This is a genomic window from Terriglobales bacterium (genome assembly GCA_035624455.1).
GTDB lineage: Bacteria > Acidobacteriota > Terriglobia > Terriglobales > Acidobacteriaceae > DASPRM01.
Map to the genome: position 1 here is coordinate 1 of DASPRM010000012.1, position 57671 is coordinate 57671.

General features: G+C 57.8%; 53 protein-coding genes and 1 rRNA gene. 23 read left to right on the forward strand and 31 right to left on the reverse strand.

Annotated elements, in window-relative coordinates; all coding sequences use genetic code 11:
- Together VEG30_01000 and VEG30_01005 are read right to left on the reverse strand one after the other, a co-directional pair.
- A 16S ribosomal RNA gene (locus VEG30_01000) occupies positions 1–450 on the reverse strand; the annotation flags it as partial.
- Between the two features lie 947 nt (positions 451–1397).
- Positions 1398–2309 (reverse strand): universal stress protein, encoded by a 912-nt coding sequence (locus VEG30_01005; protein ID HXZ78476.1) that lies wholly within the window; start codon positions 2307–2309, stop codon positions 1398–1400.
- Positions 2310–2579: 270 nt separating this feature from the next.
- Here VEG30_01005 and VEG30_01010 point away from each other — a divergent pair, with 270 nt between their 5' ends.
- Positions 2580–3113, forward strand: a complete 534-nt coding sequence (locus tag VEG30_01010) for a DUF1579 family protein (GenBank protein ID HXZ78477.1) — start codon at positions 2580–2582, stop codon at positions 3111–3113.
- 12 nt (positions 3114–3125) lie between these two features.
- Here VEG30_01010 and VEG30_01015 read toward each other — a convergent pair whose 3' ends face one another.
- Positions 3126–3773 carry an alpha/beta hydrolase gene (locus VEG30_01015; GenBank protein ID HXZ78478.1) on the reverse strand — a complete coding sequence of 216 codons (648 nt, stop codon included), beginning with the start codon at positions 3771–3773 and terminating at the stop codon, positions 3126–3128.
- Between the two features lie 477 nt (positions 3774–4250).
- Here VEG30_01015 and VEG30_01020 point away from each other — a divergent pair, with 477 nt between their 5' ends.
- The 7 genes from VEG30_01020 (at position 4251) to VEG30_01050 (ending at position 9679) form a co-directional block, all read left to right on the forward strand.
- On the forward strand, positions 4251–5039 hold the full coding sequence (locus VEG30_01020) for a hypothetical protein (protein HXZ78479.1): 789 nt from the start codon (positions 4251–4253) through the stop codon (positions 5037–5039).
- Between the two features lie 84 nt (positions 5040–5123).
- A complete protein-coding gene (locus VEG30_01025) occupies positions 5124–5420 on the forward strand; it encodes a hypothetical protein (GenBank protein HXZ78480.1) in 297 nt (98 codons plus the stop codon).
- Between the two features lie 189 nt (positions 5421–5609).
- Positions 5610–6791: a GAF domain-containing protein gene (locus VEG30_01030; GenBank protein HXZ78481.1), complete on the forward strand. Its 1182-nt coding sequence runs from the start codon at positions 5610–5612 to the stop codon at positions 6789–6791.
- A gap of 261 nt (positions 6792–7052) precedes the next feature.
- Positions 7053–7670: a hypothetical protein gene (locus tag VEG30_01035; protein ID HXZ78482.1), complete on the forward strand. Its 618-nt coding sequence runs from the start codon at positions 7053–7055 to the stop codon at positions 7668–7670.
- The gene (locus VEG30_01040) at positions 7663–8052 is read left to right on the forward strand and encodes a transcriptional regulator (GenBank protein ID HXZ78483.1); all 390 of its coding nucleotides are present in this window, start codon (positions 7663–7665) and stop codon (positions 8050–8052) included. The genes VEG30_01035 and VEG30_01040 overlap by 8 nt, the downstream gene beginning before the upstream one ends.
- Before the next feature lie 77 nt (positions 8053–8129).
- On the forward strand, positions 8130–8921 hold the full coding sequence (locus VEG30_01045; GenBank protein ID HXZ78484.1) for a di-trans,poly-cis-decaprenylcistransferase: 792 nt from the start codon (positions 8130–8132) through the stop codon (positions 8919–8921).
- A 47-nt stretch (positions 8922–8968) separates the two neighbouring features.
- Positions 8969–9679: a hypothetical protein gene (locus VEG30_01050; protein ID HXZ78485.1), complete on the forward strand. Its 711-nt coding sequence runs from the start codon at positions 8969–8971 to the stop codon at positions 9677–9679.
- Positions 9680–9790: 111 nt separating this feature from the next.
- On the opposite strand, the gene VEG30_01055 is transcribed toward VEG30_01050, so the two are convergent.
- A complete protein-coding gene (locus VEG30_01055) occupies positions 9791–12748 on the reverse strand; it encodes a protein kinase (protein HXZ78486.1) in 2958 nt (985 codons plus the stop codon).
- Between the two features lie 50 nt (positions 12749–12798).
- Entirely contained in the window at positions 12799–14046 is a 1248-nt protein-coding gene (locus VEG30_01060) for a PP2C family protein-serine/threonine phosphatase (protein ID HXZ78487.1), read from the reverse strand.
- Positions 14047–14232: 186 nt separating this feature from the next.
- On the opposite strand from VEG30_01060, the gene VEG30_01065 reads away from it, so the two are divergent.
- From VEG30_01065 to sucB, 7 genes are all read left to right on the forward strand, one after another.
- Positions 14233–15036, forward strand: coding sequence for a methyltransferase (locus VEG30_01065; GenBank protein HXZ78488.1), 804 nt, complete (start codon positions 14233–14235; stop codon positions 15034–15036).
- A 12-nt stretch (positions 15037–15048) separates the two neighbouring features.
- Complete coding sequence (hemB, locus tag VEG30_01070) at positions 15049–16092, forward strand: porphobilinogen synthase (protein HXZ78489.1); 1044 nt, start codon at positions 15049–15051, stop codon at positions 16090–16092.
- A gap of 207 nt (positions 16093–16299) precedes the next feature.
- The gene (gene lpdA / locus VEG30_01075) at positions 16300–17718 is read left to right on the forward strand and encodes a dihydrolipoyl dehydrogenase (protein HXZ78490.1); all 1419 of its coding nucleotides are present in this window, start codon (positions 16300–16302) and stop codon (positions 17716–17718) included.
- A gap of 126 nt (positions 17719–17844) precedes the next feature.
- Positions 17845–18699, forward strand: coding sequence for a lipoyl(octanoyl) transferase LipB (gene lipB / locus VEG30_01080; protein HXZ78491.1), 855 nt, complete (start codon positions 17845–17847; stop codon positions 18697–18699).
- A 99-nt stretch (positions 18700–18798) separates the two neighbouring features.
- Positions 18799–20103, forward strand: a complete 1305-nt coding sequence (locus VEG30_01085) for a thiamine pyrophosphate-dependent dehydrogenase E1 component subunit alpha (GenBank protein ID HXZ78492.1) — start codon at positions 18799–18801, stop codon at positions 20101–20103.
- 143 nt (positions 20104–20246) lie between these two features.
- Positions 20247–21254 carry an alpha-ketoacid dehydrogenase subunit beta gene (locus VEG30_01090; protein HXZ78493.1) on the forward strand — a complete coding sequence of 336 codons (1008 nt, stop codon included), beginning with the start codon at positions 20247–20249 and terminating at the stop codon, positions 21252–21254.
- Positions 21255–21465: 211 nt separating this feature from the next.
- The gene (gene sucB, locus VEG30_01095; GenBank protein ID HXZ78494.1) at positions 21466–23187 is read left to right on the forward strand and encodes a 2-oxoglutarate dehydrogenase, E2 component, dihydrolipoamide succinyltransferase; all 1722 of its coding nucleotides are present in this window, start codon (positions 21466–21468) and stop codon (positions 23185–23187) included.
- Positions 23188–23341: 154 nt separating this feature from the next.
- Here sucB and VEG30_01100 read toward each other — a convergent pair whose 3' ends face one another.
- The 16 genes from VEG30_01100 to VEG30_01175 all read right to left on the reverse strand — a co-directional run bounded on the left by VEG30_01100 (position 23342) and on the right by VEG30_01175 (position 37592).
- The gene (locus VEG30_01100; protein ID HXZ78495.1) at positions 23342–23611 is read right to left on the reverse strand and encodes a hypothetical protein; all 270 of its coding nucleotides are present in this window, start codon (positions 23609–23611) and stop codon (positions 23342–23344) included.
- A gap of 56 nt (positions 23612–23667) precedes the next feature.
- Positions 23668–24063: a hypothetical protein gene (locus tag VEG30_01105; GenBank protein HXZ78496.1), complete on the reverse strand. Its 396-nt coding sequence runs from the start codon at positions 24061–24063 to the stop codon at positions 23668–23670.
- On the reverse strand, positions 24060–26390 hold the full coding sequence (locus VEG30_01110; protein ID HXZ78497.1) for a hypothetical protein: 2331 nt from the start codon (positions 26388–26390) through the stop codon (positions 24060–24062). The genes VEG30_01105 and VEG30_01110 overlap by 4 nt, the downstream gene beginning before the upstream one ends.
- Before the next feature lie 82 nt (positions 26391–26472).
- Positions 26473–27453: a hypothetical protein gene (locus VEG30_01115; GenBank protein HXZ78498.1), complete on the reverse strand. Its 981-nt coding sequence runs from the start codon at positions 27451–27453 to the stop codon at positions 26473–26475.
- The gene (locus tag VEG30_01120) at positions 27450–27935 is read right to left on the reverse strand and encodes a hypothetical protein (GenBank protein HXZ78499.1); all 486 of its coding nucleotides are present in this window, start codon (positions 27933–27935) and stop codon (positions 27450–27452) included. The genes VEG30_01115 and VEG30_01120 overlap by 4 nt, the downstream gene beginning before the upstream one ends.
- Before the next feature lie 2 nt (positions 27936–27937).
- Positions 27938–28357: a hypothetical protein gene (locus tag VEG30_01125; protein ID HXZ78500.1), complete on the reverse strand. Its 420-nt coding sequence runs from the start codon at positions 28355–28357 to the stop codon at positions 27938–27940.
- The gene (locus VEG30_01130) at positions 28357–28977 is read right to left on the reverse strand and encodes a hypothetical protein (protein HXZ78501.1); all 621 of its coding nucleotides are present in this window, start codon (positions 28975–28977) and stop codon (positions 28357–28359) included. Before VEG30_01130 ends, VEG30_01125 begins: the two co-directional genes overlap by 1 nt.
- Positions 28978–29095: 118 nt before the next feature.
- Positions 29096–30067 (reverse strand): hypothetical protein, encoded by a 972-nt coding sequence (locus VEG30_01135; GenBank protein HXZ78502.1) that lies wholly within the window; start codon positions 30065–30067, stop codon positions 29096–29098.
- Positions 30068–30139: 72 nt separating this feature from the next.
- A complete protein-coding gene (locus tag VEG30_01140) occupies positions 30140–30565 on the reverse strand; it encodes a hypothetical protein (GenBank protein ID HXZ78503.1) in 426 nt (141 codons plus the stop codon).
- Between the two features lie 16 nt (positions 30566–30581).
- Positions 30582–31295 carry a hypothetical protein gene (locus VEG30_01145; GenBank protein HXZ78504.1) on the reverse strand — a complete coding sequence of 238 codons (714 nt, stop codon included), beginning with the start codon at positions 31293–31295 and terminating at the stop codon, positions 30582–30584.
- Positions 31296–31343: 48 nt separating this feature from the next.
- Positions 31344–32561, reverse strand: coding sequence for a phage portal protein (locus VEG30_01150; protein ID HXZ78505.1), 1218 nt, complete (start codon positions 32559–32561; stop codon positions 31344–31346).
- A gap of 51 nt (positions 32562–32612) precedes the next feature.
- Entirely contained in the window at positions 32613–33419 is an 807-nt protein-coding gene (locus VEG30_01155) for a DUF3037 domain-containing protein (GenBank protein ID HXZ78506.1), read from the reverse strand.
- Positions 33420–33427: 8 nt separating this feature from the next.
- A complete protein-coding gene (locus tag VEG30_01160) occupies positions 33428–34315 on the reverse strand; it encodes a HipA family kinase (protein HXZ78507.1) in 888 nt (295 codons plus the stop codon).
- A gap of 158 nt (positions 34316–34473) precedes the next feature.
- On the reverse strand, positions 34474–36057 hold the full coding sequence (locus VEG30_01165; GenBank protein ID HXZ78508.1) for a terminase: 1584 nt from the start codon (positions 36055–36057) through the stop codon (positions 34474–34476).
- 59 nt (positions 36058–36116) lie between these two features.
- Positions 36117–36581, reverse strand: coding sequence for a dual specificity protein phosphatase (locus VEG30_01170; protein HXZ78509.1), 465 nt, complete (start codon positions 36579–36581; stop codon positions 36117–36119).
- A gap of 354 nt (positions 36582–36935) precedes the next feature.
- A complete protein-coding gene (locus VEG30_01175) occupies positions 36936–37592 on the reverse strand; it encodes a sigma factor-like helix-turn-helix DNA-binding protein (protein ID HXZ78510.1) in 657 nt (218 codons plus the stop codon).
- Between the two features lie 806 nt (positions 37593–38398).
- Here VEG30_01175 and VEG30_01180 point away from each other — a divergent pair.
- Positions 38399–39145 carry a LexA family transcriptional regulator gene (locus VEG30_01180; GenBank protein HXZ78511.1) on the forward strand — a complete coding sequence of 249 codons (747 nt, stop codon included), beginning with the start codon at positions 38399–38401 and terminating at the stop codon, positions 39143–39145.
- Positions 39146–39332: 187 nt separating this feature from the next.
- Positions 39333–39548: a hypothetical protein gene (locus VEG30_01185; protein HXZ78512.1), complete on the forward strand. Its 216-nt coding sequence runs from the start codon at positions 39333–39335 to the stop codon at positions 39546–39548.
- Positions 39549–39656: 108 nt separating this feature from the next.
- On the opposite strand, the gene VEG30_01190 is transcribed toward VEG30_01185, so the two are convergent.
- The 7 genes from VEG30_01190 to greA all read right to left on the reverse strand — a co-directional run bounded on the left by VEG30_01190 (position 39657) and on the right by greA (position 50001).
- Positions 39657–40070, reverse strand: coding sequence for a hypothetical protein (locus VEG30_01190; GenBank protein ID HXZ78513.1), 414 nt, complete (start codon positions 40068–40070; stop codon positions 39657–39659).
- A 148-nt stretch (positions 40071–40218) separates the two neighbouring features.
- On the reverse strand, positions 40219–42117 hold the full coding sequence (locus tag VEG30_01195) for a LysM peptidoglycan-binding domain-containing protein (protein ID HXZ78514.1): 1899 nt from the start codon (positions 42115–42117) through the stop codon (positions 40219–40221).
- A gap of 169 nt (positions 42118–42286) precedes the next feature.
- Positions 42287–43474: an aminotransferase class I/II-fold pyridoxal phosphate-dependent enzyme gene (locus VEG30_01200; GenBank protein HXZ78515.1), complete on the reverse strand. Its 1188-nt coding sequence runs from the start codon at positions 43472–43474 to the stop codon at positions 42287–42289.
- 193 nt (positions 43475–43667) lie between these two features.
- Positions 43668–47408 carry a TonB-dependent receptor gene (locus VEG30_01205; protein ID HXZ78516.1) on the reverse strand — a complete coding sequence of 1247 codons (3741 nt, stop codon included), beginning with the start codon at positions 47406–47408 and terminating at the stop codon, positions 43668–43670.
- Positions 47409–47828: 420 nt separating this feature from the next.
- Complete coding sequence (locus VEG30_01210) at positions 47829–48746, reverse strand: isoaspartyl peptidase/L-asparaginase (GenBank protein HXZ78517.1); 918 nt, start codon at positions 48744–48746, stop codon at positions 47829–47831.
- A 112-nt stretch (positions 48747–48858) separates the two neighbouring features.
- Positions 48859–49512, reverse strand: coding sequence for a CDP-alcohol phosphatidyltransferase family protein (locus VEG30_01215; protein ID HXZ78518.1), 654 nt, complete (start codon positions 49510–49512; stop codon positions 48859–48861).
- Positions 49513–50001: a transcription elongation factor GreA gene (greA, locus tag VEG30_01220; protein ID HXZ78519.1), complete on the reverse strand. Its 489-nt coding sequence runs from the start codon at positions 49999–50001 to the stop codon at positions 49513–49515.
- Between the two features lie 491 nt (positions 50002–50492).
- Here greA and VEG30_01225 point away from each other — a divergent pair, with 491 nt between their 5' ends.
- The 5 genes from VEG30_01225 (at position 50493) to VEG30_01245 (ending at position 55019) form a co-directional block, all read left to right on the forward strand.
- On the forward strand, positions 50493–51026 hold the full coding sequence (locus tag VEG30_01225; GenBank protein ID HXZ78520.1) for a CarD family transcriptional regulator: 534 nt from the start codon (positions 50493–50495) through the stop codon (positions 51024–51026).
- Positions 51027–51096: 70 nt separating this feature from the next.
- A complete protein-coding gene (gene ruvX, locus VEG30_01230) occupies positions 51097–51588 on the forward strand; it encodes a Holliday junction resolvase RuvX (protein ID HXZ78521.1) in 492 nt (163 codons plus the stop codon).
- A 153-nt stretch (positions 51589–51741) separates the two neighbouring features.
- Positions 51742–52776, forward strand: a complete 1035-nt coding sequence (gene mltG, locus VEG30_01235) for an endolytic transglycosylase MltG (GenBank protein HXZ78522.1) — start codon at positions 51742–51744, stop codon at positions 52774–52776.
- A gap of 245 nt (positions 52777–53021) precedes the next feature.
- Positions 53022–53885, forward strand: coding sequence for a DUF4292 domain-containing protein (locus VEG30_01240; GenBank protein ID HXZ78523.1), 864 nt, complete (start codon positions 53022–53024; stop codon positions 53883–53885).
- A 30-nt stretch (positions 53886–53915) separates the two neighbouring features.
- Positions 53916–55019, forward strand: coding sequence for an FtsX-like permease family protein (locus VEG30_01245; protein ID HXZ78524.1), 1104 nt, complete (start codon positions 53916–53918; stop codon positions 55017–55019).
- Between the two features lie 6 nt (positions 55020–55025).
- On the opposite strand, the gene VEG30_01250 is transcribed toward VEG30_01245, so the two are convergent.
- Complete coding sequence (locus tag VEG30_01250) at positions 55026–55526, reverse strand: DUF4136 domain-containing protein (protein ID HXZ78525.1); 501 nt, start codon at positions 55524–55526, stop codon at positions 55026–55028.
- Between the two features lie 274 nt (positions 55527–55800).
- Here VEG30_01250 and bstA point away from each other — a divergent pair, with 274 nt between their 5' ends.
- Positions 55801–56334: a bacillithiol transferase BstA gene (gene bstA, locus VEG30_01255; GenBank protein ID HXZ78526.1), complete on the forward strand. Its 534-nt coding sequence runs from the start codon at positions 55801–55803 to the stop codon at positions 56332–56334.
- Between the two features lie 12 nt (positions 56335–56346).
- Here bstA and VEG30_01260 read toward each other — a convergent pair whose 3' ends face one another.
- Both VEG30_01260 and VEG30_01265 read right to left on the reverse strand, forming a co-directional pair.
- Entirely contained in the window at positions 56347–57033 is a 687-nt protein-coding gene (locus VEG30_01260; GenBank protein ID HXZ78527.1) for a DUF4397 domain-containing protein, read from the reverse strand.
- 292 nt (positions 57034–57325) lie between these two features.
- Positions 57326–57640, reverse strand: a complete 315-nt coding sequence (locus VEG30_01265; protein ID HXZ78528.1) for a cytochrome c — start codon at positions 57638–57640, stop codon at positions 57326–57328.
- Between the last annotated feature and the right edge of the window lie 31 nt (positions 57641–57671).

The window sequence follows — 57671 nt, forward strand, 5'->3', positions numbered from 1 at the left end:
TCGTCCCGGTCGAAAGGAGTTTACGTCCCAAGGGACTTCATCCTCCACGCGGCGTTGCTGCGTCAGGGTTTCCCCCATTGCGCAAAATTCCCCACTGCTGCCTCCCGTAGGAGTCTGGACCGTGTTTCAGTTCCAGTGTGGCCGTGCGCCCTCTCAGGCCGGCTACTGATCATTGCCTTGGTGAGCCATTACCTCACCAACTAGCTAATCAGCCGCGACCCCCTCCCCAAGCTGCTTGCGCACTTGATCTCCGGGAATTTCACCCAAAGATGTTATGCGGTATTAGCCCCGGTTTCCCGAGGTTATCCCCCACTCGAGGGCAGGTTAGTCACGTGTTACTCACCCGTTCGCCACTTTACTCGCGGAGTTGCCCCCGCTTTCTCGTTCGACTTGCATGTGTTAGGCACGCCGCCAGCGTTGATTCTGAGCCAGGATCAAACTCTCGTTTGAAACCTGATTTATTGGTAATCCCATCCGAAGACAGGATTACGGGTAAATACTGTGAGTCGCTCGAACTTGAACCCGAGCACCATCACAATGCGACTGGCACGTTCAACCCAATTTGTCAAAGACCGAATCGCCGATCCGCCTGAGCGGGACGTTCAGTCGAAGGCAGCAGTCAGCTAGCAGCTTTCCGCCTGTCCTCGAAACCTTCCGACCTTATCGTGCGCCACGCGTGCTGTCAACCCGCGCTCCAACCCTGTTCCTCACAGAGTTTTCACAGCTTTTCCACCGTTCTGGAGCCGGGGAGCACCGCCCTGAAAGGCAGCGCGACAAGATGCTCCTGCGGCTGGCAGCGGCGACCGAAGACGCCACAGCCGCAAGAGGCCATTTACAGCTTTAAAGAACTCTTTATAGGTTTGCGATTACCAGGACCGCCTAACCCTTCGAGAACTTCGTTCCCGAATAGTCGCTCCGTGGCCGGAGCGGGATTCGCTTAGTGGCTTAAACCATTCGATGACATCGGCTGAGCTCGGTTGCAAAAATTCCGACTCAGCCAACCTACAACCACTGCGGCAGCCTTACCTCGGCCGCTGTATTTTTATAACACCCTATCCCGATCCCGGCAAGGCATTTATCCAAGAAATCCATTTGAGCTATCGGTGATGCTAGCAGCATCGGGAATCCGGTCCATCAACAGCTCTGATCCGCCAGCCTTGAATTTCGTCGGCGGGGACGCCCGCCTCAACTTGAACAAAGGGAGCGCGATCCCGTAGCCTGCCGCGCTCCTCCGAAGCGCCCGCAGTTCCACGGTACCGCGCTCCCGAGCCCGCGCTTATCGCGCTTACGCTCAGGGCGAAATGCCGGAGCCTAGCTTGGTAGCGGCTCGCACGGCTGCCCTCAAGGCGCGATTCGACCAATGCACGCGGGCTGATGCCTATATATGGGCCTAGTGGCTAACCTCGTACGGTTATCACCGGGCAATGACCATTACGAATTACTGTGTTGGCGATGGTCCAGGGCAGGTGTGCCGATGCCTTGGCTGCCGTCGGACCGGCCGGGTGCACACCCATCACGATAAGGTCGCAGTCGCGCGACCTGGCAACGTTTACGATTTCTTCTGCCGCGTATCCCACGCGGATAACGATCTCCGGCGGATGCTGCAGCTTGTGATCGGTAGGAATCAGCTTCTCCAATCGTGACTTCGATTCTCTGACCAGGCGCTGATGCAGGTAGAGCGCCGCCATGGTTCCCTCTTCGACGGTGTGCAGCATCGTTAGGAGCGCCTGGTTCTCCTCTGCCAGTGCCAGGGCCAGAGGAAATGCATGTTCGGAGCCGCCAGCGAAATCGCCGGCAAAAAGGATCGAGCTGAAGCGCCCGCGATCCAGCAGTTCAGGGTCGACCTCTGGGCCAACCGTCATCACCGGACAGGGCGCCTGCCGATAGATCTCCTCCGCGTTGGAACCCAGGAAGAGTTTGCTGAAGCCCGAGCGTCCATGAGTGCCCACAATGACCAGATCGATGTCGTACTTGGCGATCAGGGAATAGATCACCGGCCAGAGATTGCCCATCTTCAGTTCGGTGCGATGGGGAATGTCGATAAGCGAAATGGCAATCTGCCTGATGCGCTCCTCGGCTTCCTCCGCCTGATTCTGGTGATCCCAGGTTACCGGGTCCAGCGAGGTACCCAGCAACGGTCCGGGCGGAACGACGTGCGCCACCAGCAGGTTGGAGGCATGCACGCGAGCCACGGCAGTAGCTATCCGCAGAGCCGTCTCCGAGCACGGCGAAAAATCGGTGGCGAACAAAATATTCTTGATCTTTACCGTTGGCAGGAAGATGAGAGGAGCCAGATGCGGGGCCGCCATGGGACACCTCCCCGATAGTTCATGAGAGTCCCGTCGAACGAACGCTACACCCGGAGCTTGCTCGCTTCAGTGATGGAAATCACGCGGAGATGTGTGTTCAGTTCATACCAGCATTCTCGAGAGAGGCGTGCGTCAGCGCAAATGAGCGACTTTCAGCGATCTGGCCCGAAACGGAGTTGCAAACTGTGGGATAGGACCTACGGGTTGTGCAGTTCATCGTCTTGAGCTAAATTCTCTTTCCGACCTGAATCCATTCTTCGAGGAAAAATCATGACAAAAATCGCCACTGCCTCTCTGCTGATTCTTGTCTTTGCTGGTTTGTCCATCGCCCAGGGACCACCCATGCCCCAACTCACTCCCGAGCACAAGCGGCTTCAATATTTTGCTGGCACGTGGAAAAGTGACCTCGATATGAAGCCCAGCCCTATGGGGCCCGGCGGCAAAGCCAGCACCACGGACGTGAATGAAATGTTCCCCGGCGATTTTTTTCTCACTCTGAAATCCGATGGGACCATGCCGGGAATGGGTACCATGCACAGTCTGGCTCTGATGGGATACGACCCCGCCAAGAAGATTTACACCTACTACTCGATCGACAATTTGGGAATGCAGGAACGCTCGACCGGCACGGTTAATGGCGACACCTGGGTATGGAACTCGGAACCCAGCGCCAGCATGCCAATGAAAGGACGCTTTACCATCAAAGAAATCTCTGCCAAAGAGTACAGCTTCAAGTACGACATGTCGCAGGACGGCAACACCTGGACAACAGTGATGGAGGGTAAGTCCACTAAGGTCAAGTAGAGCGTAGTGAATTCACTGCCGTGCGGAATTAGCCAAAGAATTAGCGAAGATTCGGAGGGTCTCGAGGTACTTCTTGGGCGCTATGATCATAGCGTCGTTGTGCCCGGCGGAATCGAGCCAAAGAGCATGTTTAGGTTCGTTGGCAAGTGTGAATAGGGACTGTCCTTGCCAAAAAGGTACTACGCGGTCTGCTCGACCATGAATCACTAGCACTGGGACGTGAATCTGGCGGATCTTGTCCGCATTGCGGAACCGGTCCCAAGGAAGTAGTTGCACTCGGGTCAAAACTCGAAAGGCGCTAAGGAAAGGCGACTCGATTACGAGCGCTGCAACTGGGCGTCGCGCAGCTAAGTCAATCGCGGCTGCGCAACCCAGCGAGCGGCCCATTGAGATGATCTGTTGTGGTGGAGTTTTCAGTTGTTCGGTCAAGTATTCGTATGCCGCAGTTACATCCGCATACATGGCCCTCTCTGATGGCCTTCCTTCGCTCGTGCCGTAGCCCTGATAGTCGTAGGCGAACACCGAGAAACCCGCATCCCGGCACAAATTCAGAATTGGCAAATCGTCCCCAATGTCCTCAGCATTGCCATGCGAGAAAGAGGGTATAGTGGGCAGCCGGATTGGGTAGGTAAATTGCGGAGATGATTCTCGCGTCAGCAGGCTCTTTGGATCGAAGCTTGATTACCTGCAGGCGTTCGGGGAAGCTTCCATCACGATAGCTAGACGGGTGCGGCTGGAAAATGATTCGGTCCGACAGGAACGCCAACACAATCAACGAGGCATACAGCGCGACGAACAAAACGATTAGGAAGTGCAATAGGCGTCGTACCGTGGTGAGCTCCGAGTTCTTTCGGGAGAGAATACCAGCAATCACCGGACTTCGGGTCGTAAAGCATCTATCGAAGGTAGTCCTCAACTATGATTCCATTAGCCCTCGCCGTTCCCAGTAACTTCGTCCGTGCGGAAAACCGCCCTGTCCTTCCGGAACCTTGTCTTGGCCGCTGGTTGGAATACGCTATTCGGCCAGACTTGCGCGGTGGCTGACGGATTACACCAGCGCAACTGGGGCTCATGCCAGTCACAGAATTTGTTCAGTGCACGCTGCTGCAGTTGACTACTGCTATAAGGCGATGGCTCTTGCCTTCGTGCGCGCTGCCATTGTTGGTCACGCTGCTCGACTGCGGCGGCCAGGTCGCTCCGCCACCTTCGGGTTCAACCCCACCCGGCTCGAACCCGCCTCCGTCAAATGGCTATTTCTCAACCGAACCCGCGCACGCTACTTATCTGCCGCGCTCGGATGCTTATTGCGCATCAGCCGTCGTCCCGAATTCACGGGAATCCCGGCCGGACAACTTTCAGGCGAATCACACCGCGGTTTCTCCGCCGCACAACTGGTCAGTCGAGAACTATTGGACCCACTGGCGGGACAAGCGCGATCAGGTCACCGGGAATTTCACCGGCACGACGACGGAGATCATCCAGTGGGCCGCCTGCAAGTGGGGCATCGACGAGGACACCATCCGCGCCGCAGCGGTGCAGGAGTCGTACTGGCACATGAGCACCATCGGTGACGTGTGCGGCCCGGTGGGCGAGGGCTCCTATGGCCTTCTGCAAATCAAAAATGAAGACTGCTCGGGCGCGCTGATTCACGGCGGTTATCCGCACACCACGCAATCAACAGCTCTTAACGTTGACTGGTACGGGGCGCATATCCGCTCGTGCTACGACGGCGACTTCTATGACGGCGGCGACTGGCTCTACCACGGCCAGACAGTGGATCAGATCGCGGCACAGCACGGATGGAGCTTCGTGTTCTGGACCTGCGTAGGCGCGCACTACTCGGGCAACTGGTCCCCAGGCCAGCCATACGAGTTGCAGGTACGCCAGATCCTGGCGAACCGCACCTGGGAGAGCCCGACCTTCTAGTTCTTCAACCCCTATCGCTGCGCTACGATCTGAGTCTGCGTTCTCTCTGCGGAATTCATTGTTGCGACTCTTGCGAAGAATGAGGTGAAGACTGTGTGGCATATCGATCCACGGCTGGCAATTGGCGTGTTTTTGTCCACGGCTGCGACGGATGCAGTCTACGTCATGTTCAATGCAGCAGTATCGTCGCAGCGACGCGTGCCTGCTGCCACCTGGAGCAGCGTTTGGTACCTGCTGTCGGCTTTCGCGGTTATCAGCTACACACGCAACTGGGCGTACGTGGTGTTCGCAGCTGCGGGATCATGGGTGGGAGCGTATCTTTCGATGAGCTGGCTACGCAGGCCGCGAGGCAAGATTGCACCCGGGGAGTCGAGCACATGAGCACGTTGTGCCGTGCTTAGAATTTCTCCTGATCAGCCACGAAAATTATTCCGGATCCCAAATGCCCTACAGGTCTGCCGCCATCCATTTGATGTTCACCGATCACCGCGTTGTCTCGGCTGCCCTCGTAGGCTATAGTAATCAGTCCCGCGCACGCGGCCTCTCCCCGGGCCGGCACGACTCGGACGTATGAGCACCGCCGCCAAGACGCCACTCGTCAAACCAGGCATGCCCCACAGTTTCCGCCGGCTTCCCGCGGTAGTGTTTTTCCGCGGTGACGAAATCGCGCGCCGCGCGCTGACTGGAATGCAACATTATCTGCGGCTCACATTCGAAGACCTGGAGAAGGGCCGCGAGTCGGAATCCATTGTCATCACGTCTTCCGAGAAGTCGATTGCCGAGCATGAAACCCTGCTGCGCGCTCCCAACATCCGCGTAATCGCGCTTTCCGATACTCGCTTCAAGGATCCGCGACTGGACGGCGTAGTTTACGGTTATCTCCCGCAGAACACGCCGCCGACACTGGTCGATCGCATGATCGACAATGCGCTCGATCACATTCATCTGCTGGCGACCCGCCGGGACGTGAATGAGAAACTCGCCGGAGCTACTCGCGAAATCAACGAACTGAACCTGATCGGCGCGTCTTTGGCGGCGGAACATGATCCGGAGAAGCTGTTGGCGATGATCCTGCAGAAGTCGCGCGAGATCACGCGCAGCGACGCGGGGTGGCTGTACTTGGTAGAGGAGACGCCGGAGGAATCAAAAACGCGCCCCTCCGGACACCGCACCACCAACCGGGCTCGCACCGGGGGCTTGCAACGAGAGGGCGCGCGCAGGAATTTGCGCTGGAACCTCGCCCAGAATGACAGTGTGACCGTTCCCTTCGAAGAAGCGGTGCTGGAGGTCAGTGAAGAATCCATTGCCGGCTATGTGGCACGAACCGGCGACAGCGTGGATCTCGACGATGCCTACCATCTGCCGGAAGGCGTGCCCTACAAGATCGAGCGCCAACTGGATGAAGACAGCGGATACCGCACGAAGTCAATCCTGGCAGTGCCCATGCGCAATCTCAAGGGCGAAATCATCGGCGTGTTGCAGTTGATGAATGCCAAACGCAGCGCTGACGCGAAGCTGAACTCGGTGGCCGCGGTCGCAGCCCAGGTGGTTCCTTACTCGTTACGCCAGCAGGAACTGGTGACTTCGCTCGCCAGCCTGGCGGCAATCGCCCTGGAAAACAGCCGGCAATATCAGGCCAATCAGGCGCTGCTGCAGCGGGCGCTGGAGATGCTGCAGCGGAATGCCAAAGATGGCAAGACCGATCCCGCCCTCAACGATCTGCTGCAGGAAGCCAAGCGGCAGCGGCGATAGCGAAAGTCGGCAGGCAGCAATCAGCAGCTATCTCATAAATCGGTTTTGAAAAGGCGCGGCTTCAGCCGCGCCGTCCAGAGCCCCTGGGAAAACTGACGTTAACTCCGTCGGTTCATTGAGAGAGCTGGATAGCTTTTAACCGCCCATCGATTAACTGGCAAAACCAACATCTCAGACCCGAAGGTGGGACTATGAGGTGCGCTGACTTTGTACTACAAAGTACTTGACGAAAAAATGGACTAGTAGTATTCTCCTCCCCTTATGCCTCGTGCCCGCCGCTGCCGCCTGCGCCAAGTGCCGCCGGACGCTATGCCCTCCAGCAGTCTCGCCGAGGACCTGCGTTTTATTCGCAGAACCATGGAAAACTCAGCCCGTTTCACCGCCGTTCCCGGATGGGGGATGGTAGGCATGGGCATGAGTGCGCTGGCGGCGGGGGCCATTGCGCACTTCCAGCCGGACTTCCTGAAGTGGATGCAGGTCTGGTTGATTGAGGCGGTGATCGGCCTGACGCTGGCCATTTGGACGATGCGACGCAAGGCCCGCGGAGCTGGTGTTCCTCTTTTCTCCGGGCCGGGGCGAAGGTTTGCTCTCAGCTTCATGCCGCCGATGTTGGTAGGAGCTCTGCTGACGGCAGTTCTGTACCGGGCAGGCGCGCGGCCGCAGATTCCTGGCACCTGGCTGCTGCTTTACGGCACCAGCGTGATGAGTGGCGGTGCGTTTTCCGTCCGTATTGTTCCCGTGATGGGGATCTGCTTCATGTTGGCAGGAGCAGGTGCGCTGCTGGCTCCCGCGGAATGGGCAAACTGGTGGATGATTGGAGCGTTTGGAGGATTGCATCTCATATTCGGAATTCTGATTGCCAGGAGACACGGTGGGTAGATCATCGGCAGCTTCGAAGGGTGCGCATCGCCGGGAGAATTCCGCAGGCCGAGACTCGCGGCCGCATGGTGCTGCGCACGAGCAGCACTGGCCGGAGCTCGATCCTCTGATTCACGAACGCATCCGGCTGGGCATTGTCAGCGCGCTGGCGGTGAACAGTTCGCTCAGCTTCAACGAGCTCAAAAAATTGCTGCACACCACTGATGGCAACCTCAGCGTGCACGCTCGCAAGCTGGAGGAAGCCGACTACGTGAAATGCGAGAAATTTTTTCAGGGCCGGATGCCAAAGACCGAGTACCGCTTGACCACGAGCGGAAGACGGGCGCTGGAGGGTTACTTGAACCACATGGAAGAGTTGATCCGGACCACCCGCGAGCACTAAGATTTTTTTTGATTGCGCGCTTTGCTCAGCAAAGTGATTTGCATAGCTCCCTTGGAGCCACTGAGTCAGGAGGAAGAATGGAATTGCAGTCCGGGGAAAGCCGACGTGAGGGGTTGCATGTGGCCATCATCATGGATGGCAATGGGCGCTGGGCGAAACGCCGCGGACTGCCGCGAGTGGCGGGGCATCGAGCCGGTGCCATGGCAGTGCGGCGAACAATTGAGAGCGCGCCCAGCCTCGGTATTGGCACTCTGACACTGTTTGCTTTTTCCGCTGACAATTGGAGTCGTCCGCAATCCGAAGTCTCCGCCCTGATGAAGCTATTTCACCGGTATCTGCGCTACGAGGTTACACGCCTGATTCATGAGAGTGTGCGTCTCAGCGTGATCGGCCGGCGCGACCGCCTGCCTCGAGCTCTGGTGCGCACGATCGAGGCTACCGAGCAGGCGACTCGCGGCGGCAGCAGGCTGCATCTCCGCGTTGCCGTTGACTATTCCGCTCGCGATACCATCCTGCAAGCAGCCCAAAAAATGATTGAAACCGGCGAAACGTCGCGCCAGGCCTTTGGCCTCTGCCTGCGACAAGCGATGAATGATGAGCTCGATTCGCCTGACGTTGACCTGATGATCCGCACCAGCGGTGAGCTTCGCTTGAGTGATTTTCTTCTCTGGGAGTGCGCCTACGCCGAGCTCTATTTTACTTCCGTACTCTGGCCCGAATTTGGCAAGGCAGAGTTGGCCAAGGCGGTCGCAGAATTCCATCGCCGCGAGCGTCGTTTCGGGGCTGTGCTGGAGGCGAGAGATATTTCTCAGATGCCGGGATCCCCGCCGACTGCAGCGACCTCAGTGCCCGAACTGGCCGCGGAATAGCAGCCTGATTGCACCACATCCCAGAGTATCCGGATAAAATCCCGCACATGATAAAAGGCGCCACTCTGGCTTTTGTCTTAGCGGTAGCAATTGCTGGAATCTTACCGACCGCTGCCTCTCAAACCCCATCGCCACAGGGGATTCCCGTTGATAAAGAGCCCCTCCATCACGTGGTGTTCGAGAACGCGTACACCCGAGTATTCTCCGTGCAGCTTCCGCCGCACTCGCAAACGATGCTGCACCGCCACGACCGCGACTACGTATATGTAACGTTCGGAGCGTCGGAAATTGTAAATGATGTGCTGGGCAAGCCACCCGTGCACGTGAAATTACAAGATGGCGAGGCGGGCTTCGTGAAGGGAGGTTTTGAGCACGTTGCCAGGAATCTGGCTGAAACTCCCTTCAGAACTTTCGCGATTGAGGTCAAGCGCAAACCAAAGAGGGTGATGTCTGCAGAGAAGGTTGAGCGCGGACTCGAATTAGGACATGGCGCGATAAGCGAGGTCGTGCTTGATAACGAGGAAGTGAGGATCCGCGACGTCCAGTTGAGCCCCAGCGCCATGCTGCACGCCACGAAAATGCTGCCATATCTGTTGGTAGCGGTTACCGATCTGGATCTGCGAGATGGAGCCGCGGATCGCGCTGATGCCCACCTTAGCCAGAAGGTTGGCGGGCTTGCCTGGCGGCCTGCAGAGACAGCTATGATCACCAACCAGGCCCAGCAGAACGCCCGATTCGTCACGGTGGAATTCAAGTAGGACAAGTAAGAGGTCTGATCGGGTGAAGTCTGAAGTGACTCCGAGTCATTGCGGACACCATCTTGCAGTGCTACTTGTTCACACTTCAGCCGATCACACTTCGTACTTCGCTTATTGCAGCCTGGCGTACTCTTTTTTTGCTTGCTCTATGGCAGCCAGACCGGGGTCGGCGTCCTTCCAGGTGGCCATTGCATCCTGGTAAGCGATGCGGGCTTTCGCGGCGTCTCCCTGAAGCAGGTAGGCCCGCGCCAATCCTAGTTGCGCAAAGCTGATGGCCGGCTCCAGCGGACGCAGGCGGGTCAGGGAAATTACTTTCTGAAAGGCTGCCACTGCATCGGGTCCGCGTTTGGCGGCCAGGAGAGCGTAGGCGCGGGTATATTGCGCCGGCAGTTCGGTCTCGAAAAGCTCGGCGCTCTTTAGCAGTTCGAGAGCTTTGTTGGGATTATTCTGCTCCAATTCGATCCAGGCCTGGATAGTGGGTATGGTCACCGCCTGAACGATGGTGTCATCTGGCCGGCTGCGCTGAAGTTCAGAAATTGCCGCCCGAGACTTTGGAACATCCCCGGCCATGGCATATGCGACGCCCACCGCCGAATAAATATCCGGATTGCGTCCCAGCTCCAACGAGGCAGCCGCGTTCTCCCTGGCTCCTTCGCGCTCGCCATATAAGGCTTGATAGACAGAAAGAAAGGACAGGAAACCGGCTGCCGATTCCTTCAGGTCAATGCGCTTCAGCGCCTCAGTTGCTTTGAGCGTAGATCCCTTAGCGTTCTGCAATCGTCCATGCCGCACGTCCAGCATGATCTGATTGCCCAGGGCTTCGATCTGACCCTCCGGACTCGCCTGCAGTGCTTGCTGCTCGCGATCAAAGGTTGCCATGTCATTTTGAGCCAGGGCAATCTGCGCACGCACACTGTGTGCGCCAATGGCGTTGGGGAATTTCTGCAGTGCCTGGTCGGCCATCGCTTTGGCTTCATCCAGACGGTTCAGGCCAATGTAGGCGGAGGCCGCCTGCGCGTAACCGAAGATCAGATTGGGATCAACACGAATCGCCTCCGTAGCATTGTCGAGCGCTTTCTGAAATTGCCCCAGGCGCCAGTAGATACCGGAAAGATTGGCATAGGGCGCGGGGTCGTGCGGATAGGTCTGCTTGAAAAGTTCGTACGCCTGCAGGCCTTTCTCGAGCTGGCCGGTGTCCGCATAGTAGTGGGCAGTGATGTAGAGCGCTTCGCGTTCGCTGGCACGATCTTTGCGCTCAAACGCCTTGTGCTCATACTCAGCGGCTTGATTGGTTTCTCCCAGATTGCTCTCCACGGCTCCCAGCCGCGCATAGGCCATGGCGAAATTCGGGTCAAGCTCAATCGCACGTTGGTAGAGCGGAATGGCTCCTAGCTCGTCTCCTGAATTGTGCTTGGCATCGGCAAGGGAGAATGCCTTTAGAGCCTCCAGGGAAGAGGTGGTCGCCATCTCCAGCGGCTTGTTGAATTTCTGAATCGAGGCCAGCGATTCTCCCAGGTCCTGGCGCAAGTCGGCAGAAGCAGAATCGAGCGCAGAGAGAACCTTTTCCTTACTATTGGCCTGGGCACGCTGGCGCGCCAGAGAGTCACCATTGGCGGGATTCACGGCCTCCAGGGTGAGCAGGTACTGGTTCCCCAGACTTGCAACCGTGCCAGTGAGCATGGCCTTCACGCCCAGGCGCTGTCCGATCTCGCGTCCGATATCGCTGGTGACTCTTTCATCCGGCGATTTGCCCATGAATTTCAAAGTCTCGCGAATCTTCTGATCCGACACCACATTCAGAAATGGTGACTGCTGGAGGTCGACCATGAGTGCCTGTTTCAAAGTGCCATCAAAAACCGGCTCCCCCGTGGTGTTGACGAAATCAGTGACCAGAATCCAATCCTTGTCGCTAATAGCGCGTGAACTTCGAGAATGGAAGACTACATAGGCCAGACCCGCGATTACCACCATAGCCGCCAGCGCAGCTGCGGGGCCCTTCCATCCGCGACGTGGAGGAGCGACGGCCGTAGCAACGGAGGTCGGGCTGGTGGGTGGTGCAACAGAGGACGGCCGAACCTCAGCCGTAGGCGTGGTTGCCGCCGAGACTGCTGCCGGACCGTATCCTGACATTCGTAGAGCGCTATCGGAAACCACTGCCGTGCGCCCGGAATCCGTATCCCGCTTCACCCGCTTCAGGTCGGCACGCATTTCCGCTGCGGTCTGGTAGCGGAGTTCCCGATCCTTCTCCAGCGCCTTATTAATGATGTCTTCGAGATGCAGCGGCAAATCCGGATTCAGGCGAACGGGAGCGATGGGCGGACGATTCAGGATGGCCTCGAAAATGACCGCAGTAGTCTCGCCCCGAAACGGCAAGGTGCCGGTGGCCATCTCGTAGAGGACCGCGCCGAAGGAGAACAAGTCGGTGCGGTTGTCCAGTTCTTTTCCCCGTGCCTGCTCAGGCGACATGTAGGCTACCGTGCCCACGGTGCTGCCCGGGCTGGTGAGGTGCTCTTCATTGACGCTGCCGGTCAGGGTCGCATCCGAGGGGGCACCCGCGGTGGTGGCCATTTGCGCAACTTTTCTCTTCGCGAGACCAAAATCCAGCAGCTTGGCCTGCCCGCGGCTGGTGACAAAGATGTTCCCCGGTTTGATGTCGCGGTGAATGATGCCCTTGGCGTGTGCTGTATCCAGAGCGTCTGCGACTTGGATTGCGAGAGTCAGCAGGTCATCGAGTTCCAGCGGCCGCCCTTCAACCTTGTGCTTGAGGGTGACACCCTCGAGTAGCTCCATCGCAATAAATGACCGACCATGGTCTTGGCCGATTTCATAAATCGTGCAGATGTTGGGATGGTTGAGTGCCGAGGCGGAGCGTGCTTCCCGCTGAAATCGCTCTAGTGCCTGCGGATCGGAGGACAGCTGGTCCGGAAGAAACTTCAGCGCCACGTGGCGGCCGAGATTGAGATCCTCGGCTTCAAAAACCACCCCCATACCTCCACCGCCGATTCGCTGCAGGATCCGGTAATGAGAGACGGTTTCGCCGACCATGGATGAATACCCGCGCGTTGGCATCCTATTCTGCACCTTAATGCGGGGTCAAATGCTGACGACTGCAATCTGAGCTATGGAGCCACGGTAGAAGGAGCTGCCATTTCGGTGGCCTCCTGACGCTGACCCGCTGAGACCGCCGCAAGAACGATCATCGTCGCATCGTCAACGAACTGCCCTTGGCAGAACTGGGTCGCGTCGGCCATCACTCTGGCCATAAGCTCGGAAGCGGTGTCGGCGATGTGGTCTTCCGCCACTGACTGAATTCTCTGATCTCCGTACTCCTCCAGGTTCGCATCGGCAGCTTCAGTAATGCCGTCGGTGAAGAGCAACAACCGATCATCGGCATGCAGGCAAAGTGCGGCTTCTTTGTAGCTGGAGCTCGGTGATACTCCAAGCACCATGCCGCCTTCGGTGAGTCGAACCGGAGGTCCGGAGTCGCGCATGAGAATGGGAGGCAGATGCCCGGCGTTTGCGTAGACGAGGGTGCGCTTCCTGGCGTCGAGCAAACCGTAGAAGAAAGTGACGAACTTGTCGTCGGCGATGTTGCCGCAGAGCACGCTGTTGATTCGTGCACATAGCCACGCCGGTCTCGCAGATTCCGAGGCAAACGCACGGACTGCCGCTTGAATATTGGCCATGAGGAGCGCAGCCGATACCCCTTTCCCCACGACATCCGCTATACAGAAGCCGAGCTTGTCATCGGCAAACTTGAGAATGTCGAAATAATCGCCGCCCACGGTGCGCGCGGGTTGCCATGTTCCGGCGATCTCGAAGCCATCGATTTGCGGGATGTTGCGGGGCAGCAGCGACTCCTGTATCTCGCGGGCCCTTTGCAGCTCCTGATCCTGAAATTCCAGACGTGCCGTGCCTTGGTCGAGAGCCTGCGCAAGCTCACGGTTGCGCCGCTCCAGACGCTGCCTGCTTTCGTTGTAGGCGTAATAGATGAGGCCGAAAACCATGGTGGCGACACAAGAGAATTCCCACCAGGGGCCCACGTTCTTCCAGGTTAGAACGTCAGGCGGAAACAGAATCTTTCCGACAACCCAGATAGATATGGTTACAGTAATAGGAGTAGCCAGAGCCAGACATCCGGTAAAAACCAGCCAATTGTGAGGGAGTCTTTGGAGCGAACAGGCCGCCGTTAGCCACTGCAATAATGAAGTCGTGAGATTGCCGCAGATCAGCGAACATATCAGGCATCCGGTCAGGCTGACGGGAATACGAAGTGTGACGATCATGGCATAGACCACCACTCCCATCACAATAAAGACCTGTTGCCGGCGCAGGAATTGAAGCAACGAGGCTGAAGGCTTGAGCAAAGGGACTCGTCTCCCATCGTGACAAGCATTCCGCATGAGCTCACAGCCTGTCTGTGCCATTTGACACAGCGCCGCGTGCCTGGCTGCAAATCAAAACGATTCGCCCGGCGCCCAAACGGCTGTTGGGCACGGCAGCGTGATGCGCGTCCTTGAGGGCTCAGGTACATCTGCGAGAAGCTTTCCTGGATGGAACATGCCTGGAGAAATCGCCTGATCGCAATCGGCGGCTTCCCGATCGCTCTCCTGACCTGGCGTTGGGCGTCGCTGAACTTGAAGAGTCCCAGCACCTGCTTGCTGGCCATGTTTCTGCCGTTGACGCTGGTGCCTCTCGTGTCTCTTGCGGGGCGTCTGTTCCTCAAGCCGAAGCGAACCCTGGCCGACGTGAAGCTCAGCACAACCCTCGTCCATTATGGGGTGGCGATCCCCATGGGCGTGGCCATCATTGCTGCGCTGAAAACGGCCCAGCAGTGGCGCTACTGGCCCTTCTTGTTTCCACAACTTCCGGCAAAGATTCTGTTGGCCATCACTGGAGCGGCGGTGGCCTGGACCATCCTGAATCTGGCATGGCGCGGTCTGGGAGCGCCTTTCGGAATTGTATTGAGTCATCGCCTGGCGACGGACTGGGCCTATCGCTATTCCCGCAATCCTATGGTGGTCACACTGACAGGTTTCTTTATTTCTCTGAGCCTGTGGCTGCGGTCTGGTCTGTTTCTGTTTTGGGTTGTCGTTGCCCTGCTGCCCGCCGAGATCTTTTTCCTCCGTTTCTACGAAGAGCGCGAGTTGGAACTGCGCTTCGGTCAGCAATACCGAAGCTACAAAGCACGTACACCGATGTTTGTGGGCTTCAGAAAGACCGCTTTGCTTAACTCGGATGTTGTCAGCGGGGGAACCCGGGGCAGTCCCGGAGCTGCCGCCCCGCGGTCAGTGACCTCGGTCACACCATCGGCTACGCCGCAATTTGAGGGCTCCCGGTCCACCCGCCGGGGGTAGAATCTAGCTATCATGAAATTTCCTGTCACCCGCCTGCGCCGGCTGCGCCGCACCGAGGCGCTGCGCAACTTTGTCCGCGAAACTCGCCTAACGCCGGATTCTTTTGTGTATCCCCTTTTCGTCTGCCCGGGCGAGGGCGTGCGCAAGGAAGTCCGCTCCATGCCGGGTGTTTTCAACCTGTCGGTGGACGAAGCAGTGAAAGAGGCGCGGGAAGCAAAGTCGCTGGGTATCACCGCGATCATCCTCTTCGGCCTGCCGGAGAAGAAGGACGAGAAAGCCACAGGCGCGTGGATCGACGATGGTATCGTGCAGCGCGCTACGCGCGCCATCAAACGCGAAGTGCCCAGCGTGTTGCTGATCGGCGATGTCTGCCTCTGCGAGTACATGTCGCATGGGCACTGCGGAATCGTGCGTAAGTCAAATTCCACCGCTGCGCGCTCGCTGGGCGCCGCCGCCGTTGCTACCCCCGCTACCACAGAAGAATACGAGATCGTGAACGACGAAACGCTCGCGATCCTGGCCAAGACTGCAGTGTCGCTGGCCCGCGCGGGCATGGATATTGTGGCTCCATCGGACATGATGGATGGCCGGGTGCAGGCGATTCGCACCGCTCTCGATGCGGAGGGCCTTGATCAGACTCCCATCCTCGCCTACGCCGCCAAGTTTGCTTCCGGATTTTACGGCCCCTTCCGCGAGGCTGCAGACTCGGCCCCGCAATTCGGAGATCGCCGCTCATACCAGATGGATCCCGGCAACCTGCGAGAGGCGCTGCATGAAATTGAACTCGATCTGGAAGAAGGCGCTGACATTGTGATGGTGAAGCCGGCGATGCCGTACCTCGATGTGATTCACGCAGCCTACGAGCGCTTCCAGGTGCCGCTGGCCGCCTATCAGGTCTCGGGCGAATACGCGATGATCGAAGCAGCCGCGCGCAACAACTGGATCGATCGCGAGAGGGTGATGATGGAATCTCTGCTCTCCATCCGCCGCGCCGGCGCCAATATCATTCTCACCTACTTCGCCAAGGACGCAGCACGGCTGCTGGGTAACGCCTGAGCAGAGAACAATCTAATTAATAATTGTCATCCGGAGCGAGGACGCGGCGTACAGTTCCGCGTCCGAGTCGAAGGATCTTGCGGTTTATATTTGGCACTATCCCCAAGCCACTTGATCGCACTTCACGGCTTCTCGCGAATCCCAAACCCCTGTCGTAGAATCCAACGTTTGGACTACCCGCGAGAGTCTCATCAGGGAGAACGCACTTTGCCCAACCAGACTTATGACGTTCTAATCATCGGCAGCGGTCCGGCAGGATACACCGCCGCGATCCGTGCCGGCCAGTTTGGCTTGAAGACCGCACTCATCGAGAAGGACGCCAAGCTGGGCGGCACCTGCCTGCACGTCGGCTGCATTCCGACTAAGGCTCTGCTGTTCAATGCCGAGCTCTATGACCATTTGAAGGACGCCAAGGAGTTCGGCTTCGACGACCTCGCGATGCCCAAACTCAACTGGGGCGCAATCCAGGATCGCAAGAATAAGATTGTCACCAAGCACACTAAGGGGCTCGAGTTCCTGATGCGCAAGAATAAGGTTGAGACCATTCGCGGCTTCGGCAAGCTCACAGGTCCGGCTAAGAATGGCGTGGTGACGGTCGAACTCACAGGCGATGACGGCAAGAGCAAACAACTGCAAGCGCGCAACGTTATCTTGGCCACTGGCTCGGAAGCGCGTCTGTTGCCGGGAGTGAAAGCGGATGAGCGCATCCTCACCAACATCGAAATTCTGTCGCTGGGGGCAATTCCGAAGTCTCTGATTGTTGTGGGATCGGGGGCGGTGGGAGTTGAGTTCGCCTCGATCTTCAACTCATTCGGGACCAAGGTCACGATTTTAGAAATGTTGCCGCGCATGGTGCCGGTGGAGGACGAGGAGGTTTCTAAGGAACTCGCGCGCGCTTATCGCAAGCGTGAGATCGAGTTTCACGTCAACGCACTGGTGAAGAAAGTGGAGCGCACCAAGAACGGTCTGGCGGTGGAGTTTTCCGTGGATGACACCAATCAGCGCGTCGAAGCCGAGAAAGTCCTGATCGCGGTCGGGCGTAAGCCAAACACGGAAAATGTGGGGCTGGAGAAGACCAAGATTCAGCTTGACCGGGGATTCGTCAAAGTCAATCAGTGGTTGCAGACCGACGAACCCAACATCTACGCCGCTGGCGATGTTGTAGCCGGCTTCCCGCAATTGGCGCACACCGGCTTCATGGAGGGCATGGTTGCGGTGGCTCACATCGCCGGGAAACCTGCGAAGCCGCTGAACCCGCTGACCATTCCTAATTGCACGTATTGCCACCCCGAAATCGCCAGCGTGGGCTTGACCGAGGCAAAAGCACGCGAAAAGGGGATTGAGATCATGGTGGGAAAGTTTCCCTTCACCGCCAACTCACGCGCCAGCATTGTTGGGGCTCACGAAGGCTTCATCAAAGTGATCGCAGACATCAAATATCGCGAGATCCTCGGCGTGCACATCATCGGGCCGAACGCCACAGAACTCATCGCCGAAGCGGTCGCTGCCATGGAACTGGAGGCCACGGTGGACGACCTGATGTACACCATCCACGCTCATCCGACGCTCGCCGAAGGCATCCTCGATGCGGTGGAGAGCACGGAGGGCTTGTCGATTAATATGTAAGAGTCCGCCACGGATTGCAGGCATCAACACGGATTGAAATTAGGCTTGGGACCACGAGGCAATCTCATCGGAATGACTTTCTTCTGATCCGTGTAATCGGTGCTAATTTGCGGCTAGCGACGTTTCGTGATCTCCGTTATCCAACTCGGTACTCTCGATTATGCTGAGGGCCTTCGGCTGCAGCAGCAAATGATCGAACTCCGCAAAAATAATCAGATTCCCGATGTGTTGCTTCTGCTGGAACACAAGCCGGTGATCACTCTGGGGCGTAACGCCCGTGAGGAAAATGTTCTGCTCTCGCGAAAGGAACTGGATCGCCGCGGAGTCGAGCTATTCGAATGCGATCGCGGAGGCGACGTCACGTTTCACGGGCCGGGGCAGTTGGTTGGCTACCCGATTTTTGATTTGCGCGGTTATCCCAACCGAAGCGGCACTTCCACTCTCAAATATCTGGGCGCAGTGGACTACGTGCGACGACTGGAAGAACTCCTGATTCGCACTTGCCTCGACTTTCGCATCCCTGCGAAGCGCGTCCCGGGGTTGACCGGCGTGTGGACAGACCAGCAAATTGAGATTCGCGACAATGCCGCGGCCTCGGCGGGTAGTCAGGATATTCACGCGGAGGCCGATCCGGCGAGTCAGGAAGGCAAAATCGCTGCCATCGGCGTGCACATTTCGCGCTCGGTGACGTCCCATGGCTTCGCGCTCAACGTCAACACCGATCTCGACTACTTCAACCTTATTATTCCCTGCGGCATCCGTGCCAAGCCGGTGACCTCGATGGCGAAGGAACTCCGGCGTAACGTCCCAATCGAAGAGGTTGCGCAGGCCGTGGCGCGCAATTTTGGGCGCGTCTTTGACCGCCAGATACTTTGGGTGGAGACCATTGATCAGTTGCTGGGCCGGACTATAGGGGTGCCGGTAAAACCGCCCGCGGAGGAACGGACGATCCGCGGCGAAGAAGAAACCTACTGGGCCTAGTCGTTCATCCAGCAGCACGTAATGCAGTCTCTTCACCTTTTCGCCCTCTGTGGCCTCTGTGGTTAGAGGTCTTTCCTCGCGTTACAATCGGTTTCAGCGATGGCTTCTAAGAAGAGTCCGGGGTCCCACAACTCAGGTCGGCACAAAAGCGGATCCGCAGCCAGGCAGACTTCCACGAATCATCAGCCAAATTCCAGTCAGCGCACGTACGAGATTTTCGATTACCGCCTGGAGCAGACCGATTTTTGCATCGAGCAGGTCGGCGACGGCGATCAGGTTCGCTACAAGGTGCGCGGCGATCTGAGCGCTCCGCCTCCGCCGATCAGAGACTCAAAGTACCTGAGCCGCGAGCAGTGTGTGGAGATTTACCGCTGGATGCTGCTCAACCGCCGCATGGAAGCCGCCCTGGAAAACCTCTACAAACAGGGAAAAGTTGTTGGCGGGGTCTACTTCGGCCTCGGACAGGAGGCTTGTTCGTGCGCGTCGGCGTACGCGCTCAAGCCGGACGAGTGGATGGGGCCGATGATCCGCAACCAGGGCTCGCTGTTGGTACGCGGCTTTTCTGCCCGCGACATCATGATGCAGTACATGGCGAAGGCGCAATCACCCACCCATGGCCGCGACGCGTCTTCGCACTTTGGCGACATCCAGAAGCGCAATGTTGTTTCGCCGATTTCCACTCTCGGCGATCTGATCCCGGTGTTAGCGGGAGTTGCTCTGGGCGCACGCCTGCAAGGACGCAATATCGCTGTGATGACCTACATCGGCGACGGCGGACAGTCCACTGGCGTCACCTACGAAGGCCTGAATCTTGCCGCCGTGCAGAAGCTGGGGCTGGTATTGTTCGTTGAAAACAACATCTGGGCATACTCCACGCCTACTGCCGAGCAGTTTCTCTGTCACGACTTGGCGGAACGCGCTATTGGCTATGGTATCCCTGGCGTGATCGTGGATGGCACCGATGCCTGCCAGGTGTATGACGCAGCCCACGAAGCCTGCGAGCGGGCTCGCCGCGGCGAAGGCCCCACGCTGATCGAAGCCAAGATGATGCGCATGAAGGGGCACGCCATTCACGATGCGGCAGCCTATGTTCCCCGCGAGCTGTTCGACTACTGGAACCGGCGCGATCCGATTGCCCGCTTCGAGAATTACCTAGTCAAAGAGAAGAAATGGCTCACTCCTCAGCAGAATGAAAAACTGATCGTGGAAGTTGAAGCGGAACTGGAACGCGATCGGGAATACGCCGTCAATTCACCCATGCCTGAGCCGAAGACCGCGACAGGCGGAGTCTATTGCGATCCATCGTGTCACGATATCAGACCCAAGTATGCGATGCCGCAGTATAAAACCAGGAAGCCGGCCGCCAAGGCCAAGAAAAGTGAAGCAGCGGTGCATTTGAAGTAGCTGGAGTGGAGTTTGTGACTTAGGACGGAAGTTAATGCCAACTCCCAATTATGAGACGATAAGCGTCGCCGGTCATCTAGCGGTAAACCTCTGTCCGATGGCGGATTTTGAGGACAAGGATAAGCAACTTATCGGATTGCTCGATGATTGCCGTTGATTTGCTAAGTATGCCCCAAACCACCTATCTCGAAGCTATTCGTCAGGGACTATGGGAAGAAATGGAGCGCGATCCCACCGTCTTTTGCATCGGCGAAGACATCGGAATCTATGGCGGCGCCTTCAAGGTCACGGAGCGTTTCATAGATCACTTCGGGCCGGAGCGCGTGATCGATACGCCTATCGCCGAATCTGCAATTGTGGGCTCAGCTTTTGGCGCAGCCCTGACTGGCATGCGGCCGGTAGCCGAATTTCAATTCATGGACTTCATCGGCTGCGCCTTCAACCAGATCACCAACATGCTGGCGAAGGCGCATTATCGCTGGGGAGCGCCTGCCCCGGTGGTGCTGCGCGGACCCAGTGGCGGCGGCGTGCACGGCGGTCCTTTTCACTCGCAGAATCCGGAAATGTACTTCATCAACACGCCGGGTCTGAAGGTCGTCTGCCCGGCTACCGTCCGTGACGCCAAGGGCTTGATCAAGTCAGCGATTCGCGACAACAATCCCGTAATCTTCTTCGAGCACAAGTTCCTTTATCGCAGAATCAAAGAGGAGTTGCCGCCCGCAGACTACACAGTTCCGCTGGGCAAGGCGCGAGTGGCGCGCGCGGCCAAAGGCAAGAAGCAGATCGGCCTGATCACCTATGCTGCTATGCTCTACACCGCGCTCGATGCGGCGGATCTGCTCGCCAAGGAAGGCATCGAGCTCGAGGTACTTGACCTCCGCACACTGCTGCCGCTCGATCGTGAGGCGATTACCAACGTTGTCCGCAAGACTAGCAAGGTGATCATTCTGCATGAACATCCCCGCACCGGCGGAATCGCGGGCGAGATCGAAGCCATCATCAATGAAGAGGCGTTCGATGATCTGGACGGCCCACCTGTCCGCATCGCGGCGCAAGACACTCCTGTACCCTTTTCGCCGCCGCTGGAGGAAGTCTTCCTGCCCAAAATAGAAGATGTGGTGCGCGAGGCGCGCAGGCTGGCAGCGTACTAGGGAACTCAGGCGCTCACGTGCCGGGCCATCGTGTGTGGTCTCCTGGCCCAATGCACTTCAGCGTAAGGAAACGCAAAGCCTTTCGAATCGAAACAGGACGGTCGGGATCGCCTGTCCCACACGAGCCGATTCAGTTCTTGCCCGTTTCCGTCACGATATAATTTTTCTTTGCCTGCGGGCGCGAGCGCCATCTAGTAGGGAAGAGGAAAGAATGCCAACCGATGTGGTCATGCCCCAGATGGGGGAGTCGATTTTCGAAGGCACCATCACAAAATGGCTGAAGAAGCCCGGCGAGAAGGTCAATCGCGACGAACCCCTGTTCGAGATCTCCACCGACAAAGTGGACGCCGAAATTCCTTCGCCCGCCTCGGGCGTGCTCAAAGAGGTAAAGGTTAACGAGGGGGCCACCGTTCAGGTGAATACTGTCGTGGCTGTCATCGATGGCGATGGCGCCGGCGCCACGGCATCCGCGCCTGCACCCGCTCCGGCTTCGGCGAAGCCCGCTCCCGCACCGCAGGCTGCTTCCGCAGCCGCTCCGGTGAGCAAACCAGCCGCAACTCAGGCTGCGCCAGTAGTCACGGCTCCGAGTCCCGCGCCCATTGCTGCACCTATAGCCTCGGCGACGTCAGGCGGAACTGGAGCGACTACGGATGTGGTCATGCCGCAGATGGGCGAGTCGATCTTCGAAGGCACGATCACCAAGTGGTTCAAGAAGCCCGGGGAGAAGGTGCAGCGCGATGAACCGCTATTTGAGATCTCCACCGACAAAGTGGATGCGGAGATTCCATCTCCTGCTGCCGGCGTGCTTCAGGATATCAAGTTTCCGGCTGGTTCAACCGTGCAGGTGAACACGGTGGTAGCGAGGCTCGGAACCGATGGGGTGGCGGCCACCCCGTCCGCACCTGCTGCAGCGGTCGCGCCGGCTGCGCCTCCCCCTGCTGCAAAGCCGGCAGCTCCTGCGCCGCCTGCACCAGCAGCAGCTGCGCCCGCCCCGGCAGAAGTGGAAGAGGAAGTGGAGGTCGAGGGCAAACGTATCCACTCGTCGCCGCTGGTACGCAAGATCGCCAAGGAGCACGGCATCAACCTGGCGCAGGTCCCGGGTACAGGGCTGGGCGGGCGAATCACCAAGGACGACATCCTGGCATTTATTGAGAAGCGGCCTGCCGCGGCAGCTGCAGCACCAGCGGCACCGACAGCGGGCAAGCCCGCAGCACCAGCAGCCCCGCTCCCAGGTGAAGTCGTGCCCATGTCGGCGATGCGCAAGATCATCGCCCAGCGCATGGTGGAATCGAAGCGCACCAGCGCCCATGTCCACAGCGTCTATGAAGTGGATATGACGCGAGTCGTTGCAGTGCGCGAGAAAGAAAAACGCTCCTTCGAGCAGCGCAACGGAACCCGGCTGACGTTCACCACGTTCTTCGCGCGCGCTGCAGTCGAGGCACTCAGGCAATTTCCTATCGTGAACGCGTCGGTTGAGGGCGAGAACATTCGCTATCACCGCAACATTAATGTCGGGATCGCGGTGGCGCTGGACTGGGGATTAATCGTGCCGGTCATCAAGAGTGCCGAAGAAAAGAATTTCCTGGGATTGCAACGCTCAATTCTCGACCTGGCGGATCGCGCCCGAACGAAGAAACTCGCGCCGGAAGAGGTGCAAGGCGGAACGTTCACTATTACCAATCCCGGAAGTTTCGGTCAGATGTTCGGCTTGCCGATCATCCTGCAGCCGCAGGTAGCAATCATGGGGATTGGCTCGATCAAGAAGCAGCCGGTGGTGGTGACCGACGACAGCGGCGGCGATTCGATCGCCATCCGCGCGATTTGTCATATTTCGCTCGGCTACGATCATCGCGTGATCGACGGCGCGGTCGCAGATCAGTTCCTTCGCGCAGTAGCGCAATATTTGGAGAAATGGAACGAGCCGCTGGGGTAAGGAAACTGCAACTCAGAAGTTGTAAATTAGAGCCATTTCGCTGTTTAGAAACAACCCCGCCCTATCGCTAGGAGATGCGAAAGCGAACAGGACGGGGTAACCGCGTGCGAAACGCTGGCCGCCATTGGGCCGGCCATGTTGTTTTGGATGGCGATTACTTGCTTGCGGTGGCCTTCGACCACACGCTGGCATTCATGCACTCGACCACACCGTCGATGATCTTACTCAAGCCCTCATGAAACTTGGAGTCATCGACGATGTCACGGTTGGCGACTGCTTCCGTCATCGAAAGCGCTGAACTGATAAAGGACAGTGCAGCCTGCTTCTTGTCGGTGCCGGCGCGTCCGCCGAACAGGGATTCGATACCCTGAACGATGGCCGGAATAAAGGAAAACCCCTGCAACAACTTTGCCAAGAAACTCATACCTCTCTCCTTATGTGAAAGTGAACTTATTCAGCAGCCGGCATTCAGCCAACAACCTAATGGCGGCGGTCGCGCCACTCCCGCTGCCGCACCAGTTCGGCTTTGATGTCGGCCAATTGCGACATGACGTTGCGGGAGAATTCGTTGAATTGCTCCTGGGCTACCAACTCGTTCGCCGGGCGGATGGTCTCAATTCTGCGATTGACTTCATCCACCTGCTGCCGCAGCGTGGCGATCTGAACATCCTGTGCGGCGTCGCCGCGAATCTGGGCGGAAACCCATCCCGCGCCAAACAATGCCAGCGAAACGACTGACGACCATATGACTCGGCGAAATAGCGGCTGCGGACCTGACGAATTGCTGTTGTTCATACTTCTGTTGACTGGCGGTTGGGCGAAGAGACCGGGCTGAATCATTCGGCTTCGCGCCCGCGGTTCAACTGCAATGCTCATAACGGATAATCCACGTGCAAGAGGGTGGAAAATTCAGAATAGCGGCGCGGAGTGGAGCCATCATATTGCCGCAGATAATAGTCTTGTGCCCGCGCCAGGCGCGGCACGGTGAAGGTCTGGACCGTGAACCAGGCAATCAGGTTGCGATCGTTGCCCGCCTCCCAGCCAGAGTCGCTGCGGCGCACCTCAAATCCGCCACCGGGAGGAGGCGCCACGCCCGCGTCAATCGTCACCCACGTGGATGTGAGGTCGACCACTTCCGCCTGCGGCAGGCCGGGAAGCACCGCCGGGTCGGGCTGAATCGTAGTGACCGTGATTTGCGCAATGCCCTGCACGTGGCTGCTGTCATGATGAAATCCCAGAGGGTCGGCGGCATCATTCGCAAAGGCGATTCTGTATTGGCTTCTGTCCGAGGACAGATCGAGAACAGTGATATCCACCTGCCGAACCACGGCCTCAAAGCTGCATCCTCGCGACGGGGCGTTTATGCCCAGCCCATCCCCGGGGAAGATGTCGAGCGCTGCATCGGGGAGAAAATCGCTCACTGTCTCATAGGTGCCCGACCACGGCTGTTGAGTGCTGTCGTCCAGCATGGCGAGCGCAGCATTGGCGCAATCGCGCGAGGTACGCGGTTCGGGGATTGCCAGATGGACGACCGAGCCCCGCATTCCATCGTCACCCGGCATTGCCTGGGCGGCGATGTCGGCCGGATCAGTTGCCTGCGCAACTGCTCGTCCGCTTGTCCGGTAAGAGACCACCAGCTTTTCATTGGCAGCAGGAATGAATGCCGAGTAGAAGGCCAGGTCACCGTTAGACCCCAGCCGGCATTCCGCACCGTCAGTCAGCGCACCTACTAGGCGTGTGCGATATGGTTGGCCGGGGAGACAGCTGCGTACCACAGCCTCGGGTGCGCGCAACAGTCGTGTGTAGGCAAGCGCACAGTGCATATCAAGAGCGTTCACGAGCGCGTAAGTACAAACGCCCGGAGCGTTTTGCACGAGGCCATCAAACAACACGGTGGAAGGCGCGACCAGCGATACGGGATTATTGGGATCGACGTCATGCACTTCCAGCACAATGCGGACGTCACAAGGGACCTCCTCGCCCCCTAATGCGTTGCCGGCAGGATGCTGCGATGCATGGAAGCGTTGTCGCGAACGAAATACCTCCATAGCGTACATACGAGTGCTGATGACGTAGTGGTGTCCGTCGGAGGTCGTGAGTGGCGTTCCGACCGCCGCGGCATTTATCCAGGCCGAAATCTGAGACTGTGCGCCTGATTTGGTTATACGAAATCCCGCAAGACAATTCGCCAGCGAAACGGAAGATGTGTATAAACCGCCGAGAATCCCATCCGATGCAGCAATGAAACTCACATCGCCATGCTGCAATACCACTGCTCCCCCGAGTTCCAGCCGTTCCGCGAACTGAACAACAGTGGCCCCATCCGCACCCGTCCCATCCTGTATCCAGAGCTTTCCGCTTTGAATAAAAATCGCGCCCTGCGGATCGGTTGGCTTCCACCAGCGTGGATCGAGGGTTGACTCATACTCTTGTTCGAGTAGAACGTAGTTGCGACGAGCATATGGAGTCTGCGACAAATAAAAGCGGGACGTGACACCATCACCCAGGAAATAGTCCTTGACGTATGCCCACGGTTCCACCGCGCCGAAAACGGTGATGTCATTCGCGTGCCGTCCACGCGAGACAATCTTCAAGCCGGCGGGCTCAAATTGCGGCGCTGTTTCGTCCAGCGTATAAGCGTTGGAGTTCAGCGGAGCAAGGATGAGCTTGTGATCCTGAACGCGGTAGCTGCCACGCACACGCAAGCAGATTTCTGCGGCCTGTTCGGACCAGTTCCGGTCTGAGGCCACGCTGTAGCGCGGAATCACGTCGCAGGGCTGTGCTGGTGTCGTGTCGAGCGTCCCTGGCGCAAGATCGTTGGTGAGGGTCGTGAGAATCTCACTTGCTGTGCTTGCGACGAAATCAGCGCGGGACGGGCAGCTCTTGCGGTCGAGCAGATACTCGTCGCTGATCGTCTTGAGATCGTAGCGATAGACCGGTCCCTGCTCGCCCCAGCCCAGGTACTCGAATGCAGGAGCCTCCGACAAGTATCCGGTGAAGAAGCTGCGTCCATCTTCGGCCGCCAGAATCACGCGGGCGCCCGGCACCGGGACCGGCGGTGATTGCGGCGTACCCAACAACGACACGCGCATGGCAGCAGGCTGATTGAGCCTTCGCTGCACCACTGGCAGACCCTGGGCATCGGTCACACTAGTGTAATCGCGCACTCCGGCGCCATCGAGATTGTCGATTGTCAGCTTCATTCGTTGGTTTTTATTGGCAAATCAGGAAGACGAAGTCAGAATCGTGAGTCGTGTTCGCATTCCGGTAATAATCCGAGCTAGTTCAGTACAAGCCTGCAGCCGCGGACGGGAAGTAGCTCCGGTAGCACACCACCTGCTGGTTGTCGTTGCGATCTATGTATGGCAGAGCAAGGAAGCTGGCCCGCAATGCCCATCCTTGAAATTCGGGATCGAGGGCATAGCCAGATTCCGCTGCGGGTGCAGCGCATTGCAACCGCGGATAGTAGAAGCAGATTCGGCCACCCGACGCTGCCTCCACCAATAACAGCGCTGACCATTCCTGGAAAAAAGATCCTCCCTCACGATCCACAAAAGCACTTATCTTCTGCGCTGCGGCCGCACTTGGGGGCGTCCCGCCGATAAGAGGCTGCGACAGAATCAGCGAGGTAGTGGTCTTGTCAGCCACTCGTCCAACATTGAACGTGACCCGGCGAACGTAGTCGCGATCGCGCAAAACATCGAGCGGATCGCTCACGTAAGCGGCGGCGACTCCAGTTCCCACATAACCAGTCTGCTGTTGATAATCCACATCAACGGCGATTATGTCTCCGACACTGAAAGCGTCAACTGCGCCTATGCCAAGTACGATCTCGCTGGCGGTGGATCCTGAGAGAACTGCAACGGGAGCAATTGCCGATCCGCCTGAGGGCTGCGCGTCGGCATTGGGATCAGCGGCGAGCACATTCATGTGCTGCGATCCGCCGGCCAGCGCCATCTGCAATTTGCCCCATTCGCAAAACTCCAATTCCAGGCGGGCCCCCAGCTTGGAACGATATTGTCCACATGCTGCTCCCCGGGTTCCCGATTGGAGCACGTGCATCTCGGTAATTGCCGTTCGCTTCACTCCGGTTACTAGCCCCAGATCAACCCAGGGGGATGGTGGGGAGTCCACTGCGAAAGCGCCATGCTTCGCGGGATCGAAGATCACTGGAGTCTCCATCGTGCGATCCACGGGTGCGAAGTACGCTCGTACCCGGCTGGCGATCGGCAGCATGTTGGGGCGGAGGGCGATGGCTTCGCTCATACTGCCACCTCCGAGAAGCAGTACACGATAACTTCGGCGGAGCGCTGCAGATGCCCGTCGGCATCGACAATCTCGCCCAGCTTGGGACTTGACCAGAAGACGTTCGTACCGAGCGGTGTGGCTGGGGTTTTGCTGTAATCCATGGTGGCGGTCAACTGGGGCGAGCAGATGGCAAGCAACTCGTCGTCAAGTGCTCCCAGGGTGCGGCCGCGCTCAGCGGCAGAATCGCTGCCCGCAGCGCTGTAAGAGATTCGGCAGCGCATTTTCATCAGCGCTACGATCCGCGTGGGATCTGCCCGTTCCGCCGAGCCCCAGCTCAGGTAAAAGGCGTTTGGAAACTCCAGCAGGGCCCTGCTGACCTCGTTGCCACCAATCAGCACTGCCGGCCTGGTCACCCCGCCGGCTTCCAGGGTGCGAGCCGGACTGAGGGCAGCCAACCGGTCGCGCAGGGCGACATAGAAACTGTCTTTCGCAACTTGCATGATTACTCCAACACGATCACGCGCAGCAGACACTCGGCGCCCGCAAACCAGACCGCCCGCACGTCAGCAAGGATCAGCAGTTTGCCTTCGCGCACAAATCCGGCCGCAGCATTCAGCAGGCTGGTACAAAACGATTCGCCTCGCGACTCGACTAGCGCCTGCAGAGTCTTGGCGGCAATCAGCAGTTCGAACCGGTGCCGACCGGCATGCTTTCCGAGATCACGGACTATGACAGGAAATAGTTCAACATCGTCAGTGGCTGGGGGATCAATTCCCAGTTCCTGAGGAATACTCGCCGCGCTGGCGGGCGCAGGCAGCCGCAGGATGATGGAAGCCCCGCCCAGGGCGCGCAGCATGGCTTCCGTCGCGCGCATAGCAGCATTCTCGCGCCCGGAGAGCAGCCGAACCTCGCCGATATCCATCAGGCGATCCTCTGAGCCACATAAGGGGCCAGAATCTTGCGCACCGTATCGTCGATGAGCGTGTTGGCGAAATATTCCATGTGCATCTGATCCAGCGAATTGGCACGCACATTCAGCGCCGGGGTGGCCTGGGCGTTGCGGACGATCTGCACACAGGCAAACTTCACCGCATCGGGAATTTCAGCGAGCCCGGCGTTATATGTGACATCCATTTCGTTGTAGACCAGGCCCAGGGGATTGATCGGCAGCGTGAGTTCGCCAGTGGTGCTCTGATAATCGATGTTGCTGATATCAAGCTCTGACCACGTGCCCGGAAGACCGAAGATCCTGGCAAAATCATTGGCCATATTGGCGAGTTCGTCTCCGCGTCGCGGCATCACATAGCGCACCCGCACCGAAATCAGTGGTGTCGTTGCAGGCGCAACTGTCGCCAAGGGCAGATAGGTGAGACGGGCGGTGTTGCACGCACCGACGCGCACGCGCTCTGCGTATTGCGCCACGCCCAGCGTAGTGCGGCGGCAATGGGCGTCGATCAGCGCCGAGGCGGCAGCGATCCACGAACTCAGTGTGTCCGCCTCAAGCCCGTGCGCCTCATATTCCGATGGGTCGAGATACTGCATTCATGTGCTCCGGTTTCTGTTGTAGGGAGTGGTTTCGAGGTTCGGCCTGGAGGTATAGAGGAAAGGCCAGCGGTCAGGCCCCTGATGACCGCTGGCCTCGTCGGCCGACAACAGCTCTCTACCGATCGACTGTCACAGCGCAGTGCGCGTACGACGCCCCTTTCACGACCACTGCGCCGAATTTCACCACTACCATCTGTGTGGCAAGCGTTCCGGTGAGACCCAACTGGAACGCCCGGGGATTGGGATCCGTCAGCCAGTGATACTCGATCATGTCCTCGCTGACGATGTAGGCAGGCAGCACCGCGCTTCCGCTGCCAGGTACGCCGGTGTAGCCGAGCGACCACTCCGGAATGAGTGGCAGTTCGCCCGCCTGAGTGGAGAGGGTCTTCACGCGAATCCCTGCGGCAACTTCGGCTGTGGATAGAACAACGTTGAACTCTGCCTTCATTTCGCGATCGATCAGATCGAGCAATACCGGGTTGGCGTAGATCGCGGTCGGACGGACGGCATACGAGGAATTGGCCACCATCTGCGCCACCGCCGACTTCAGGCCGTCCACAATGCTGGCGGTTGTAGCGATGGTTGCGGTATTTCCGCCGGCGGTGATCTGCGCCGCCGCGCCATAGTATTGCGTCGTTGTCGGCGCGCTCAGCGAAGTGTCATTGCCATTCCACAGTGCGACATCATGGGTGCGCATCAGGCCGTCAACAGCATCGGCGAGGTCTTTGGCCTGCAGGAAGGCAAACTGGCTCTGCTGCGAGCCCACTTCTACGTCAAACAGGTTGTAGTTGATCTGCGAGACCAGCGCCTTTAATGGAACGCTGCGCTCCACGCGAGTCGGCGAGGACACGGCAGCCACGATGTTGCGGGGATCGACAAACCCGTTGGCCGGCGTTGGCGACGCGATCGCTGTCTGCTCGAAGAAGCGCGAGGGATGCCCGGTTGCCGGCACCTGGCGAATGCGCTGCCCGAATACGCCGCGGCGGCGCACGATGTCGGTGATCTCGGATTGGTAGCGATTGACCTCCACCGCGCCCGGCCCGAGAAAGTCGGCCGCCGCGTGCAGGTCCAGGAACTGTGCTTTCATGTTGTCTCCGTGAGAAGGTATGGAATCAAGTAGTAACTTGTTTGCGTTTGCCCGCGCGAGCGAGGCTCTCGGTTATTCCAATAGCCCCGCTCTGGCCATCTCCGCTTTCACCGCGATCCGCTGTTCCGGACTGAGAGACGAAAGTGCTTTGTCCAGCACTGCAGGCTCGACGACTTCCGGCACTTCATTTTTGGCCAGTAGCGAAGAGACTAGAGGCGAGAGTGTTTTGCGCGCCAAACGCGCAGCTTGAGCCTTCAGGTCGGAGTTGGCGCGCTCCAGTTCCGCTATCCGCTCTCTCCATTCGCTGTCCGGTTGCGCACGGTCACTTTCGCTACGCTCGAGCAAACGTTCGTCGATTGCCGCCACGATGCGCTCAACCTTCGCACTAAGCTCTTCCTGCTGTGCACTCAGTCGTGCTAAAGCGCTTTCGAGGGCTTCGGCAGCCGCTGCCAGGCGATCCGTGCTGGCTGTGAGTTGTTGACTGACTGGTTCGTCCATTCGATCTCCTTTGAATTTAATTGCGGGCGAGTTCAATCCAGGTGCTGCCGTAAGCCGCCTTGTCGGCCCACAGTACTGCTGCCCCCGTGAACGTGAATTGCGTCACTACCCAAACGTCGGCCCGCAGGTCCGCCACCCGGGCTTCGGCGATCTCGTACGACATGCCCAAACGGCGAATTGATTCGCCGGCTAGGTTTATGTTGGTCTTGCTGGAAACACCACGAGCGCGGAGCAATCGCGCGTTTAAGGCCGGCGTGTCATGGTCCGACGGAAGATTGATCGCAACTGCACGCGGTGATGCTACTGGCCCGAGCTCTCGATCTCTTTCGCCAGCTCCTGCTTTCCCGGATTGCAGCTTGATTTCTTTCACGATGTCTGGAAAGTCGCGCGCAAACAGATAACCTTCTACCTGCAACGACGCCCGCCTTCCGACCGCTCTTCTGCCGCTCGTCGCCAGCGACAACACCTCCGCGCCAGTAATGACTCCGACCTTCCGGCGTGCATCGTGCCGGTCCAGTGAAGGCGAGTAGTCCAGTCCCATGCCGAGCAGTGACGGCAAAGCTTCATCCACCGCAGCCCGCGTGAGCAGCACACGATGTCCACGCGCTCCCGACGGCGGCTTATCCGAAGGAATATCCACCATGGTGAGCGCGCCACGGAATGGCACCCGGTTGGGGTGGCCATCCACTCGCGGCAGGTCAATTGCCATCGATTGCAGATCGAATTCCATGTGTCCTTGGTACTGCCTGGAGTGTGAGGTTTCTTCTGCCCGCGAAGATCAGGCTGAACGAGTTGGCAGCGGTGCCAGACCCCTCATGTCTCGTACTTCGTTCACCGTAAGCACGCCATTGCGCAGCAGGATCTCGTCAATTTCTGCTTGCTCGCGGGCATTGGTCGTGTCCAAGTCGGTGAAGGCAAATTCCAGATCATTCCATCCCAGCTTCTTGCTGATCACATCGCGCGTGATGTGTTCCGCGAACAAACGAGCGGAGGGAACAACCGCGTTCTGAAAAGCATCGTTGGAGAGCTGCCCCGCCGTGGAGCGGTTCACATCGTGCTCCAATCCCAGAAACATCGGTGGCAGGTCGAAAGCATCAGCGATGACGCGCAACAAAAAGGACTGCCATTCCAGACGCAGATCGGCATCGGTGCCTCCGCCGAACCGCAGCACCTCGGGCTTCTGCTCGACCGACAGAATCGGAACTCGCCCCGTGCCTTCAATCTCGTCTTGCCACCAGCGGATCAGGCGTTCATGATGCGACGGCGTCAGATCCTGCAGCCACAGTGCGTACTGCACTACGGTGTTGCTCGCCAGCCTGGCGGCGTAACGATGAGCGCCCAGAAATTCGTTGATCGTTTCAAACGCCACCTCTACCCGGCCCAGTCCGAATGGAGTGTGAGTTCGGGGATTCAGCCGCACATACATCAGGTCTTCGTCGTTCAGAACGATGTTGCCTTCCGGACCGTAGCGGCCGGTCACCTGAACATAACGCGGCGAGTTCGGCTGACCGTCCCAGTCGGAACGCATGCGAATGGTCGCGCCATCCACCGGCCACAAGACCACCGGGCGATTGGGGTCAGCTGTGGCCACAATCTCCGCCGCTCCGAACCCACCCACGATGATGTCTTCCAGCACCTGTTCCGCGAAGGAACGAAAGGAATCGTCCGGATTGGGCGCTTCGAGCGCCTCCGTCAGCGCCTGAACTCGCTCAGGACCCGCAGGTAATTCGGACAACGCGCGTCCCTTGCGCGGCTGCACTCTCCAGTGCATGCCAGCAATGCGGTCCTTGATCGTATTAATCGCCTTGCGCGCCACCGGCGTCTCAGCAAACTTGCGCAGGTTCGAAGGCGTGGGCTTGGGCAGCGCGTTTGTCGGCGTTGCATAGGTTGTAAGGATTGAGGGCAGGGCAATGGTGCGCCGCTTTTCAGGTTTGGCGGCGAGCGCACCTCCGCCCAGCCGGCGCAGGGCGCCGAACAATCCGTCTTTGATGTTCATGATTTGTTTTTGAACCTGTTTGTGGTGCGTTACGACGAGGTACAAAGCAAGCTAAGCGTGCATGTCGATGCGTATCTTCTCCGCGATCTCTGGCAATGATTCGGTGGTCGCCAGCACTATGCCTGCGCTCTCCATCTTCTTCAGTGCGAATCGCGTTTCCGAATCCGAGCGATCCAAAGTCTCGACAATCGCGGTCAACTCGCTGCTGGCATTCTCCAACCGCTGGATTCCGGCCTGAATCTCCGGATAAGTGAGCGCCAGGATGCGCGCCGGCTCTACCGAGGTCTGCACCGATACTGCGTGAATCAGCTTCACAATTCCGTTCGGGCGGTAGCCGCAATCGATCTTCAGCGGATCATCTGCGTCCGTGTATCTGGCTATGCTGATGTCCTTGAACAGCAGATCCCAGACGCCAGTACGACGAAACGCGCTCTGCATTAGGCCACGAATCGCCCGTCGTCCTGTGAGCTCGCGCTTGCCGGTGACGCGTGGTTCCACGTACATCTCGGCCAGGCGGTCGACCTCTTCCGCCGGCGCGTCACTAAGCACTGCGGCAGGTGGCGTCAATTCGATGCTGTTTGAAAGATACTGCTCCAGCCTGCCCAGAATCAGCTCGCCCTCAGCCCCAGCGTTGAGCAGCATTCGCAAATCGGTTTCCAGCGACTCCAGGACTTCGATGTCCGCCGCCGGATTCAAGCAACGCACTCGCCGCCAGTCGCGCGTGAAACGCACATCGGCAAAATCGCTTCCGCCTTCGCTGTGCGATCGGAAGAGTACGCCGATATTGACGAACTCTCCCTTCACCACGTCCGGCATGTAGCGGACAAGCGAAAACTCGCATTTGCTGTGCTGCGCCATAGGTTGTGCTAGTTCCAACGACTCGGATCAGCTTCCACGAATCCGCCGATGACCGCCAACTGTTCTCCCCCCGCAGGCGTTTCCTGCACTCGCCCACGGCCCCTCCAATTAGGAAACGGATGCCGCGTGGAGTTACGAAAATCGTCGATCAGCCGGCGCGCCATGGATCGCCTCTGCGCCAACTTGCTGACCAGTTGTTCCATCGCGTCCAAGTCGTGACCGTACCATCCCGGGGGAATGGTTTCGGCCACAGACCACACTTCCTCTACGTCCATCTGCTCGAGACGCGATAGCCAGGGCTCAAACGACTCCCACCCCGTTACGCCCACATACACATCGTTGCGGAGGTACACGCCGCGCAGCGGCGAATCTTCGAAGGTCCACTCCCCCGCGTTGAAGCAGTACCCCTGATCGATGAATGCCGCGGTGAACTTCCGCTCCCGGCCTTTTTTCCAGAAGGCTGCCTGGCGGCCATTCGCGTTGCAGGTCCATTTGTCCAATGCGAGCATGCCGGCAAAGGCCTCAAGGTTGCGGACTCGACCGATCATCGCTTCAGGAAGATAATCGAACACCTCGCCTTCCCGAGGATCCACCACGTAGCGCGACCCGAACTGCAGTCCCGCCTGGCAGCGGATCGTCTGCTGCGCCAACTGCATGTGCAGCTCGGGTGTGTGCTCGATCAGCCAATCACTCACTTCTACCACTTCACTCACCGCCACTGGCAATCCCAATCGCTCTGCCAGCCGCGACGCAAATAAGTCATTCGCCAGCACCCGCGGATGTTGTGGGTTGTTCTGAAACTTCACCACGTAATAATAGCCGTCATCGGCACGCATTAGATGGCTCTGCGCACCGCCTCGCATCCGGCGGATGTGCTGAACGGCTACGACAGGCAACCGGGCCTCTTCTTCCCGCCCGCATTCGGCGAGCTAGAGGATCAAGGCCTAAATCTTAATCATGCAACTTCAGATGTCGATGTGACTGATAACACCCCAGCCGCTTCGCCAATCGCCAAGTTATGCCCGATTTGAAACAAGCCGTGGTTCTTCCAAGTTCATCCCCTCCCGACGCCTCTAAGCTCGAGTCTGCAGTTCCTGGCATCACAGCTGGTGTCGCCTCTTACTGCCAGTGCGATCGCCATAGCCATCACGCAATCGTCGTGGCTGCCGGAAGCGGCTCGCGACGAGCCATCGGCGGAGCGCACAAATGTCCTGCATTCCCGCAACAGCCGAGGGCTGTTGAACCATTCCGGATGCAGGCTCAGAATTGCGGCAAAATTCTCGATCATTACCGGACGGCTGGCCACCGACGTCAACCAACCCTGCTGCGAACCCTGGGCGTAGACGTTTGCGTACTTCAGTACGGCAGTCAGATGGGCCAGCACGGCGTGACCATGATTATTTCTCTCCACGGCTACCAACGCTGTCCCATATTCTCGGCCCAGGTCCGCAACCCGCCTGGCAAGCTCCTGCGGAGTAAAGTGCCCCAGCAGTTCCGCACACTGGCGTCCGTCCCAGCGATCGATTACCTGGGCACAGGCGCTATCCCCATCGCACCCTCCGCCTGCCGGATCTACGCCAATGATGTAATCGCGTCCAAGCTGCGCCGGCCACCAGATCAGCAGACGCCCGCTATCGCGGCTTTCGGCGACCAGAGCGTCCCCGTCGCGATCCACAGATGCTTTAAGCCGGGACTCAAGGATTTCCAGATCGAAAACACATTCGCCCGAAGCGAGGAAGCAGGATTCCGGATCTTCAGCAAACTCTTGCGCAGCCAACCCGCGAAAGTTCGCACGGATCTGTCTGCGGTACGCAATTTGCTCCTGATCCAGGCCAACTTGGGTGATCAGGTTCCGTTCTTCTTCGCTGAAACAGTCGACGAACGCGCCCGCGCAGCGATAAGAACGATCCAGCCACCAGGGGAAAAAATGCTTTACATAGCCGGTGCGATCCGCCTGCTCCCACTCCTGATAGAAGACATCTCCAAGTCCATTGGGAGTGCTTTCTAAGACAATCTGGCCTTGCGGCGGCACTGCGGCGCGGAGTGATGCCAGCACCTCCGCCCCGTCACGCGGCCAGCGTGCCACCTCCGAGCAGTGCAGGTTGTTGATCGTCAGGCCTCGGCCCGCATTCGGGTCGGCGGCGGTCTCTACCCGGTATTCGCTATCCAGGTCGGGATACGCCAGTTGCCTGACGTTCGCCCGCGAGGTTTTCAGCACTCCCGTACGCAGCCAGTCCGGCAAGTTCTCCTGGAACCGGCGCACGATACGGAAGATTTCTTCCGCTGAGTCCTGATCGTGGGCAACCTGTACACTCAGGCTGCCCGGCCGCGTGACGGTATCGATGAAGAAACGTGCTGCCACATAAGTTGTGATCCCCAGTTGCCGTGCTTTGAGCACAATGTTGCGTGGGCCCCAGCGCTCATCCATCTGCCTCTGCGCCCGATTGAGATTGAACGGGACATGCGCTCCCCTTTTGTTGCGAATGCGCAGCCATGCCTCGAAGAGGCACTCCCTTCCCGTCCACCCGCAGCCCAGGCGTTCCTGCAAGCGATCGCCATAGGCGATCAGGACCTCACGGTCCCTTCGCGGATCTCCTAATTCTGGATTTTTATGGGTTTTAGCAAACTCGCCTGTCAAACTCGCAGGCAAATCTAAGAAAGCAGAATTATTTCCAGACAAAAAGCCCTTACTTGGTATTACTGCTTCGCCGCGTTTTCCGCGGTCACAAACGTTCTCATGTAGTCCTCGACACTGCGCACGTAAACATCCGCCAGATCCACTACATGCCGGCGCGACTCCAGCATCTCCGCCGCATCCCGAGACGAATAACCCAGAACGCGCAGAATGGCCAGCGCCATCATGGGCGCGCGGTGAACTCCCGCGGCACAGTGAATCAAAAGCTTGCCTTCCGGGCGATCCAGGACTCGCAGAGCGAAATCCACTCCCCGCTGAAATACGTGTGGCGGCTTGGGCTGAAAATCATCATCCACCGGATTCCACAACACTTCAATGCTGTAAGGTTCCGCCAGTTCCGTATCATCAAACTCAATCTGCATATCGATGATGTGGGTGACACCGGCGCGCGCCACTTCGATCATCTTGTCTTTCGTCCAGATGCCGCCACCGACTGCGATCCGGTCGGTGATCCACGTCATATCCATGGTGGAACCTTCTTCTCCTCGCGCCCTGCAACTTGGATGCGCGCTTGCCGTGAACCGACTTGCTGCCATTTTAAAGCACTGCAACTGTCGTTCGCGAAATCTCCGCTGTTCCGGCGTAACCAGTGTCCACCTTCGGAGGTAACATCCTCACCGAGGTCTCTGACGGTCAAAAAGAACGGCGCAGCGCCGACTTCGGCCGGCTGCTGCGCCGCAACTTCAGGAGGAAACCTTCAATTTTCCCTTACATTTTCAGAATACCAAGTTTGACAGGGTATTTGGGACATTCTGCCCGGTACTTTATTAATCCTCTTTCCAGCAAGTTACACAGAAAACCCCAAAATACCCCTCTTGACATTACATCCTCCGGACCGAGTCCGCGGATACGGCCTCGGCGAGCAAGAACCATTTTGCTTCCCGCAACAGCGTAGCATCGCTTAGATCCTCGCCACAGTCGGGCTCCGGATCGGGAGGCTGAACGTTCTCGCTCATGTTAAGCGTGGCCGCCTTAAGCACTACGTCCGGCCGGGATTGCGGTCGTGCCGCGTTTTGCCTGGGATTGACGTTGCTCAGCGGCTCGAGCAATCCCCGTTCCAGAAAAAGGGCCGTGACGGCATCCAGGGCCTCGGGATATTTCCGAAGCACCGTCTTCCGGGAACAGCCCATCATCAGCGCCGTCTCCTCCTGCGTGTAGTCCTGGAAAACACGCCGCGCAATCAGTCGCTGTGTCTCCAAATCCAGTTCCTCGAGACAACGTTCAACGTCATGCACGAAGATAACTGCATCTTCGAAACTGTTCATGCGGTAGGAGGTGACGCGCGTACGGAAGAACTCGCGCCCCAGCAGGGAAGGAAGCCTCCCCAGTTCCACAGACATGCGAAAGTACTTACGCAGACAGGCCTCTGTGCGAACGCGGTACAAGCAGAGATCGGCGGCATTCCCTTCCAGGGTCAGCCCCACATTCGGTGAGGCATAAATGGATTCTGTCAGTTCAAGCGCAGGCTCTAAACGCAATTTACACCCCCAGCGCACTCGGCCTGCGCGATTTCCAGCACTTCAGGATGCTGGATCTCAGGAGTGTTCCAACCATGGGTTGCATGATTGATGCGACCCGATGCCCTCGTCCTTCGCCGATAGCGTCTCGCCGGCGAGATCTGGTCAGATGGCAGTAATTCCTGGAGTTGCAGCGTGCAACTTCCACAATAAGCATGCATGCTGCCTTGCGGACGCAACCACAGTCCGCCACAGCGCTCGCAATATTTCAGCTCAAGCTTTTGTTCTTGGTGTGGCGCGCATTCCAACATGTTTCAGTCTCCTAATGGAAAAGGGTGAAGTGAGCAATAAGGGAGAAAGGTAATGGAAAGCGATCCCGGCGCCGGCCAGTTCGTTTTGGGGAGGATCGACCGAAGCAGGATTCGCAGGATGAAAGACCTCAAAGACCTCTTTGGGAAGCAGATTTTTCGCAAGCCTGAATCTTCCCTTGCGTCTGCTCGCTCGGCGGGCCAGACTATGTGCGCCCATTTCGTCTCAGATTCCGAAGAGCTGATACCTGTCTTGGCTTCCGGGCTCCTATGCTGTACCGCCGGTTGAGTGTGTTCGTGTACTTGCCAGCACACAGGGGAAAATTCCTGTGGGCATATTTCTGGTAATCCATTTTCAGTACGGGCCATTTTGGAGGAGGAGAGGCAGGGCAACTATCACGCTCCCGGGTAATATCTTTTAGAAATACGTTCTGTTATCGTCTATAGCTTTTTGAAAATCTCGTGGTCAACTGGAAAGCATACGAAATGCTTCCGGACTGATGAGGCACGTCTCCCCAAATGGGAAGAGCCATCCAAACGTCTCTCACCTTCCGCAGTTTGCAGGATCGCCTGCGCGACTTGCTCCTTGCCCGCATTGCCAGTGGCGAAATCACCGGTCTGCGGTTAGCCGAACTCAGTGGACTGCGGCAGGCGCACATCTCCAATTTCCTGAATCGCCGTCGCCGCCTCAGCCTGGAAGCCATGGATGCTGTGCTGGCCGTTTGTCGGCTTTCACCGCTTGATCTCTTGTCCGGCGCGGAAATCAATCGCCGCGCCACTGTACGGCCCCCAGCCGCCACTGGGTTTGTCAACCTCGCCCTCGTCGAGCCGGCGATTGCCGCGCAGGAGCCGTTCATTCGTCAGCAAAACGTCCTCGGACTGCATCAATATCCCACTACCTTCCTTCGCCGACTTCGCCGCGATATGCAGAGTCCGCGTCAAGAATGGGAGCGCTTCGTGCTTGTCCGTGCCAGCGCGCATGAAGGCATCAGCATGTTCCCGCGATTCTTGCCAGGGGCTTTGCTTCTCATTGATCGCCAGTACAACTCACTTCAGCCCTATCGCAAACACGACCGCAACATGTACGCTGTGCGCTCCGGTGCCGATGGCTCATGCACGATCAGCTATGTAGAGCTTTCTGGATCGAATCTGCTGCTGCGGCCCCATAACCGCGACTATCCGGTGATTGTGCTGCCCTTGGAGCAAGGACGAACCTACGCCGAGAAGATCGTGGGACGAATCTGCCATGTGACGATGGAGGCGTGAAGCTCAGCTGGCAGGGCGGCGCGGGCTCCCTCGCCCGCGTGTTGGCAGAAATCAAATGTGTCGCAGGCCCGGTCTCGCCTTATCTTCTCTCGGCGCTCTCTCTGTTATGATTTTCTCGGTAGTTTTCCTCCCCGATTCGCACGGGGATACCAGCCCATAGCAACACTTTTGAGTTGGAGGAGCTTCGATGACCGAGGTCGCCGGCATCCCTCTCGGCCCACGCCGTGATGAAGACATTGCACTCGATATGATGAGATTCATTGCAATCACCACCGCATACGGCAAGACGGGTACGCCGGGGGCGGGTTTTCAGGGGGGAACCGTGTCGCGAGCCGAGGACTATGCCGAGCACCTGCTTCAGCTCTATACCCGTTGCTTGGAGACAATTCGCGGGAAAAAATAGCCGCTTCAGCCTGTAAAACACGATGAAAAAGCCGCGGCTCTTGCACCGCGGCTTCGTTGACTTCGAATTTATGGTTCCAGCTAAATCAGCAGATGTGACCAGCCAATCTTAGCGACGACGGCGGCCCGCCTTCTTCCGGCCGGCTTTCTTTGCTGCTTTCTTCCTTCCACCTCGCTTGGCAGCAGCCCGGCTCCCTCCGCGCTTGGCCGCTTTCTTGCGAGCAGGTTTCTTAGCAGCCTTCTTTGCTGCTTTCTTCGGAGCTTTCTTTGCCGCTTTCTTCGGAGCTTTCTTTGCCGCCTTCTTCGCGGCCTTCTTTGGGGGGGCTGGCGGCGCCCCTCCCCCTTCTCCGAACGCCGGAGCCGGTGGCCCTCCGACTTCGCCTTCCGCCGTGCCGATTGGTTCCTCTTCCTCTTCCTCTTCTTCCTCGAGATCCTCTTCTAGATTCTCGTCATAGATTTCCGCCTCACCGTATTCGTCCATTTCATCGTCGCGTCCGTAGAGTGTCTTGTCGTCGAAGACCATCGTTCCTCCTGATTTCGGATCTGAGCTCGCTTACACTCTTGAGCTCACACGCGCTTATCACGACTGCATAGCACACGAAGATAGAAAACCGGCGCGGATTATAGCACAGCGTTTTTTGCGTCAGGCAAGCAGAGTCAAACAGGAAATTTCAGCGTTCTATTTTGACCACGAGCACGTCGCCGGGATGGATATTGTTGCTCAAATGCGCGTTGCTGCGCCGCAGATCGCTTACCGTAACCTCATATTTGCTGGCGATGCTGGCCAAGGTTTCACCAGCTTTCACACGGTGCCTCACGACCACTGCATCATGCTCACTGGCTGACTGTAACTTGCTGGAAGATTTGGAGTTAGTGTTGGGTTTGGGCCGTGCTTCGGCGACTTCTCGCGTTCCTACCGGACGATAAATCCTCAGCGTCTTACCCGCCTGCAGATGATTGCTCTTCAAATGATTCCAGCGCCGCAGCCGTTCAACCGCTACGCCGAAATCGTCTGCTACAGACGCCGCAGTGTCGCCTTTACGCACGCGGTAAATGGTCGGATGCTTGGAATAGATCAGGTTAGCCGACTCCGATCCGCGGCGGGGCGCGACCGGAATGATGATCTTGGCATCCGTCCGTAGCTCTTCATTTTTCAAATTGTTGACTTGTTCAATCGCTGCCGGCGTGGTTTTGTATTGGCGGGCGATCTCGCTTAGGCTTTCACCACTCTTTACGCGGTGATATCGCCACCAGACACGCATGTCCCTCGGTATGGCAGCAATCTGCTTCTGAAACTGCTCAGCCGTTCCCTGGGGAAGCCTCAATTCGTAGCGGCTATCTTTGGGCGTGGTCATGCGCAGAAGGCTGGGGTTCAAGTCCTGAATCGTGACCGCGTCACTATCTACGCATTCCGCCACCAGACGGAGATCGACCGGATAATCCACCACAACCCTATCCACATTGTCGGGTGGATCCTTCACCAGATGATCCAGGCTGTACTGGCTAGGATTCTTGGCCATAATGGTCACGGCCAGGATGATCGGGACATAGTTCTTGGTCTCAGCCGGTAGCACGTTTCGCCGGTATAGCTCCCAGAAATCAGCATATCCGGTTCGCTGCACCGCCTGCTGCACGTTTCCTGGTCCCGAATTGTAGGCTGCCATCGCGAGATACCAATCGCCGAACTCGTTGTACAAATCCTTCAGGTGCCGCGCAGCGGCCCGAGTCGATTTCTCTGGATCCTGTCTGTCGTCGACCCACCAGTTCCGCTCCAATCCATAACCCACGCCACGGCTTGACATGAACTGCCACATCCCGCGTGCTCCGGCGCGAGACAGCGCCAGAGGATGAAACCCAGACTCTGCTTCCGCCAGATAAATCAAATCCTGCGGTACTCCTTCCTGCTGCAGGATCGAGCGAATCATGCCCTCGTAGCGTCCGGAGCGGACGAGTCCGCGCTCCAGATACCCTCGGCCCCGGCTGGAGAAGTAATTGATATACATCGCCACCTGATCGTTGAGCATCAAGGGCAAGTCGGACTTGGTCTGGCTCAATTCGGCTTCGGCTTTGGCCTTGACATTCGGGTCGACTGGAAATGTGACTGCGTTCGCTTCGTCGATGGGAGCCGGTTCCGACGCCTGCGCCGTAAAACCGTCGCCCTGCTTTAGAGCCGCAACCTCGAGGTCGTGCACGCTCTCGACCAGTTTGTCGAACTCCCCTTGCAGGCGATCGTCATTGCGCACGCTCAGCGGGGATTGCAGCAGCAGGTTGAAAGCGCGATCAAAATTGTCCTTTGCAGCATCGGGGTGGCCAGCCGAATAATTCGCCTGGCCTGCGCGAAACTCCTTTTCAACGCGGGCTATCAGATCCTCTACCGGATCGACTTGTGGTGCGCGTTTTTCCGGAACTTGGGGCGGAGGCGGAGGATCAGACTTGGCGCTCAGGCTGGGCGCGACGGCTCTCGGCGCCGGATTGACCATCGCTTTCTTGGCTTTGCCGCTCTCCTCGCAGGAGATGGCTGCCAGAAGCAACGCGCTAGTCAGTAGGATGGTGGAAAAGCGAACGACCATTCAGTTGCCCGGCCTCTGGCCATCCGGACATGTTACTTGGACGGCGAAACGCCCGCATCGTACTACCCTATTTCCCACAGGGTCAATTGAACCGACGACTTAGCCCCCTCGCCTGTCCAGACTAGTCCCCGCGTTCCTTCCCTACTAGAAATTACCAGTTCGATAATCCCTAGCCAAGCGCCTGTTGCAAGTCAGCCAACAGATCGGTCACACTTTCGATGCCCACCGACAGCCGAACTGTTGCTGCTGAAACGTCCGCCAATTTCAACTGCTCATCACTCAAACCAAGATGCGAGGAGAGCAGGGGATAGGACACCGTCGACTCGACGCCTCCGAGGCTGGTCGCCAGGTACCACAGCCGCAGGCGGTTAATAAACTCTTCTGCACCGCACCCGCCATCCCTGTGTTCGAACGCCACCATCATCCCGAAATCCGACATCTGGCGTTTTGCCGCCTGATGCCCGTCATTGGTCGCAAGGCCGGGATAAAACACGCGCGACACTCGCGCATGTCCGCCCAGGAATTCCGCGATCGCTCTCGCGCTGGCGCAGCCGCGCTGCACCCGGATATCCAGAGTCTTCAAACCGCGAATCAGTAGAAAAGCCGCCAGCGGATCAAGGCAGCCTCCTGACTGCTTCGTCGCTTGGCGCGCTGGCTCAACCCACTCCGTACCCCCCACCAGTGCACCGGCTACCACATCGTTATGCCCGCCCAGGTACTTGGTGGCCGAGTGCACCACCACATCGGCACCCAGTCGTAGCGGTTTTTGCAGCAAAGGCGTAGCGAACGTGTTGTCTACCATTACGCAGCAGCGGTGCTTGTGCCCGATTTTCGCCAGGGCCGCTATGTCCGCACAGCGTAGCGTCGGGTTCGTCGGTGTCTCCAGGAACAGGACTCTGGTCCTCTTCGTGAAGTACTTTTCGATGCTGTCCAGTTCGTGAAATGGCACGAAATGGGTGCTGACTCCAAATCGCGCGAGGGTCTCCTGGAAGAGATGGGTCGTGCCGCCATACAGATCCTGCATCGACACGATCTCATCTCCGGTGCGGCAGGCGGAAAGAAAGAAAGAGTGGATGGCGGCCATACCGCTTGAGGTCACCAAGCACGCCTCGCCCCCTTCGAGCGCGGCAATTTTCTTTTCCGCGACGTTTACGGTGGGGTTGCCGTACCGCGAGTAAAGATAGGCATCCGAGGTCCCCTCGGCATACTTCCGCATCTCCTCCACATCCGGCAGCACAAATACAGAAGCCTGAGTGATTGCGGTAGTAAGCCCGGTCTTCTTCCCATGACGTTCTTCCCCGGCATGCACGCACAGGGTGGCATCGGCTCGCTGACACTGCTTTGCTTTTTCGGTCATAAGACGTTCGGGAGCTGATGGATTGGAAAGCTAACCAATTATCGCATTACGGAGGACATGAGCTGTGTGGCGCCGACACTCTTGTCCGCGCGCTTAGGTTGGATCGAGTCGTGGGTAACCCACCCTTTCGCCAGCTTTTGGCGAAGGGCGGGAATACACAGCCACCTGCGGCGGCTATAGCAGATGCTGCTCCCTACCAACTCAGCTTCAGCGCGAACTGGAACTGCCGCGGATCGTAAGCGGCTGTCGGTTCGCCAGCATTCGTGTACAGCGGATTCACATCCGCGATGTTGTAGCGGTTGATCAGATTAAAAATATCCATGATCCCATCCAGACTTAGCCGCTCGGTAATTCTCATGCGCTTGGCGAGACGAAGATCGTTGAACACCGTCCATGGCTTCACACCTGTATTCCGTCCCAGATTCCCCGTGAATTTCCCATCCAGATAACAGGGAATCTGGAAGAAACCGGTGGGAGAAAATTTCGAGGCCACAACCGGGTCGCCGCAGGAATCCACCGTCGTTCCGGCAGGGACCACATTGGGCCGGTCAGTGTTAACGCTAAGGTCGAAGTTCGCATCCACCGAGGTGATAATGTTGAATGGCCGTCCCGATCCGACCTCAATGATAGGCGCCACCGTAATGTCATTGAAGACTTTCAAGAAGCCGCTGCTGGAAACTCTTCCTGATTGATACACCCCGCTGAACACCAGCCGATGGCGCTGGTCAAACGTCGAAGTCGACCGGTCCGCGTTGGCATTGAAGTTGTCTTGCGGTTCCAGTGGAGACTGCAGGTCGGTGCCATCATCAATCGCGTGCGACCAGGTGTACGACGCCAGGAATTCGTATTTCGCGCTGAACCGCTTTCTCAGATTCACCGTCAGACCGTGGTAGTCCGAGGTGCCATTGGAATAGTTGGCGGGCTCATCGCTGAACGGCACTGGCACGCCTACACCGAGTCCGAATTCTGTGAGCGCCTTCTGGGCGTCGCCGTTACACGCTGCATACGGAGGCACCGTCTGTAGAGAGGGATTAAACCCAGACTGACGGAAGAAGCTCACCAGCGGCGCAGGGACGTAGTTTCCCGCAGGAGCCACCGGAGGCAGACCTAGCGCCTGCAACAGCGTCGGGCAGATGCCCACCGAAAGCGGGCTGCTTGGCGTCAGCTGGTTGATCACGTTCGCCGGCACTCCCCCCGCTTTCAACGCATTCACGGCCGCGACGGCGCGGTTGTAGTTGGTCACCAGGGGTTGAGTTTGAGTGGCGTTGAAATTGATAGGCCGATTGAGGTGCCTGCCGCCATTGAACGTGTAGGAAATATCAACCACCATGTCGTGTCCAAGGTCTTGTTGGAGACCGAAGCTTGCCTGGTTGGAGTAGCCAAACACGAAATTCTTGCCCGTGGGAAATCCGAACGGCTGGACAGTCAGCGGCACCCCCGTCGCCAGGTATTGTTGTCCCACAAAAATCGAGGGCGCATTGGGCGCGGCATTGAAGCGTTGCTGCGAGGCCAGATAATTAAAGCTCCCGGGCAGACAAGCGAGCAAACCTTGGAAGGCATTGGTTGCGTTCAGATTCGATAGATTGGGCGTGCATCCGCCTGGCGACCCGCCAAACAGCAGTACCTGCGGCGCCTGTGCTCCATCTGCCACGTCGGAATCGAACGCCAGCGCCAGCAATGGATGATCGTAGAACAATCCGTAGGAAGCACGCAGCAGAGTCTTGCCCTCCTTCCATGGGTCCCAGGCAACTCCCACGCGTGGCACTACGTTATTGTAGTCACGCGGAATTCCCTCTGTGATGCCGAGAGCATTTTCCGCCGCCTGCGAGAGCTGGTTTATGGCTTTGAAAGTCGGCGTGAACTCTACGTCGTACCGGACCCCATAGTTGATTGTCAGGTTCGGGCGGATACGCCAGGAATCCTGAAAAAACACCCCCAAATTCGTGTCATTGAAAGAGTCGTGCGGATTCCCCACCCCCTGAATGAAGGCCTGCGGAATTCCCAAACCGTATGCCTGCACTGGCGAGAACCCCGGCACGGGAATCGATCCTCCGCCGGGCACCGGAAGAGATGTGATGGGTGCACCTGTGGTGGGATCGATTAGAACCTGCCCCGGACTGAGCGCTCCAATGTTGTAGACACCGCCGAAGTTGACGGTGAAGTCAGCCTCCAGCGGCAACAGTGAGTTTACATCGGCTCCCCATTTGAAGTTGTGATTGCCTCTAGTCAGAGAAAAATTGTCCGTAAATTGGTATCGAGGCTCCGTACGACGGACAAACGAAAAGGGCTCACGCCCGAAGAAGGCGAACCCTGGAATGTTCACCGCCACACTGCTTCCGCCGGGCGAACTGGAGAAGTTGTAAGTCAATGCTCGCCGCGCCCACTGGAAGCGGAACTCATTGACTTTATTGCTACCAATGGTCCAGGTGTGCTGAGCTACAACCGACCAGTCGTGGAAGTCCTGTATGGAGGTTCGGGAAAAAGCGTTTTGCCCAAAATTCTGCGGCCCCTGGGCGTTGACCTCTATGCCGCTGACATGGCTCGGACTGTAACCCAAGCGAAAGTTCAATTGCTGATTGTCGGTGAGCCTGTGATCCAACCTCAGCGATGCAATGTGGGTGTCTTCGCTGACAGGAAAGTTTCCGACAATTGAATTCAGCGCCACCATCGAAGCTGGCAACGGCGCTCCGCTTGTCGGAAACACGCTCAGGTTAAAGGGAGTGCCGAAGCTGCTGGCGATCGCGGCTGCAATGGCCGGCGATCCCACGCTGCTGTTCAGCGCAATCCCTGAACTGCCGCCGGCCAGCACCAGATACTTGCCCAGGAACTGCCCCAGTTGCTGCTTGGTCGCCGGCGGAATCGCCGGATTCCCTAACACCGCGCCCAACTGTCCGACGAAACTTTCCTGATCGGGCGTCAGCTGCACGATGCCGAACGGAAATTGTGGTCCCAGCACTGATGTGTCAAAAGGAACCAGCCCAAACCCATCCGCACCAATGGTGGAGAAGCCTGTCTCATGCCGCTGCGTGGTTTCGTATGACAGAAAGTAAAAAGTGCGATCTTTCTTAATGGGGCCGCTGAATGTTGCTCCTGCCTGCACTCGTGTGTACGCCGGATCCGGCGTTGTGCTGAAGTGGTTCACCCCCTGGATGTGCCGGTTCCGTAGATATCCATAGACGCTGCCGTGCGTAGCATTAGTTCCAGAGCGCGTAATGATGTTCACCACACCCCCGGAGGCCTGGCCGTATTCCGCGTTGTAGTTATTAGTGATGATCTGGAATTCCTGCACTGCGTCCTGCGATACCGTAGAGCGGATTCCGTTCACACCGGCATCCACCGCATTTGCCCCATCCACATTGACTAGGTTCGAGCGCGCCCGCTGGCCGCTGAAGTTCAACCCGGAAGTCGGCGCTGCTCCGATGCTGGGAGCCGCATCGCGCGTCAGCTTGGAGTCCGTAAGCGCAAAATTGATGTAATTCCGCCCATTGATCGGCAGGTTGTCGATCCTCACCTGATCCACCGTTGTGTTCGATGAAGTAACCTGCGGTTCAATCAGCTCCGGCTCTCCGCTGACGTTTACAACTTCACTGGCTACCGCAACCTGTAGCGTCACCGGGAGCTCGGCTTTTTGTCCGACTGTGATCACGACGTTGGTCAGAATTGTCTTGGCAAAACCCGGCGCCTCGATCTGCACCGTGTATTGCCCTGGAGGCAGCAACAGCAGTGAGTACTCGCCGTCCACGTTCTGGCTGGTGCTGCGCTCGATGTTGCGGGCTTCATTTCGCACCGCCACCGTGGCGTTTCTCACCACTGCTCCTTTCGAATCTCGGACGGTTACGTGTAATTCGGCGGTAGCTGAGGATTGGGCGACGGCGCTGACTGACAGAAACAGCAAAAGACAGCAGGTGCAGCAGAAAATCCAGGCACGACTCATGGTCCCACCCTTTCCAGGTGCCCGACGTACTCAGCTCCTGCGGACACCGCGCTTCATTCGCTTCCAGCAGCCTGGCGCTTTAGCAATCTGGCGCTGCTTTTTGACGGAAACTCCTGGCACTGTCTGTACGGGTTTCCCAGGGTGGGGGATTTTTACATCAGCGGTGTTCAACAAGCAAGGAAACGATCAGTCATTGGTCCCAGAATGACAATACTCGGGAATCGATGCGTTCTTCATCTGCGAGAGCGGGAAGCAGTAATGGACAGAATCCTCATGAAGGATCCTCACCCACCTTTATGTGGGCTGGGAGCTGACTCTTTACTTCTTACTTCTTACCTCTTACCTCTTACCTCTTACTTCTGACTTCTGACTTCTGACTTCTGATTTCTGATTTCCTTCCTACTTCTTACTTCGTCCTTCTCACTTCTTTATCCCCCACTCCTCGTCGCTGCTGGTGCGCAGTCCCCACGCCATCCGTGGCGTGTTATGTGCGATCCCATTACGGCCCTCGCGATCGAGCAGAATCATTCCCCCATGCCCGTTGAGGCGCCGCTTCAGATACTCGATCGCCGCGCTGGCTGCTTCTTGGGGCGTGAGTCCGCACCGTATCTGGTCGGTGGCCCATTTTCCCAGCACTAGCTTCATCATGGGCTCGCCCCATCCCGTCGTTGACACCGCACCGCTTTCGTTATCCGCGTAGCAGCCGCATCCGATGAGCGAAGAATCCCCCACCCGGCCCGGAGTCTTGTTTAAGGTCCCCCCAGTCGAGGTAGCCGCAGCCAGATTTCCATGTTGATCGAGTGCCACCGTGCCGACGGTGTCGCTTGCAATCTCCTCCGAGGCAAAGATCTCATGGCTTTCCCCGCGTGCAATAGTCTCCTTCGCCCGGCGCAGGTGTTGTACTTCGCGCTCCACCACCAGTTCGGAATTATCAATCAGCGGGATGCCATGCAGCGCAGCGAAACGCTCTGCCCCCTCCGCAACTAAGTACACGTGCGGGCTCTCCTCCAGCACCTTGCGTGCTGCGCGAACGGCATTGCGGATCCGCTCCACACAACCCACTCCTCCCGCCCGCAGCGTCGCGCCATCCATGATCATCGCGTCCAACTGCACCCGGCCGTCCCGGTTGAGGAAACTGCCCCGCCCGGCGTCGAACGTATCGTCGTCCTCCATTACTATGATGGCCGCTTCTGCAGCTTCCACGGAACTTCCGCCTCCTTCAAGCACGTGCCAGCCCTCGGCCATCGCTTTGCGCACGCCTTTCAGATGGGCATCTACCAGCTCATCAGGAATGGCCCAGGCGCCACCATGGACCAGGAGCACAGGATTATTGGCCAAGAATGTCCTCTCGCATGAAATTCTGACCGCTTCCGCCGTGTACTTGCAGGCAGCCCAACATCATACATTTCCGACTCAATACGAGATGCTATGGCTTCGAAGGAAGGTGCGCCTACTGGTTGACCGCCATCGGTTCCTGAGGCTGGAGCTTGCGGGTGGAGGGTTTCACTCTGGTCTGCTCGTAGGCATAAAGGATGCGGTGGATCACCGTGATATTTCCCAGCACCGCGATCACCCAAAGCACCGGCGCCATGCGGTTGAAGATCGCCCCGATGATCACCAGCACGATTCGCTCCGGGCGCTCCATGAAGCCCACCTTGCATTGCGGGATCATGTTCTCGGCGCGGGCCCGCGTGTAACTCACCATCAACGATGTCACCATCACCAGCGCCGTCAGCACCACATAAAAGAACCGGCTGGCGCGCGCATAATACACCAGCAAACCGAAGTACAGGGCCACATCGCTATAGCGATCGATGACGGAATCGAAGAAGCCGCCGAATTGGGTCACCTGCCCGGTTGCTCGTGCCACTCGGCCGTCCACCATGTCGAACACACCGGCCCCAATGATCACCAGCCCGGCGTACAGAAACATCCGCCTCTGGTTCTCTACGCTGGCGAACCCAAAGAAGATAGCAGCAATAATATTGATTAGCAGGCCAATAAACGTCAGCGCGTTGGGGGATATTTTCGTGAGCGCAAGCCCGTGCACAATCTTGTGCAGCAGCACTCGGCAGGCCCGTCCGACAGCGCTGGTCCAAGTCACTTACGCATTCGCCTCTTCGCCGGCATCATCGTGGATGGTAGTCAGTTTCAGAACCTCGAGTTCGCGTTTTCCATTGGGAGTGACCACGACAGCCGTGTCTCCCACCTTTTTGCCGATCAGAGCGCGACCAATCGGTGAGGTCGTAGAAATCAGACCTTGGGTCACATCCGATTCCTCACTCGTTACCAGCTTGTATTCCAATTGCTCGTCCTTGGTGGAATCGTACACCCGGACGGTCGATCCTAGCGCAGCCTTATCTTTGGGAATATTGTTCATGTTGACCAGCGAGAGATCGGCCATCCGCTTCTTCAACTGACCCAGCCGCGCCCGCACATATTCCTGCCGCTGTTTCGCCATATGGTATTCGGCGTTCTCGCTTAAATCTCCCATGGCGACCGCCTTCTTCAGCTCTTTGGGCAGTTCCACTCCTAGTTCGTACTCCAGCGACCGGATTTCCTCTTCCAATTTCTTCCTGATGTGCTCTGGCATTCGGCTTCAAAACTCCCGCAATTTTCAGGCAAAAGCACTCCGTAATCCAGCCTGCGCTGGAATCGGCCGCGCGCTTTTCTGACGCCTGGGACTAGGCCATCGGCAATTCTGGCCTTCGTGGTTGTTTCAACTTCAGATTCTGTCGGTCTGATCGGCCGCCGCCTTCACCTCGACCTTCTCGGGCGGAGACTGCGGGCCGACCTGATTCACGCCGATTATAACTCGTTCGCTGCCGACGATGCCGCTATGTCTCGAAGATTCCTTCTGTTAGAAGCACGCGGTCGGCTCCAATTCGAACCAGGTCGCTGATCTTAGTCATTTATGCAAGGCCAATCGGTAACCAAGGATTTGCCCTCCCTGGCCTCCGGGACGTGTTCAGCCGTTACTGTGGAAAACTCTCCTAAGTCTTGCTCCATGTTGACCTTTCAGTAAATTTGCTGTAATCTTTTTATGCTTACCTCGTTTAGAACCTGCAGCAGCGGGTGCCCTTCATGATGAATGCATCGCATCAATTCCAAGTAGGTGACAAAGTCGTTTATCCCAATCATGGCGTAGGCATCATTGAGCAAATCAGCAGCCGGACCCTGGGCACCACCGTGGAACGGTTCTATCTGCTTAAGATCAAGGCCAGCAGCCTCAAGGTGATGGTGCCTTTCAATAATGTCGCCAGCGTCGGCCTGAGGCGGGTGATCCGTAACGGCGAGATCCAGAAGATTTTAGATTTCCTGACAGAGGGCGAGTGCTGCAACCACGCCGACTGGAAATACCGTTACAAGGAAAACTCAGAGAAGATGCGTACCGGCTCGCTGATGGAAGTGGCCGCGGTGCTCAAAGGCCTCCTGCTGCTCAACCAGAGCAAGCCTCTGTCGTTCCGCGAAAAGAAGATGCTCGAACGAGCCCGTTACCTTCTGGTCAGCGAAATGGCCATGGCCAAGAACTGGGACGAGCTGCAGGTTGAGCAACTCCTCTCGAAGGCTCTGGCGAAGTCCAATCTCCGCTTCCCGGAGGCCGCGGGCAACGCCTAGGCCTCTCCCTGGAACCCGTTAATCCACCACTGAAAGCTCGTTTCGGCCTGTTCCTCTACAATAGCCGTCTGTGCCTGAATCTCTCTTAGAACACCCCCGCGTCCTCGGTCTTGACGTCGGCGCACGTACGATCGGCATGGCGGTTTCCGATCCCCTGGGCCTGACCGCGCAGGGGCTGGGCACAATCCGGCGGCGCAACAAACGTTATGACTTCGATCAACTTGCCCGCACCATCCGCGAGTATCAGGTTGCGGAGATCGTAGTAGGCTACCCTTTGCGTCTGAGCGGCGTGCCAAGCGCTCAATCTGCCAAGATGTCCGACTTTGCGGAGGATCTCCGCGGTCGTTTCCGGCTACCAGTTCACCTGGTCGACGAACGTCTGACCTCTGTCCAGGCTAACCGCCTTCTGCGGGATGCTGAGCTTAGCATTGAAAAGCGCGCACAAGCAGTCGATCGGCTGGCGGCGATCCTGATCCTGCAATTGTTCCTCGATCGCCGTGCTTCCAAGCCCTCCGGAGCTGCACAAGATCCTGCTGGTTCAGAGAGTGCGTCCGGCACCTAATCGTAATCTCCTGCCAACGGTACATCCCCGCCTGGCATCTTTTGACTTGGAGCTGAAACGAACGGGAACCCCTTTTTGCTACCCGTTCATCGTCCTCCCGCCACTCATTTATGGCGGTCAAGTGCGGTAAGCTCGCATTGGAGGCGCTAACGTTTGTTGCGATTCCTGCTGAGACTTGTGGTATTGGCAATTCTGGTTGTCGGCGCCTGGCTGGCTTGGGCCCTGCTGCTGCCCGTTCGGCCGGGACAACCGAAATTTGTGCTCTTACGTCCAGGATGGTCCACCAAGCACATTGCCAACGAACTGCAGGCCCAAGGGGTAATCCGCAGCGCACGTGCCTTCCTCCTCTATCACTATCTCGCCAACCCCACCACGCTGAAAGCAGGCGAATACAAGTTCGAAGCGCCGGCAAGCGTCAGGCAGATCCATCAGCGCCTGGTTCATGGCGACATCTTCGTCCATACCGTGGTCATTCCCGAAGGCTTCAACCTGTTTGAGATCGCAGCCGTAATAGACGGAGCCGGGTTGGGTTCGAAGCAGGAATTTCTCGATGCAGCACGGGCGCAGACTGCTCTGGTCAGCGATATTGATCCCCAGGCTCAATCACTGGAAGGCTATCTTTTTCCTGACACCTACGGCTTCACCCGCACCCAGACAATGTCGGACATCGTGTCCTCCATGGTGCGCCGTTTCCGCCAGGAGGCTCACGGATTGTCTTTGAATCATGACGTGCACCGCGTCGTCACCCTCGCTGCCATCGTAGAAAAGGAGACCGCTGTCCCAGAGGAACGACCGTTAGTCGCCAGCGTCTACCAGAATCGCCTGAACCGGGGAATGGCTCTGGACGCCGATCCTACCGTTATCTATGCCGCCTTGCTCGCAAACCGTTATACCGGGACCATTCATCAGTCCGATCTGCAGTCTGACTCGCCCTACAACACCTACAAGTTTCCTGGCCTGCCACCAGGACCGATTGCAAATCCCGGACGGGCATCGCTCCAAGCCGCTTTGCAGCCGGCCGCTACCGACTATCTTTACTTTGTCAGCGACGGCAATGGGCACCATCGTTTCGCCCGCACACTCGAGGAGCATTCCCGCAACGTCAGTGCATACCGCAGATCCAGACTGGAAGCAGTGCCTTCGTCAGGAGTGCACGTTGGCCGCTTGCGGCGAACCGCAGCACGCTAATTGCCGCACTTGAGGATTCATACTTCAGCACCTATCAGTCTTGATATTCACATCCTCGAATTGAAACTCCACAGCCGCCCATCGCATCTCGATATTTGGTCGGAACAGGATGCTCTCAAGTCAGGCGGTATACTGAACTCCGGTCCTAGTCAGCCACAATGTCACGCCGCTATCTAACGGTCGCTGTACTCCTCTTATCTCTATCATCCACTAGCTGCCTGTTCCGATCCCGCAGGGTTCCGCAGGTGCTCACGTCCGCCTCGAAAACTGCTGACCTTGATCAACTCCTCGATTTCATCAATCGTGAGGCAGCCGCGATTCATACCCTTAATGCCACTATTGATATTGATACTTCCGTTGGCGGCTCTACCAAGGGCAAGATTACCGAGTATCGGGAGATTCGCGGCTATATCCTTTTCCGCAAGCCGCAAATGCTGCGCATGATCGGACTGTTTCCCATCGTCCGCAATCGCGCTTTTGATATGGTCAGCGATGGTTCAAGCTTCAAGCTTTCCATCCCTGCCAAGAACAAGTTTGTGGTGGGGTCAAATGAAATTGAGCAGCCGTCACCTAACGCTCTGGAGAACCTCCGCCCACAGGTCATCCACGATGCCCTGCTTCTCCGTCCGGTAAATCCGCAAAACGAGATCGCCATATTGGAAAACGCCACGGAACTCGTGCCACAGGCCAACGGCAAAAAGCAGATTCAACAAGCCGAGTACCTCGTTGACATCATCGCCCGCGGCGACAAGGGCTGGTATCTTTCTCGAAAAGTGGTCTTCAGCCGCAGCGACCTGCTTCCTTACCGCCAGTTGATTTATGACCGGAACGGCTGGGTGGCAACCGAGGTCCGCTATAACCAATTCAAGGACGTCAACGGCGTGCAGTTTCCTTACGATATCGACATCTGGCGTCCCCAGGAGGAGTATTCCATTAACATTACGGTGGTTAAGCTCACCCTCAACGAACCCCTCAGCGACGAACAGTTCGTGCTGAACCAGCCGTCTGGTTCCCAGTTGGTCCAGTTGGGACACGCCTCTTCACCCTCTTCTACGCTTCTGCCCGCCAATTCCCTGCAGCCTGGCGGTGATGCTGAGAAGCATCGCTAGCCTTTTTTTGCCTGATAAACTTCGATAACCATGAATCGGATGATCCTTGCGAACCTCGTACACCGGCCGATGCGGTCGCTGATCAGCATTGTCGCCATCGCCGTCGAGGTCACGCTCATCCTGCTGATCGTCGGCCTCTCGCTGGGAATGCTCAATGACTCCAAGACTCGGCAGCAGGGCATTGGCGCCGATGTTATGGTTCAGCCGCCGGGTTCCTCCTTCCTCTCCGGGATCAGCGGTGCCCCTGCGTCAGTCAAAATCGCCGACAAGCTGCGTCAGCTTCCGCACGTCAAGGTCGTCTCACCGGTAATCACCCAGATCACGATGGCCGGAGCTGTCGAAGTAGTAATGGGAATCGATCTCGATTCTTTCCAGCAACTGGGCGGACCCTTCCACTTCATTTCCGGCGGACCCTTTCAAGCTCCCAACGACGTGATCGTGGATGACTACTATGCCAGCGGCAGGAACATCAAGGTCGGCTCAACCATCGAAATTCTGAACAATCCTTTCCGTGTTTGCGGCATCGTGGAGCACGGGAAGGGCGCCCGCAAGTTTCTTCCCCTCAGAACGCTGCAGGACTTGATTGGCGCGCACGGTAAAGCTTCTATCTTCTACGTCAAACTCGATGATCCGGCCTACGCGCCAGTTGTGACGCAGGAGATGCGCGCGATCCCCGGTATGCAGTCTTACGTCGTGCGCTCCATGCAGGAATACCTGAGCATGATGACGCCGGGCAACCTTCCGGGACTCTCCCAGTTCATCACCGTGGTAATTGCGGTAGCGGTTATCATCGGCTTCATCGTGATCTTTCAGGCCATGTACACGGCAGTAATGGAGCGCACCCGCGAAATCGGCATCCTGAAGTCCATGGGGGCATCCAAGCTCTACATCATGAATGTGATCCTGCGGGAAACCTTGTTGCTCTCGATCGCAGGAATTCTTCTTGGCATCGCTCTGAGCTTCGCTGCCCGCCGCGGCATCGCGACCAGGTTTCCGACTTTGCCCATTCAGATCGATCCCCGTTGGATCAGCTATGCCATTGCGATCGCCGTCGGTGGCGCCATCCTGGGAGCCCTATATCCCGCTTTCAAGGCTGCCCAGAAGGATCCTATCGAAGCACTCGCCTACGAATAAGCCGTCTCACTTTGGCGGGTACTTCTTGAACATCTTTTCTACGCACTTCTCGGTTTGCTTCTCGTCACCCTTTTCTGAGTTGGAGATGCTGTCCACCGTCGCCTGCCCACGCCACACCAGTTGCTTCCGGCTGCTGTCCGCCAAATCTACTGTGAGAATTCCCATGAACCTCGGCCTCTGAGTCGTGCTGGAGAAGGTGGTGAGGTCTTGCTCCCCAGCCCAACCGCCCCACCAGCCCCAGGGACCCGGTCCCCATCCGAAGCCGTCGGTTGTCGTGGTCGAGTCCTTTACCTCGAGAGTAGCCAGGTGATAGGAGACGATCAGGTCCGCTCGCTGTCCGGGCGAGACCTTAGTTAGCCCCTTTGTGGAAAGTTGCGCATCCACGTCTGGCATCACCCACTGGGTGTAGAAATCGTTCTGCGCGTTGGCTAACGTTTTCCATTGATAGGTCTTGTAGTCTCCGAACGGCGCGTTCTGTTGCCAATTCACTTTCACTGTTTGCGCCATCAGAGCTGATCAGCAAGGGGCCCAGAAGAGACAGCGTGCGCAAGCCTCGCGGTTTCATGTTTTCCTCCGACCGTGTTTTGGGAGCTGGTTTTGTGCGCGGCAGCCGTCAAGGCTGCCAATGATTAGACTGCGCTATTCTAGAAGGCGCGATAGGCCGGCGCAATGGAGGGAATTTACCGATCGGTTGTTGGCTTCTTGCAGCCGGCGAACACATTCCGGGCGCATGGTGCCAATTCATCAGCTGCATTCCCGCTGACTATTCCTCGGAGGTTCGATGTCAGAAGATCTTCATTATCCGGTGGGAAAATTTTTCCACGCAGGACCACTTACAGATCACCAGCGTCAGGAATGCATTCGACAGATCGACGCTACTCCCGCAAGCTTGCGTTCTGCGGTTGCCGGGCTCAGCGACTCTCAGCTCGACACACCCTATCGCCCTGGAGGCTGGACGGTGCGACAGGTAGTTCACCACGTCCCTGACAGCCACCTTAACAGCTACACCCGTTTTCGGCTCGCCCTCACCGAGGATCAGCCCACAATTCGTACCTATGATGAAAAACAATGGGCTGAACTCAGCGACGCCAAATCAGCCCCGGTGGAGGTCTCCCTCGCCCTTCTAGAGGCTCTACACTACCGTTGGGTTTTGCTCCTAAAGTCGATCACCCCAGCGCAGTGGGGACGGAAGCTTCTCCATCCCCAGCTCGGAGCTATTGACCTCGATCACTTGCTCGCTCTCTATGCCTGGCACGGACGACATCACGTCGCCCACATCACAGGGCTGCGCGAGCGCATGGGCTGGCAGTCCTGAAGCGCAACCCTGCTAATTGAGGTCAGCAAGAATCACAGCGCTGATAGGAGGGCCTCCTCCCGGCGCATCCAGCGCCACTACCGTGCGTATCTGGCCTGCGCTAAACGTCACCGCGCCGGAGTCTACCAGCACCGCCTTGGACCCGGCGGCGGTCATCCGGATGCGGAATGTCCCTGCGGTCTGGGTCACGTAGCTCGAGGCGCTTTTAAAACTGAGGCTGCTCTGCACGGGTGTGGCAGTGTTGAGGTCGTCGCTAGGGCCAGTCAAGTAGATGTCCAGCGGGCCGGGTGCAGGCGAGCCATGTACGAAACGAATACTGAAATCGCCGGAGGAAGGGGCAGTGTTGTTATCGGTCAGCAGCACGGTCGAGAGGCCGTTGGCCAATCCCGCGATCATCAGGGTGTAGTCCGTGCTCGATGACAGATTTACGGTCGTGTCGATGATGAAGTTGGTGGTTCCCGTGGGCTCCACCTGGATCTGCCGCGAACCACTGGAAACCCCCTCATACCCCGTCGACGAGCTGTAGGGTAGACCAGTGGCGAACGTTGATTTGTCCACCAGAACGTCGAAGGCAACCGAATTCGGCGAAGCATGCAAGACGCGTAGACGGGTCGAACTGCTACTCCCGCCCCCACATCCAGACCCTACCAGTAGGGCAAAAATCGCACAGCCTAGCATGAACCGGAGCAACAATTTCATTCTCAATCCTCCATTAGTGCGTTCAGGCAGAGAAACGTAACTGATCGAAGCAACAAATATAAAAATCAAAAGGATGTTGCGGTGGATTTTGCCGCTCGCCGCATCAAGTATATCCGGCCCAATTCCCGAAATACTTTGAAGCACGTGACTACGACGAGCCTGGCCAATAATGAGTGGCTTGCTATTTGGATGGAGAATCAGGCTAGTTTTACTGTCCGCGCGAGCAATAAGGGCACCCAAGAGGGTGCCCGCGAACCAAGAACTGCGATCAAACGGTCGACCGGCCTCTAAATTATTTTTTCAAGCTTTTTACATATTTGGCGACGGCATCTATTTGCTCTGGACTCAGCTTGCCGGAGTACCCCGGCATCTTCCCTTTGCCCTTTTCGATGATGGTCTTGATATCAGCCTCGCTCTGCGCCTGCACTTCGGCAGAAGAAAGATCGCGAAGCTTCAGCGATTTTCCGACTGGCGTATTGCCGGACCCATCTGGACCGTGACAGCTGGCGCACTTCGACTTGAATACATCAGCCCCGCTTTCCGCCGCTAAACACGTCGTTCCAGCCAGCGCCATGGCTATGACGAGAACAACTGCTGCATTCTTCATCTGTGTGATCTCCTCTGATCTTTTCGAAGAC

Bases quoted from the DNA above. Each gene is read 5' to 3' on its own strand.
- VEG30_01005 (HXZ78476.1), bottom strand. From the start codon at position 2,309: ATGGCGGCCCCGCATCTGGCTCCTCTCATCTTCCTGCCAACGGTAAAG.
- VEG30_01010 (HXZ78477.1), top strand. From the start codon at position 2,580: ATGACAAAAATCGCCACTGCCTCTCTGCTGATTCTTGTCTTTGCTGGT.
- VEG30_01030 (HXZ78481.1), top strand. From the start codon at position 5,610: ATGAGCACCGCCGCCAAGACGCCACTCGTCAAACCAGGCATGCCCCAC.
- VEG30_01035 (HXZ78482.1), top strand. From the start codon at position 7,053: ATGCCTCGTGCCCGCCGCTGCCGCCTGCGCCAAGTGCCGCCGGACGCT.
- VEG30_01045 (HXZ78484.1), top strand. From the start codon at position 8,130: ATGGAATTGCAGTCCGGGGAAAGCCGACGTGAGGGGTTGCATGTGGCC.
- VEG30_01050 (HXZ78485.1), top strand. From the start codon at position 8,969: ATGATAAAAGGCGCCACTCTGGCTTTTGTCTTAGCGGTAGCAATTGCT.
- VEG30_01055 (HXZ78486.1), bottom strand. From the start codon at position 12,748: ATGCCAACGCGCGGGTATTCATCCATGGTCGGCGAAACCGTCTCTCAT.
- VEG30_01065 (HXZ78488.1), top strand. From the start codon at position 14,233: ATGGAACATGCCTGGAGAAATCGCCTGATCGCAATCGGCGGCTTCCCG.
- hemB (HXZ78489.1), top strand. From the start codon at position 15,049: ATGAAATTTCCTGTCACCCGCCTGCGCCGGCTGCGCCGCACCGAGGCG.
- VEG30_01085 (HXZ78492.1), top strand. From the start codon at position 18,799: ATGGCTTCTAAGAAGAGTCCGGGGTCCCACAACTCAGGTCGGCACAAA.
- VEG30_01090 (HXZ78493.1), top strand. From the start codon at position 20,247: ATGATTGCCGTTGATTTGCTAAGTATGCCCCAAACCACCTATCTCGAA.
- sucB (HXZ78494.1), top strand. From the start codon at position 21,466: ATGCCAACCGATGTGGTCATGCCCCAGATGGGGGAGTCGATTTTCGAA.
- VEG30_01100 (HXZ78495.1), bottom strand. From the start codon at position 23,611: ATGAGTTTCTTGGCAAAGTTGTTGCAGGGGTTTTCCTTTATTCCGGCC.
- VEG30_01105 (HXZ78496.1), bottom strand. From the start codon at position 24,063: ATGAGCATTGCAGTTGAACCGCGGGCGCGAAGCCGAATGATTCAGCCC.
- VEG30_01110 (HXZ78497.1), bottom strand. From the start codon at position 26,390: ATGAAGCTGACAATCGACAATCTCGATGGCGCCGGAGTGCGCGATTAC.
- VEG30_01115 (HXZ78498.1), bottom strand. From the start codon at position 27,453: ATGAGCGAAGCCATCGCCCTCCGCCCCAACATGCTGCCGATCGCCAGC.
- VEG30_01120 (HXZ78499.1), bottom strand. From the start codon at position 27,935: ATGCAAGTTGCGAAAGACAGTTTCTATGTCGCCCTGCGCGACCGGTTG.
- VEG30_01125 (HXZ78500.1), bottom strand. From the start codon at position 28,357: ATGGATATCGGCGAGGTTCGGCTGCTCTCCGGGCGCGAGAATGCTGCT.
- VEG30_01130 (HXZ78501.1), bottom strand. From the start codon at position 28,977: ATGCAGTATCTCGACCCATCGGAATATGAGGCGCACGGGCTTGAGGCG.
- VEG30_01135 (HXZ78502.1), bottom strand. From the start codon at position 30,067: ATGAAAGCACAGTTCCTGGACCTGCACGCGGCGGCCGACTTTCTCGGG.
- VEG30_01140 (HXZ78503.1), bottom strand. From the start codon at position 30,565: ATGGACGAACCAGTCAGTCAACAACTCACAGCCAGCACGGATCGCCTG.
- VEG30_01145 (HXZ78504.1), bottom strand. From the start codon at position 31,295: ATGGAATTCGATCTGCAATCGATGGCAATTGACCTGCCGCGAGTGGAT.
- VEG30_01150 (HXZ78505.1), bottom strand. From the start codon at position 32,561: ATGAACATCAAAGACGGATTGTTCGGCGCCCTGCGCCGGCTGGGCGGA.
- VEG30_01155 (HXZ78506.1), bottom strand. From the start codon at position 33,419: ATGGCGCAGCACAGCAAATGCGAGTTTTCGCTTGTCCGCTACATGCCG.
- VEG30_01170 (HXZ78509.1), bottom strand. From the start codon at position 36,581: ATGGATATGACGTGGATCACCGACCGGATCGCAGTCGGTGGCGGCATC.
- VEG30_01180 (HXZ78511.1), top strand. From the start codon at position 38,399: ATGGGAAGAGCCATCCAAACGTCTCTCACCTTCCGCAGTTTGCAGGAT.
- VEG30_01185 (HXZ78512.1), top strand. From the start codon at position 39,333: ATGACCGAGGTCGCCGGCATCCCTCTCGGCCCACGCCGTGATGAAGAC.
- VEG30_01190 (HXZ78513.1), bottom strand. From the start codon at position 40,070: ATGGTCTTCGACGACAAGACACTCTACGGACGCGACGATGAAATGGAC.
- VEG30_01195 (HXZ78514.1), bottom strand. From the start codon at position 42,117: ATGGTCGTTCGCTTTTCCACCATCCTACTGACTAGCGCGTTGCTTCTG.
- VEG30_01200 (HXZ78515.1), bottom strand. From the start codon at position 43,474: ATGACCGAAAAAGCAAAGCAGTGTCAGCGAGCCGATGCCACCCTGTGC.
- VEG30_01205 (HXZ78516.1), bottom strand. From the start codon at position 47,408: ATGAGTCGTGCCTGGATTTTCTGCTGCACCTGCTGTCTTTTGCTGTTT.
- greA (HXZ78519.1), bottom strand. From the start codon at position 50,001: ATGCCAGAGCACATCAGGAAGAAATTGGAAGAGGAAATCCGGTCGCTG.
- VEG30_01225 (HXZ78520.1), top strand. From the start codon at position 50,493: ATGATGAATGCATCGCATCAATTCCAAGTAGGTGACAAAGTCGTTTAT.
- VEG30_01245 (HXZ78524.1), top strand. From the start codon at position 53,916: ATGAATCGGATGATCCTTGCGAACCTCGTACACCGGCCGATGCGGTCG.
- VEG30_01250 (HXZ78525.1), bottom strand. From the start codon at position 55,526: ATGGCGCAAACAGTGAAAGTGAATTGGCAACAGAACGCGCCGTTCGGA.
- bstA (HXZ78526.1), top strand. From the start codon at position 55,801: ATGTCAGAAGATCTTCATTATCCGGTGGGAAAATTTTTCCACGCAGGA.
- VEG30_01260 (HXZ78527.1), bottom strand. From the start codon at position 57,033: ATGAAATTGTTGCTCCGGTTCATGCTAGGCTGTGCGATTTTTGCCCTA.
- VEG30_01265 (HXZ78528.1), bottom strand. From the start codon at position 57,640: ATGAAGAATGCAGCAGTTGTTCTCGTCATAGCCATGGCGCTGGCTGGA.